Origin of the sequence: Shouchella phoenicis (genome assembly GCF_047238345.1) — a bacterium.
Taxonomy (GTDB): domain Bacteria; phylum Bacillota; class Bacilli; order Bacillales; family Bacillaceae_D; genus Shouchella.
In genome coordinates, this window is record NZ_JBDFMQ010000001.1 from 967,748 (window position 1) to 1,025,418 (window position 57,671).

Sequence of the window (57,671 nt, forward strand, 5' to 3'; positions counted from 1 at the left end):
TCAAACAAATTTTATTAGAAAATGTTTGTGCTGGGGTGATGAGTGCTTATGCACGTGATGATTTAGGACATTTTGCAAAACAAATCGTTGAAGAAATAAAAAACAAGGAGCCTAAGGATGAAAGAGATTTATAGTAAGGTTATCCAGTATCGTGGTGATCATGAATCATTCGGTTATGAGCAAGGTGTAGAACTAAAAAATTCGATTATGACTAAAAACCGATCAAATCAGTGGAAAGTACGCAAGCAGCGCTTTTCAGTTGATATAGATGAAGCAAAAAAAGAAATTACGGCCATCTCAGCTGGCGTTTGGCGAGAGTTGCTAGGTTTACAGCAGGCATTAGAATGGTCGTTAGAAGACATTTTAAAAGAATTTGGCGGTTATCGGGTCCCATATTTACGTTCTGGTTGTTCAATCGCAACAGGAGAAGATTACTTGATTCGTAACTACGATTATCATCCAAAAACATATGAAGGACGCTACACACTTTATCAACCAAGTGATGGGGGATTAGCGGTTGCAGCGCCAAGTCAACGGATTACAGGGCGGATGGATGGCATAAATGAAGCAGGTCTCGCGATGGGCTATAATTTTATGAATCGAAAAAAACCTGGTCCTGGCTTTATTTGTTGTATGATAGGTCGCTTAATATTGGAAACGTGTGAGACGGTTGAAGATGCAGTGGCTCTTGTAAAGCGTATTCCACATCGACATTCCTTTAGTTATATTGTTTATGATCGCTCAGGAAAAACAGCGATTATTGAAGCGACACCTAGAGAAGTGGCTGTACGCTCAAGTACCCGTTGCACAAACCATTTTGAGCAATTAGTATCTGAGAATCGACATCATTTAGTTGATTCATCAAGAAGGTTAGACGTCCTTGAGCGTCATCAACAGGAGACCTTATCCGCACGACAAGCGTATCAGCTGTTCAATGATGAAGACAAGGGCCTTTTTTCAGACCTTTATGATAGCTGGGCTGGTACCATTCATACCTCTGTTTATTTTCCAAGAACGTTGCAAGCGTGGTTTACACTTGGACCGAATCAAGACCCAACGGTGATTCATTTTGGAGAGTGGTTACGTGGAAACGATCTTCCTTATCACCATCTAACCGGAATGATTCATACGGATGTACCTTTTCTACATATGGATGATCCAGCTGATTGGTTTAAGTAAAAGCAGGTGAGTGACATTGCTTCATTTAGCACATCCTACATGCGAGAAAGGGTGTGAAAAATGAAGCTTTTTATTGTTCCGTTAACCATTTTATTATTGTTGTCCGCTGTTCCATTTCAAGCGAATGCTAGTCAAGTGGAGACGGTTCGTATTTTACATACAAATGACATTCATGGAAGGATCGTCCCTGGTGAAGGGATGGGCTTTTCGAAATTAAAAACACTTATTGATCAATACTGCCAAGAAGACTGTTTATTGCTCGATGCAGGAGATACGTTTCATGGAACGCCTTTTGTACAAGCGTCAAAAGGAGCAGCAGTTGTATCGTTAATGAATGATTTACATTACGATGCTTTTGTCCCAGGAAATCACGACTTTAATTATGGCTTACAACGTTTATTAACTTTACAAAAACAAGCGCACTTTACGTTTCTAAATGGAAATATCTTTTACCAAGCTACAAAGCAGCACGTATTTGCACCTTATATGATTAAAACAGTAGCAAACAAAAGAGTGGGTGTGTTTGGATTAACAACGACGGAAGCTTTTACGAAAACTAATCCTATTTACGTGAATAAGTTGGAAATCAGCGATCCTTACGAGCAGGCGAGAGAGATGATAAAGCAATTAAAAGACGAGCAAGTTGATATCATTGTTGCTCTCGTTCATTTAGGTGTTGAAGGAAGCCCTGAGACAAGTCAGGAACTTGCAAAAAATGTTGAGGGCATTGACATTATTGTAGATGGACATAGCCACACGGCGTTAGAGAAAGGGCTCATTGCTGATCACGGGACATTGATTACGAGTACAGGAGCGCATTTACATGCTTTGGGGTTTGTGACCCTGACGTTTCCGTTACATGAATCATCTAAGATAAATGCCTCCCTGTTAAAAGATCAACCGACTCTTCAAGCGCATAGTGGAATTCAAGAAAAACTACAGACTTTACTAACAGACATAAATGATGCGGGAAAGAAGATGGTTGCTTTCACACACGCACATCTAGATGGAGAGCGAAAAAATGTACGTGCAAATGAAACCAATTTTTCACAATTTATAAGTGATGCCATGCGGGAACAAACAGAAGCGGATGCTGCACTCATTAATGGAGGAGCGATTCGTGCTTCAATCGCCAAAGGGCGGATTACCCAAGGAGATCTACAGTCTGCTCTTCCTTTTGACGGACATATTGTAACCGTTAATGTAACAGGTAAACAGCTAAAACAGATGATTCAATTTGGTGTCAATGAGTATCCAGCTGAGAGTGGGAAATTTCCACATATTAGTGGGATGTCGGCCACGTTTCACTGGCATGAAACAACACCTAGATTGTCATCATTACTCATAAATAATAAAGCAGTGGACGATTCTAGCTATTATACGTTAGCAACGACTGACTTCATTACTAATGGTGGGGATGGTTATCCGAAGATGCAGGCGGGAGTACGACATAAACATGTGAGAGACTTAGTCGTTGATCACTTCAAAAAACATCAGCCTTCTGCACACAAAAAAAGTCGTTTACTCGGTCTAGAAACATAAATAAAGGGGAATAGAACGAACAAAAGACAGGATTAGATCCACGAATGCAGGAGGAAACATAAGAATGACAAAAAAGACAAAGATTACCTTATGGAGTGTTGGAGGAGCGGTTGTCCTCATCGGTGGTGCTCTCGTGGCAGCAAGCTATTATTTATTTGATATGGCCGTTGCAAGAGATACGAATAACTTTGACATTTACGCAGGCGAAGAAGAAGAGGAAGAAGCGGAAGATGAATTTGAAAATATCGCTGAATTAATGGAGCGTGGGGAAGAGTGGCTTTCCACTCAAGATGCTGAATTATTGGAGCAAGTAACAGATGACGGGTTAACGCTATACGGACGATACATTGCGAATGAAGAGCAAACGGGAAAAGTAGCTTTACTTTTACATGGCTACCGAGGCGAAAGTGATCAAATGGGATTAGCTGGAGCGATGTATTATGAAGAGGGCTACGATTTATTTTTGCCAGACGCACGTGCCCATGGTGAAAGCGAAGGGAAGTATATCGGTTTTGGGTGGCCAGAACGAATCGATCAATTAAACTGGCTTAATAAACTTATCGAAGAAAAAGGTGCGGACCAGATCGTTATTCATGGTGAATCAATGGGTGCAGCAACAGCTCTCATGACAGCAGGTGAAGATGCTTTGCCACAACAGGTCAAGGCTGTCATTGCGGATAGTCCGTATTCTTCTGTAGATGAAGAACTGTCGCATCAAATGGAACAATTGTTTAATATACCAAGCTTTCCTTTACTCCAGATGGGGAGCGCAATAACGAATATTGCTGCCGGCTACACATTTGGAGAGGCATCAGCTTCAAAGCAAGTAGAGAGTGGGACGCCACCGTTATTTTTCATTCATGGACAGGAAGATGAGCTTGTACCAACGCATATGTCACATGATTTATATGAAAAAGCGTCAACAGACTTAAAAGAAATCTGGATTGTAGAAGGTGCTGATCATGTTGGGGCGAAATTCGCAGAACCAGAAGACTATGAGGAAAGAGTTTGGTCGTTCATTAATCAGCATGTTGAATAAGCCACACACACATCGATTGGCGATAAACGTCAATCGATTTTTATTTATTATTCTTGTACGATCTTTTCATATGCTATTGACGTGATTGGTAAATTCGGTAAAATAAGAATGGAGTTAGCACTCGAGGTAGTGGAGTGCTAAAAAGGTGGATATTGAGAAGGAGTGTACAAAATGGAAAAGAAACAATTTCAAGCAGAATCGAAACGTTTGCTCGAGATGATGGTCAATTCAATTTACTCTCAAAAAGAAATTTTCTTACGTGAACTGATTTCAAATGCAAGTGATGCCATTGATAAAATGTACTATCGCTCGCTTACAGATGAAAGTCTAGCATTTGAGCAGGACAAGTATGCGGTTTATATTGAAGCAGATAAAGAAGCGAGAACGTTGACGCTCCACGATACAGGCATTGGAATGACGAAAGAAGAGCTTGAAGCGAATTTAGGCACGATCGCTAAAAGTGGTTCACTCGCATTCAAAAAAGAGAACGAAATTAAAGACGGTCATGACATTATTGGTCAGTTCGGTGTCGGGTTCTATGCGGCATTCATGGTTGCTGATCGAGTCGCTGTCGTTAGTCGCTCAGTTGATAGTGAGCAAGCATACTTGTGGCAATCAGACGGGACAGACGGTTATACCATTGAACCTTCCGAAAAAGAAGAGGTTGGAACTTCTATTACGCTTTACTTAAAAGAAAATAGGGAAGAAGAATCGTTTGATGAGTATTTAGAAGAATATCGCCTGAAGCAAATTATTAAGAAGTACTCTGATTTTATTCGCTATCCAATTAAAATGACTGTGACTGTAAGCAAGCCGCAGGAAGACAATGAAGAAGAGTACACGGAGTTTGAAGAAGAACAAACAATTAACAGCATGATTCCCATTTGGCGTAAAAATAAAAGCGAACTAACTGATGAAGATTATGTTCAGTTTTATCAAGACAAGCGCTATGGGTTTGACAAGCCGCTTGAGCACATTCATGTTGCTGTTGATGGGGCAGTTCGCTACAATGCGATTCTATTTATTCCTGAGAACACACCGTTTGACTACTATTCAAAGGAATTTGAAAAAGGGCTAGAACTTTATGCGAACGGCGTCTTAATTATGGAGAAGAGCGCTGAGCTCGTGCCAGATTATTTTAGTTTTGTTAAAGGGATGGTTGATTCAGAGGACTTATCACTTAACATTTCTCGTGAGATGCTCCAGCATGATCGTCAGCTTCAGTTGATTGCAAAAAATATCAAGTCTAAAATCAAGAGCCAGTTGAAAACAATGCTTAAAAAAGACCCTGAGAAATATGACACGTTCTATAAAGCATTTGGTCGTCAGCTGAAATTTGGTGTTTATAATGATTTTGGTGCAAATAAGGATGACTTGCAAGACTTACTCATGTTCCATTCATCCACTGAGAAAAAGCTTGTCTCTCTAGCAGATTATGTATCTCGTATGAAAGAAGACCAGACGCAAATATATTATGCAACAGGGGACTCAGTTGAGCGAATTGCAAAACTACCACAAACGGAAATGGTAGCGGATAAAGGGTACGAAATTCTTTACTTCACGGAAGATGTTGATGAGTTCGCGATCAAAATGTTACGTGAATACGATGGGAAAGAGTTCGTTTCCGTTTCAAGCGCTGATTTAAAAATGGATGAAGATGAGAAAGAGCAAGAGGAAACAAGTCAAGAAGATACGGATATGTTTAGCAAGATGAAAGACATTCTAGCAGGGAAAGTGAAAGACGTTCGTACTTCTAAACGTTTAAAAACACACCCGGTCTTTTTGGCAGCAGATGGTGAAATTACGATCGAGATGGAAAAAGTACTCCAAGCGATGCCGGATAATCAGCACGTGAAAGCAGAGAAAGTGTTGGAATTAAACGGCAACCATGACGTCTTTGCTTCTCTTAAGCATGCATATGGTCAAGATGAAGAAAAATTTGCGCTTTACACGAATCTCTTATATAGTCAGGCGTTACTAATTGAAGGTCTTCCATTAGAAGATCCTGTTGAGTTTACAAAAGATATGTGTAAGGTAATGGTTTAAAAGTATGAAAGAAAGAGGATCACCTTGGTGGTCCTCTTTTTTATGCAGGAAAAATGAGGACAAATTGCGAAAGGAGTATAGAGAGGTTTATTTGGAAAGGGGTACGCATAATGTCTATTTCACTAAATAACAAAGCGTTTCATCAGTCTCCATATGAAACGTATAAAGAAATTCGAAGTCATGACGAATTTGCCAAAGTAAAGCTGGTAAGTGGGTTAGCAGATTCATGGGTTGCTTTTTCCTATGAAGCGGCTGAAGCTGTACTGAAAGACAATCGGTTTGTAAAAAATCCAAGAAATGTTTTCCCTGATCTACATGAGTCAGAACTATTACCTATTTCTTATAGTATGCTGTTTGTGGACCCTCCTGATCATAAACGGTTACGGGGGCTTGTGCAGCGGGCATTTACACCTAAAATGATTCAACGTTTACAAACTCGCATTGAGAAGATTGCACAGGAGCAAGTCGAAGAAATAAAGGGCAAAGATCGAGTGGATTTAATCGCTCATTATGCGTTTCCAATCCCAATCATAGTCATTTGTGAATTGCTCGGTGTGCCGGCAGAAGATCGTCTAGATTTTCAAAGATGGTCAAATACAATGGTTGAGTTAAATGAAGACCCGGCGTTTTCACAGCAAGTTCAAGAACAAATGATTGAGTTTCAGCAGTATATCGAGCAGTTATTAGTTGAGAAACGAAGACAGCCTGAAGAGGATCTGCTGTCTGAACTCATTCGTGCTGAAGAAGATGGGGAGCGTCTTTCTATTCAAGAGTTGTATGGGGCAATCATGCTAATGATTGTTGCTGGTCATGAAACGACGGTTAATTTAATTGCCAACGGTATGCTCGCATTGTTTACAAATCCTGAGCAAATGACGAAGTTAAAAGGAGATCTCACTTTAATTGACGGAGCGATCGAAGAAATTTTGCGCTATAACGGTCCAGTGGAATTTAGCACAGATCGCTATGCGAGTGAATCGTTCACGTTTATGGGAAAACAACTGCAAAAAGGGGATCACGTCCTTGTCTCACTTGCTTCAGCAGATCATGATTCAGCGGTATTTACAGAACCTGAATCATTCGACATCACACGCGAAAAAAGTCCACATCTTGCTTTTGGAAAAGGCATTCACTATTGTTTAGGTGCGCCTCTCGCACGATTAGAAGGGAAAATTGCGATTCAAACATTGCTGCAAGCTTTTCCAAACATGTCGCTAGATGCATCTTTATCGGACTTGGAATGGCGACAGAGCTTTGTCATTCGGGGATTAAAGGAACTCCCGGTTAAAGTTCTGTAATCGTTGGTTTACGAAAATGAAACAAGGCAACCGCTATCAAGCAGTTGCCGTTGTTCCAAATGGCTTTAGTCATTCACTCAATGACGTCTGTATGAAAACAACGTTTCATATGATCCATCATCGTTTCCCCAAGGTCTGTAAAAGTAGCGGTTCCTTGTTTATAGGTTACGGTATGGAACCCTTCAGCATCAGCACCGGAAACGGTAGAAAATACACAGATGTCAGTAGCGACTCCAACAACATGAACGGTGCGAACATTGGCATCTCTTAAGGTTTCACCTAAATGTGTCTGGAAGAAGGCGTTATAATTTGTTTTCGGACAATCTATGACTTTTTTATTCTGTTTGTTTGCTTGATACCAGTCGTAAAGCTCACCGTACAATTGTTGTCCTTTCGTTCCAATCACATTGTGCGGTGGCCACAATTCAAAATGTGAATCATTAGGCATATGCGCATCCATTGCCACGATGACGTACTTTTCTTCTTTTAAAAAGGTATCTGCTAAATCCCTAATATAAGGGACAATCGTTTGCCCTGCTGTCCCCACTGTTAATGATCCTTCATCAGCGATAAAATCATTGCTCATATCGACAATGATTAATGCCTCTTCTTGCATCGTCATCAACTCCTTAACATCTCTAATTTAACGGTTCAAGGCATAAGCCAAAACTATTCGTAGACGTGTAACCCATATGTTCGTTAAAGAAACAATAACCCAATCGAGATGGGAATAAACGACCAAATTAATAAGATTAAGCAAAAACCCATGATATCTCGGACTTTTAATCCTGCAATCGCTAAAACGGGTAGTGCCCAGAATGGTTGAATCATATTTGTCCAAGCATCTCCCCATGCGACAGCCATCGCAACGCGGGCTGTATCGGCGCCTAGTTCAATTGCAGCAGGAATCATAATTGGGCCTTGAACCGCCCATTGTCCACCGCCGGAGGGGACGAAAAAATTAATGATACCGGCACTGATGAACGTTAAAAATGGAAGGGTTTGTTCAGTGGAGATTTCCACAAACCATAGGGCAATTTGATCAGATAGGCCAGAAGCAACCATCATGCCCATTATTCCGGCATAAAAAGGAAACTGAATAATGATGCCGCCTGCATTTTTCACTCCTTCTGTCACCGAATTGAGCAAGCGTCTAGGTGTTCGGTGAAACAAAATGCCGAGAAATAGCATTGTGAAATTGACGATATTGATTGTTAAGTCGAGACCATTATTTATAAAGTGAGTTACAACAAATAGTAGTCCAGCACCGCCAATAAGCAATGAAAGCAGTGAACTATTTTCCAACCGTTCTGCAGGTGTTAATGTAGCATCTTTCGTAACCGCAAGTTCATCTTGTGGTTCAGTTTCTAGAAAAAGGGGATCTATGTACGTTTTTTGTTTAATCGATTTTAACGAAAGATAGTTGATGATTGGTAAAGTAGCAATAAGTGTACTAACGATAAACAGATTATAGGGTGTTAAGAGGGTTTGTGTAACAGGAATAACCCCTAAGGAATCAATTAAAAAATGGTCGGTACTGGCAATGGTTAGTGGAATCGATGCCGATAAACCACCATGCCACACAAGAAATCCACTATACGCAGCTGCAATTAGAATGCGATAGTCAACAGTCGGCACACGCTGGACTACATGTTTGGCAAAAAGTGCGCCAATTACGAGACCGAAACCGTAATTAATAAGACAGGCAATTGAAGCAACGAGAGTAACGAGAATGACAGCTTGACCAGGGGTATGAGCGAGTAAAGCGAGTCGCTTCATTAGTGTTGCCATTACCTTTGTACTTGCGAGAATATAACCAGTCACAACAATCAAGGTCATTTGCATCGTGAATGCAAGTAAATCCCAAAATCCGCCTCCCCAATATTGAACCATTTCCATTGGACTGCTGCTAGTCAAGCCAATGCCTAGTATGAACACAATAATGGTTAATAGAATAGCAAAAATAAATGCATCTGGTAAATAACGTTGGACAATCCGGTCAAAAAAACGAATGATCGCTCCGAACACAGCATAACCACCTCTCTAATTTTCATCAAAATGTATACGCTTTCTTATACGTTATAGTAATCTTTCTGAAGAGTCAATGAATGGATCGCAATCCAAAAAAAGCCCCTCTCAAAAGGTTGAGAGGGGGTGTTGGTTATAGACGATTGATAGGAAGACTAGCGTACTGTGCTAGGTACTTTGTTGAAGCAACGATCATAAATCCAGACGTAATCTTTTTTCGTTAAGTCACGAGGGTTTCCGATTGTTTGTGGATCTTTTAATGCTTCTTCAGCCCAGCGATCAACTTTGCTTGGATCAACACCTTGTGCTTCAAGTGTTGGGACTTCTAGTTCTTCTACAAGATCATACATGTACTGAACCGCTGCTTTTGCAGCTTCTTCAGTTGTCATGTTCGCTGTGTTAATGCCGAATGCTTGAGCAATACGAGCAAAACGTCCTGGGGCGCCTTTCCAGTTAAATTCCATGACTGGGCCCATCATCGCCGCTACACATTGACCGTGAGCGACCGGGACAATCCCACCTAATGACTGACTCATGGCGTGAGCAGCACCAGCAGACTCGCTTCCATAAGATAAGCCCGCAAGCATCGCAGCTTGAGACATGCCGTAACGCGCTTCTAAGTCATCGCCATCGGAAAACGCGCGACGAATGTACGTAGCAGCATACTCGATTGCAAGAAGAGCAACCGCATCTGTTACAGGTTGTGCATACTTCATTGTATAACACTCTACAGCGTGAGCAATGGCATCAATGCCTGTCATTGCTGTTACGTGTGGAGGCATGGACGTATGCAATTCTGGGTCAATAATTGTTAAGTGCGCTGCAATTAATGGTCCGCCAGTATTAAACTTGTATTCTCTCTTTTCATCTGTAATAACGGCCCACTGTGTCACTTCAGAACCAGTTCCTGCAGTTGTAGGAATGGTAGCTAGAGTAGGGATACGGTTCTCTAATGGTTTTTTACCATCAGCTGCTTCATAATCAAGAACAGAACCTTCGTGAGATACTTCAACGCCAATCGCTTTTGCCGTATCCATGGAAGATCCTCCACCAACAGCGACAAGCCCATCACAATCATTCTCTAGATAAAAGGCAGAGCCACGGGCAATTAGTTTTGTCGGCGGGTTTGGTTCTACTTCATTAAAGAGAACAACTTCCACGCCTGATTCTTTTAAACTCTCTTCAACAGGTTTTGTAACGCCAGCTTTGTAGATTCCTGGGTCTGTCACGAGAAGGACTTTCTTGGAACCATACGCCTTCATTTCTTCTCCAAGGTTTTTAATCGCACCAATCCCGTGTTTGATTGCAGTTGGTACCTCAAATGTGTGATAGCCTAACATTGATTCTACTTTCATATGCATACTCATGAAAATCGCTCCTTTTTTTTGTGTTTATCATTCATTAAGACTGAAACCAGTTAACTGGTTGCGGGTTTTTATTGCGGAATACATGCTTCACTTCTGTATACTCTTCTAATCCAATTTTTCCTAATTCACGACCAAAACCTGATTGTTTATACCCGCCCCAAGGAGCTTGGGCAAAGTAAGGATGGAAATCGTTAATCCATACAGTTCCCATGCGTAGCTTGCTTGCCACATCTTCGGCCTTATCAATATCGGAAGAAAAGACAGCGCCAGCTAATCCGTAAATTGTATCGTTTGCTTTTGCAATCGCATCCTCTTTAGAAGAGAATGTTTCGACGGTTAACACTGGACCAAATACTTCTTCTTGCACAATGCGCATTTCATCTGTGCAGTTTGTGAAGATGGTCGGTTCTAAGAAAAAGCCATTTTGTAGTTCTTCGTGTTCAGGACGTTTCCCACCTACAGCGAGTGTAGCGCCTTCATCTAAACCAATTTGGATATAGTTTTCCACTTTATCACGGTGCTCTGCTGAGATAAGCGGACCAGATTCAGTTGTTTCATCAAAGCCGTTTCCTAATTTAATTCGTTTCGCACGAGCAACTAATTTTTCAACAAATACAGCGTGAATGGATTCTTCTACAAGTAATCTTGAACCGGCGGAACATACTTGTCCAGCATGGAAGAACACCGCATTTAGTGCTTGATCAACAGCTGTTTCAAAATCTGCATCCGCAAACACGATATTTGGGTTTTTTCCACCTAGCTCTAACGCAATTTTCTTGACGTTGCCGCTTGCTACTTGCATGATCTTTTTACCTGTTTCAATTCCGCCCGTAAATGATACTAAATCAACATCATGACTTTCTGCTAATTCAGAGCCAACTTCAGCTCCTGTACCTAATACAAGGTTGACAACACCCTCTGGGAAACCTACTTCTTCAAAAAATTCAAAGACTTTTGCTGTTGTAAGTGGCGTAATTTCACTCGGTTTAATCACGAGCGTATTGCCAGCCGCTAAAGCTGGAGCTAATTTCCAAGCTGCTTGTAGTAAAGGATAATTCCAAGGTGTAATTTGTGCACAAACCCCTATAGGTTCGCGAACGACTTTACTAGTAGAGTCTGGGATGGGGCTTTCAATCACTTCGCCGCCATCTTTATCTGCTAGACCTGCAAAGTAGAAAAACACATTGGCGATATCATCCATATCCCCAAGGCTTTCCTCAAGTGTCTTACCAGTATCTAGCGTTTCTAAGCGAGCAAGCTCCTCGCGCTCATCTTTAATTTTTTGACCAACGAGGCGAACCATTTCGCCTCGTTCACTTGCTGGCATTTGCGACCAGTTTCCTTCGTCAAACGCTTTTCTAGCTGCTTTAACTGCCCAAGCTGCATCTGCTTTTGATCCTTCTGCTGCTGTGGCAATCTCTTCTTGATTAAAAGGATTAATAATGGATCGAGTTTGCTGTTGTTCTGCATCAATCCATTTACCGTTTATAAACATTTGAATATGCATGAAACATAACCGCCTTTCATTTTGTTTAAAATATATTAAACGATTAATACAAAATACACTTTACCATCCGCTTTTTTTGTTGTCAAAGAAAAAGGTAAGTGAAGACAAAAAAACGCTTATCAACAAGAAGTTGATAAGCGCAGTAGTCTTTTAGGAATGATCTTTTTTATATTTTTCAATGAGTTCCGTAGCTAAGTTGCCAGTTCGGAATTGGGTGACGAGTAAATCCAAAAATTCATAGTACGCAATTGAGGAGTGGATTTTTTCCAACGTAAAAGCAGCTTCATTTCGAATTTCTTCAGGGTAGTCCTGATTTTCAACAACGGCTTCATAATGTGGAACCGCTTCTTTTATCGCACCCATATTCACATCACGCTCTCGTTCCCAGCGCCGTGTGAAAAAGGAAGTAAAGAAGTTAAAGAAATCTTGTTCAGCTTCATATAGATCTTTCCGTTCTCCTTTTCGATACACACGATGGATAATATTTTCCTCTAATAGCTTTCGGACGCCTATGCTCATACTACCCTTACTCATGCCTAGCTCATCTCGAAGTTCATTTAAATTCATGGGTTCATCACTTAAATACAATGTCGCGTATAGTTGTCCAATCGAACGGTTCACTCCGTATATATCCATTGTGTCAGCAATGCTGTCTTTTATAATTGCGTGAATGCGATCAAGATCATCTCGAGCTTGTTCCTTATCCATGCACATGTCTCCTTCGTTATGAATTGATACAACGAGCAAATCACTCATTTTTTTGTGTAAGCGTTTTTTGTTTGACAGATTAATTTGCTATGTTACGATTATATCTAATTCATTTAATTCATTCTAAACAAATTTTACAAAAAGAAACGGAGAGATGCAAGTTGAAAAAGAAATTATGGCCAATCGTAGCTATTGTACCATTTACTTTAGCGGCATGTGGAGATAATAATGGTGAGTCTGAATCGAATAAAGAAATCGAATTAACGTATGTGGCGTGGGACTCAGAACTTGCATCAAACTATGTTTTAAAAGAAGCATTTGAGCAGGCGGGGTATGATGTTACGTTAACAGTAGTTGAACAAGCCATTATGTGGCAAAGTGTCGCAGACGGAAGTGTCGATGGACATGTTGCTGGCTGGCTACCAGATGATATGCGTGCTGATTATGAACGCTATCAAGAAGATATTGTTGATTTAGGCCCGAATCTAGAAGGCGCGCAAACAGGTCTAGCTGTTCCCACTTATATGGATATAACAAGTATTGATGAGTTAAGCACAGATGTTGTTTCAGAAATTACAGGCATTGATGCTGGAGCTGGTGTAGCCATTGCAACGGAAGAAGCAATTGAAGCCTATGGTTTGGATTTAGAGCAGACGCTTAGTACGGATGCGTTTATGACGCAACAGCTTAGTGACGCATATGGAGATGAAGAGCCTATTGTCGTTACAGCTTGGGAACCGCATTGGAAATTCAATTCGTATGAGTTACGTTTCTTAGAAGATCCACAGGGAATCTATGCAGAAGACGGTGAAATTCGTACGATTGTTCGTGAAGGATTAGAAGAGGATGACCCAGTTGCTTTTCGTATTTTAGATCAATTTTACTGGACCGCTGATGATATGAATGAAGTCATGCTCTATATTGCTGAAGAAGGCATGGAGGCAGAAGAAGCGGCTCAGCTATGGGTTGAAGATAATCAAGACGTGGTAGATGAATGGTTAGAAGGCGTGGAATAAAGCTGACCAAGCGTATGCAAAAAAAGCATGCGCTTTTTATGTGCGCAAAAAATCTCTTGCCAAAGGAAAAAAACTCCTGTATATTGTAAGTGCTTACATAAGGTCATCAGATGACCTTATGATATAATGGATGAGTAAGAGGAGGAAAGAACATGGATACAGGTTGGCTTTCTTTGATTGCACTTACGCCAATTCTATCTGTTCTATTATTTTTAGTTCTTTTGAAGTGGCCCGCTAAAAGGGCAATGCCACTCGCGTTTATGATTACCGTTCTCGTAGCTTTCTTTGTTTGGCAAGTACCAAAAAATCAAATAGCCGCAGCTAGTATGAATGGTGTAGTGACAGCTTTAGAAGTATTATTTATTGTTTTTGGTGCTGTATTAATGCTAAATACGTTACGCGAAAGTGGTGCGATTCACACAATCCGACAAGGGTTTATGAATATTTCCCCAGATCGTCGTATACAAGCCATTGTCATCTGTTGGTTATTCGGCTCATTCATTGAAGGTGCTTCGGGGTGGGGAACGCCCGCTGCCATTCTTGCCCCTTTACTTGTTGCAGTTGGCTTTCCAGCGATGGCGGCAGTGATGGTTGCATTGATTATTCAATCGACACCTGTTTCATTTGGTGCGGTTGGAACACCGATATTGGTCGGTGTAGGGAACGGCTTATCAGGTCAATCGAATGTGGAAGAAACAGCTTCTTCATTGGGGATGTCTTTTACTACATATATTCAATCGATTGGTGGTCAAGTGGCCATTTTTCATGGAATTATCGGACTGTTCATCCCGCTTATGCTGGTGATGATGCTGACATTGTTTTTCGGTGAGAAAAAATCAATTCGATCTGGACTGCAAGTATGGAAATTTGCTCTCTTTGCAGGTGTAGCGTTTACGGTTCCTTATGCGCTTGTTGCAAACTTGTTAGGGCCGGAATTCCCGGCATTATTTGGTGGATTAATTGGGTTAGCGATTGTCATTCCAGCAGCAAAGAAAGGCTGGTTTATGCCAAAAGAAACATGGGATTTCGCTAATACGTCAAAGTGGGACCCGGAATGGACAGGGAAATTAACAGCAGATCGATTGGTTCAACCGACGATTTCCCCTTTAAAAGCATGGTTACCGTATGTCGTAATTGGCTTTTTACTTGTACTTACAAGAATGGATTTGTTTCCATTCGGAGATTGGTTAAAACAAGTATCGATCCAAGTGAACCAATTGTTTGGAACAGATATCTCTTTGGAGAGTACGCCACTCTTCTTACCTGGCTTCATTATGATCTGTGTATCTCTAATGAGTATCTTTTTATATCAAATGAATAAAACACAATATCAATCAGCTCTATCACAATCAACAAAAATGATTATTAGTGCTGCACCTGCTTTGTTGTTCTCAGTACCACTTGTACAAGTATTTATTAACTCAGATGTAAATGCACTTGGGTATGAAAGCATGCCATTGCTGCTCGCGACAACCGTTTCATCTCTAACTGGTGAAAATTGGCCACTTATCGCGCCAGCAATTGGGGCGCTTGGTGCGTTTGTAGCTGGAAGCAATACGATTAGTAATATGATGTTTTCGCTGTTTCAATTTGGCACAGCAGAAAACGTAGGCATTACACCTGGAACAGTTGTGGCTTTACAAGCTGTCGGTGGTGCTGCAGGGAATATGATTTGTGTACATAACGTTGTTGCTGCATCTGCCGCGGCAGGAATTGTTGGGAAAGAAGGCGTATTAATCCGTAAAGTCATGATTCCACTTATGTATTATTTAATTTTTGCAGGTGGACTAGGATATGTGGCGATTCATGGATTTGGCTTTAATAGTGGAACGTTTATCGTGCTTGCTGTGCTCCTGACATTCACTATATTAATTTTAAAATTTGGTCAAAGCAAAGGGCAGCTAACGTATACGAAAGAAAACAAAAAGAGTTCGAACATGTAGGAGAGGATGTTTATGAAAGTCTCATTATTCGTGACGTGTCTGGCGGATGTGTTTTATCCAGGTGTTGGAAAAGACACGGTTGAAGTACTTGAACGACTTGGGTGTGAGGTTGATTTTCCAGAGGCACAGACGTGTTGCGGACAACCAGCGTTTAATAGTGGCTATCACGAAGATACAAAAAAAGCGGCAAAACATACGATTGAAACATTTGCACATTCCGATTATGTTGTGCTTCCGTCAGGATCATGCGCTGCGATGGTGCATGAATATGAAGGGTTGTTCCATGATGAGCCCGATTGGCAACAAAAAGCACACGCTTTGTCTGAAAAAACGTATGAGTTTACACAGTTTCTTGTGCGTGTGTTGAATGTCAAAAACGTAGGAGCATGCTACCAAGGAAAAGCAACGTACCATACCTCTTGTCATATGACACGCTTGTTAAAAGAAAAAGAAGCACCGATGGCGTTACTTGAAGAGGTCGACGGACTGGAATTAAAAGAATTACCAAACAAAGAAACGTGCTGTGGGTTTGGTGGAACGTTTTCTGTAAAGATGCCGACAATATCAGAGCAAATGGTAGAAGAAAAAACGCGACACATCGAAGGAACAGAAGCAGACGTCTTAATTGGCGCAGACTGCGGCTGTCTTATGAATATTGGTGGGCGAATCGAACGCAATGGTCAACAAATAAAAGTAAAGCATATCGCACAAATTTTAAATAGCAAGGAGTGACGAGCATGGGGATTAAAATTGGAGATCCGGCGTTTTCCAAGCGAGTCGAAGAAGGATTAGGGAATTCATTTATGCGTCAAGCTGTCACAGGGGCGCAAGAACGGTTGAAAACATCAAAATCAAAGGCTGAGGAAGAGCTTGGAGATTGGGAAGAATGGCGTAATCTATCGGAAGAGATTCGAACACATACTCTCGAAAACATTGATTATTACTTGCATCAATTAAGTGAAAACGTGACGAAACACGGAGGGCATGTCTTTTTTGCGCAAACCGCTGAAGAAGCCAATGCGTATATTAAACAAGTGGCACAAGACAAGCAAGCAAAGAAAGTCGTAAAATCAAAGTCAATGGTGACCGAAGAGATTAGTATGAACGATGCGCTAGAAAGCATTGGCTGTGATGTTGTCGAGACCGATCTTGGGGAATACATTTTACAAATCGATGATCATGACCCACCCTCTCACATTGTTGCACCGGCATTGCACAAGAATAAAGAACAAATTCGGGATACCTTTAAGGAAAAAAAGGGCTATACGAAAACAGAAAATCCGCAGGAACTGACGTTATTTGCCCGCGAGCAGTTACGAAAAGAATTTCTTTCTGCTGATCTTGGTATTACAGGCTGTAATTTTGCGGTTGCAGAATCGGGAAGTGTTTCACTTGTAACGAATGAAGGAAATGCACGACTGGCAACAGCATTGCCCAAAACACAAATTACGGTGATGGGGATGGAGCGTGTTGTTCCGACGTGGGAAGAACTCGATATTTTAGTGAGCATGTTGTGCCGGAGTGCGGTAGGGCAAAAATTAACTAGTTATGTCACAGGTTTAACAGGAATCCGCGAAGAGGGAGATATTGATGGACCAGAAGAATTCCACCTTGTCATTGTCGACAACGGCCGGTCGAAAATTCTAGGTACAGAGTTCCAGGCTGCGCTTCACTGCATTCGTTGTGCGGCATGTATTAACGTTTGCCCAATTTATCGCCACGTTGGTGGTCATTCATATGGATCAATTTATCCAGGACCAATCGGCGCAGTGTTGACACCATTGTTGGAAGGCTACGATGATCATAAAGATTTACCTTATGCCTCTAGTCTTTGCGCAGCTTGTACAGACGCGTGTCCTGTTAAAATTCCGTTGCATGAAATGTTGATTCAGCATCGACGTATTATTGCAGAGGAAAAACGAACGCCGAAAACAGAAGCACTTGCGATGAAAGGGTTTGGCGTTGGCGTAAGCTCACCAACTTTGTATAAAATGGGAACAAAAATGGCGCCAATGATGATGTTCCCCTTTGTTAAAGATGGGGCGATCGTAAAAGGACCAGGCCCTTTAAAAGGTTGGACAGACGTTCGTGATATGCCAGCCCCATCAAAAGAGCGGTTCAGAGATTGGTACGCAACACGCAATAAAGGAGGGGGTCAAGCATGATTCAGCATCGTGATTCCTTTTTAGATCATGTGGCAGCTCAACTTGGACGACCACGGAAAACAGAGGGTGTGGTCCGTCCAACATACAAGCACGCTCCACAAAAAAATGTAATGGCTTCCTACTCGCAAGATGAACTTGTAGCTGTTTTAAAAGACCAATGTCTTACGATTCATACTGATTTTAAAGAGACATCAATGAGTGAATTAGGGCATGCCATTCAAGAAGTGATGGAAGAATATGCTGCTTCGTCGGTGATGACGTGGGAAGATCCTCGGTTTCAAGAGTATGGGTTAAGCGATTTTATTAATCAGCCACATGTGAATGTTTGGGAAACCCATGAGGAAAATCGATCCATCGAGCTTGCTGAACAAGCAGATGTAGGGATTACGTTTAGTGATTGTACATTAGCGGAATCAGGAACAGTCACACTTTTAAGTGGAAAAGGAAAAGGGCGATCGGTTTCGTTACTTCCTCGTTATTACATCGCAATCATTCCGAAAAGTAGTTTAGTGCCGAGGATGACGCAAGCCACACAACAAATTCACGAGATGTCCCAACAAGGTAGGGTTCCTTCGTGTATTAATTTCATTTCAGGACCAAGTAATAGTGCGGATATTGAAATGAGTCTCGTCGTTGGCGTGCATGGTCCCTTGAGAGCGTGTTACATTTTAGTAGATGATAAATAAGGCTGGTGCACATGCACTAGCTTTTCTTCTGTATGCTATACTAGCAATAGATGAAGCAAATGAGGTGTCTTCAGTTGGCATTTAAACAAGTGAAAACAAAGAAAATCTCTGAAGTCATTCGGGATCAGCTAGAAGAAATGATTCGCAGTGGTGCACTTCAACCAGGTGAAAAACTAGATTCTGTTGAGAAACTCTCAGCAAGCTTTGAAGTCAGCCGCTCTGCCGTTCGAGAAGCACTCAGTGCCCTTCGTGCGGTTGGGCTTGTAACGATTCGACAAGGTGAAGGAACGTTTGTAAATAAATATGATTTCTCCAGTATGGTTGACCCAGTAGGTAAGCGGAGAATCTTATCTAATAAAGAAAAACTAGAGCTTTTTCAAGTCCGTAAAATCATTGAAGTGGGTGCAGCTTCCCTAGCGGCTGAATCAAGAACGTTCGAACAATTGCAGCATATAAAGGACGCCTTGGATCGGATGGAAATAGCTGAAGAAGGTTTAGACTTAGGGGAAAAAGCGGATGTTGATTTCCATCTGGCGATTGCCGCCGCTGCTAGGAATGACATTCTTTTTGATATGATGACGAAGCTGTCGGATACGTTTTCATTAACCATGTATGAAAGCAGGAAGAAAAGCTTATTTAGTGAAGTTCAATCATTAAAACGGCTACATCACGAGCATGAACAGATTTATAAAGCGATAAAAGCGAAAGACGCAAGTGCTGCAAATAAAGCCATGATGGATCACCTTGTAAAAGTGGAGCAAATCTTGCTTCACGATGATAGAAAATCTTAATATGAAGGCGTAGTGTTCACAATTGTGTGAGACTGCGCCTTATTTTGCAAAAGAGAGAAGAATGGAGCGACACAATGGAGTGGAGAGTGAAAACATTTCAAGATTTATCAGCAAGTGAATTATACGCCATTATACATGCACGAGTAGAAGTATTTGTAGTGGAACAACAAAGCATGTATCAGGATTTAGATGGATATGATGTGCATGCAACGCACTTGTTTTTACAAGATGAAGACGGTTCAATTCAAGCGTACGCGCGAATGCTTGAAAGTGGAATCATCTATGAACAAGCGACCATTGGAAGAATTTTAACGAGGGATAAAGGGAGAGGCAGAGGATTAGGTCATTTGATTATGCGTCGTGCCATGGCGTTTTTGCAGGAAGAAAAAGGAGAGACCGCAATTCGATTACAAGCCGAATATTATATTCGCGGCTTATATGAACAGTATGGCTTCGTTCAAGTTTCGGATATTTTTGTAGAAGATGGAATTAAACATATTTATATGGATTTATGTGAGTAACACAAGTAAGAAGAAAGAGCGTGTTCTGACTGCAATAGACCAGGAGTGCCTGCGGAACAAAAGGATCAATTGTTCCGCCACGGCAAGCTCCCGCCATTTGAATACATTTTAACAAGAAATAATAACAGGTAGTAATCGTCAATTAAACGAATGATCGCATAAATCTTGTTTGTACCATTCGTCTTACTAATTGGCGACGACTCCAACGGGAACAGCACGTGTCCGAAGACAATGAAGCGTTCTTTGCGGAATGGCTGAGGCCGTGCCCGTGGAAAGCGTTCGCCAATTCAGCTAAATCGTTTGTCTCTTTGAAATAATCTCGAGGAATGACATTCATTCATTTATTTTTAAAATTGGATTTCTCGTAAAAGGCGCTCGTTAGTCAAAAACGTTTCCTTTATTGTCTACATAAATGTGCTCAATAACCGTTCGTTCAAAAGGTGTACCGTCTTCCGCTACACCTTCATAATCAGTCGTAATGGTTTGTGAAGCGTTTTTCGTAGCTGGTAGCTGGAATGAATGAACAGAATCTACTGATTGATTCTCAACTTGTAGCTGGTCATTTACATGAATCGAATACATGACATCGCTCGGATCTGCATCAAAAGCTTGTGCGACATCGTCTTCGGTTTGAAAGTCTGTTGATAATCCACCTTCAATTGTAGCAATTGCTATGAATCCACCATCAGTAGCGCTGTCCATTTCTAATGTCCACGTCCCGCTTTCAGGTTGATCAAGCTCAATAAAATGACTATAGGCACCTGCGAACATACTTTGCGCGTGCTCTTTTTCAGTTGCTTGAATGGGGGTTTCTACTCCGTTAGGTGAGACAAGCTGCATAGCAGGCATTTCTTCATGAGCTAAAACAGAAAACGTGACTTTATCAATTTCCTCTTCCAGTTGAAAAGATTGAACCGTTTCTCCTGCTAGTTCCCCACCGCGTACAATCATCCCTGTATCGCTAGCTGATGAATCAGCTTTTTCTATGTCATTCGCTAGTCTTGGCTGTAAATAATGAAAGACACGATGTCCTTCTGCAATAGCATAATGATCAAGGGATAAAGAAGCAAATTCATTTGCATAAGATAGTCTTGAGCTATCTACAGTAACGGCTCCATCATTCGTTCCATACCCACTTAAGTAGAGACCACCAAAATAAAGGGACGTCCCAAATGATCCCCAAGACCGTCCAGATAATGTTTGGAATGGAACGGAATTCGCTGAGACTAATTGATCGGTTTGACTACGAAAATGGGCCATTGTTCCCGTACGGAGGGAATCGGTTCCTGGTGAACGCATGCCAATAATTCCAGCAAGCCATCCAGCCCAATTGCTATAAGCTAAGTTTGCTAACTGACTTCCATGATGGGGTGTGCCGAGCGTAAATACTTCTTCTACATACTGTTCCGCATTGTAATGGAGCAGCGCTGTTTGTGTATCTACACCGCCTTTACTATGTCCAACAATCACAATTTTTTCACCAAAATAGTTATACATTTCTTTTAATTTGTTTGCTAACATTTCACCATTGTCCCAGTAAGACTGATCAGGATATAAATTGATAAAAGCGGTAGGGTGACCGGCATCTTGTGCTTGTTTGTACATATCATTTGGCTCAAACCACGTTGATGCAGATCCCGTTAGACCGTGGACAAATAAAATTGGACTACCCGTTTTCACTTGAGGGGCATCGCCAATATACCATGTACCTGGAGGGGCGGATGGATCAGGTTTTCCTTTACTAAACCCATATGATAGATTAGGTTGAATAAAGAACATGATGAGAATTAGTGTTAAACTTAGCATACTTAATTTTTTTATCAATAGACTCACCTCTTTTTCAAGATTTACTAAAAGGTATGCGTAAAGAGACTTGACATGTCTGATTTTCTTACAATGCATTCCTTCAGCGTAGCAAAGAATTTTATGCTATACTAATTTGTTAGAATCGTTAGAAAGGCATGATGACACATGATGGATAAGCATCCGCTGTTGGTCGCTGTTTCAGTAGAGCAAGAAAAAGAAGCGCTCCAACAAGGGTTGGGAAATGATCAAAATGTTGATGTAGTTGTTTGTGGAGTAGGATTTGCTGCTGCTGCTGCGAACACAGCGAAACAGTTAGCGTTAAAACCATACCGCGGTGTAATAAACGTAGGAATAGCTGGCGGTTTTCCAGAAAAAACGGCAATTGGATCAATTGTTGTAGCAACTGACATTATTGCCCCAGAAATTGGTGCAGAGTCACCAGACGGCTTCCTAACTATTGATGAACTCGGTTTTGGCACACAAAAGGAAGCAGCGGTTGTTGATGAATTTTTCGTTGGGAAACTTAGTGAAACACATACTGTGCACAAGGGTGTCATTCTCTCTGTTTTAACTGCAACTGGAACAGAGGAAACGTACCGTAAACGATTAACATTAGGTGCTATGGCAGAAGCGATGGAAGGCTATGGCGTAGCGGCGGCTGCGAAGTCTTTTAATCTACCGTTCTCAGAGGTAAGAACCATTTCAAATGAAGTTGGCATACGAGATAAGTCAAAATGGGATTTTCCTCTAGCATTTGCAGGGATACAACAAATTGGTCGTATGATAAAGGAGGTTGAACAGCATGAATATCGCATTTTCTCCATGTCCCAATGATACATTTGTGTTTTATGCTTGGGTGCACGGAAAAATTGAAGGAGCGCCACCGTTAAACGTCACCTATGCAGATATTGACAAGACAAACTATTGGGCGATTGAACAAACAGGTCCTGAAGTGATGAAAATTTCTTACGCCGCACTCCCATATGTATTAGACCACTATCAGCTCATCCCAAGTGGAGGCGCATTAGGTCGAGGTTGTGGGCCATTAGTGTTAACAAAAGAAGCGCAATCCGTTGAATCGTTAGAAGGGAAAACCGTTGCGGTCCCTAGTGATCGCTCAACGGCTTATCTTCTGTTTCGTCTGTGGACGGAACAACAATTAACAAATAATGAGATAACAATTAAGGTGATGCCATTTGAAAAGATCATGCCAGCTGTTAAAGAAGGGCAAGTTGATGCAGGCTTAGTTATTCATGAAGCGAGATTTACGTACCATGAATACAATCTTCATCTTTTGCAAGACCTAGGAGAATGGTGGGAACAAGACACAGGAACACCGATTCCATTAGGGGCTATTATTGCGAAACGATCTTTGAATAAACAGCAGCTAACGGACTGGGCGACAGCATCTGTGGAATATGCGTGGAATGCACCAGAAGAAACAACAACCTACGTGATGGATCATGCGCAAGAACTTTCTAGAGATGTGGCGAAACAGCACATTGATTTATATGTAAATGAGTTTACGAAACAGCTCGGTGAACAAGGCTATGAAGCGATCGAAAATTTACTAGGACGGGCAATGAAACAAGGGCTAGTTCCAACTTTTGATTTAACAAAAATTAGAAATTAAAAAAGGAGAATCGAAGTGGCGTATAAACAACTAGCATTAGCGATGCTTCGAACAGGGATTTTTGGATTTGGCGGCGGCCCTTCGGTTATGCCGCTCTTCCGACATGAAGCTGTAAATACATATAAATGGATGAGTCACGATGACTTTGGTGAAACGTTAGCAATTGCAAATACGCTACCGGGACCGATTGCGACAAAAATGTCTGCTTATTTAGGGTATCAACAAAAAGGATGGTTCGGTGCAGTTTGGGCGACGCTTTGGCACATCTTGCCTACAAGCCTTGCCATGATTCTCTTATTTTCAGTGGTGGATTTGATTAGTGGCTCTGCCGTTATTGCTGGAATGATTGGTGCGGTGACCCCTGTCATTGCTGTCTTGTTAGGGCAAATGGCTTATGATTTTGGCAAGAAAGCTGTACAAGGGTTTGGATGGGTAATGGGGATTGGTACATTCATTCTTGCGTTTGTTTTGTTACAAGGGTTGAACATTCATCCAGGTTTTGTCATTATCGGATTCATTATTTATGGGCTGTTCCATTATCGACTAGTAGATAAATGGCGCAGACGGCAAAAAGGAGAATCGGAATGACGATTTTTTACTTATTTTATGCCTTTTTTATTGCGAATTTACTCGGGTACGGTGGTGGACCTGCTTCGATTCCGCTGATGTTTGAAGAGGTGGTCAATCGATTTGGCTGGTTATCAAGCGAAGAGTTTAATAATGTACTTGCTTTAGGAAATGCGTTACCAGGACCAATTGCAACGAAAATTGCTGCGTATGTAGGGTTTAGCGTAACGGGATGGGGTGGTGCAGCCATTGCACTTGCTGCCACGATTATTCCTTCAGGGGTTGCAATTATCTTATTAATGAATGTTTTGCAAAAGCATCGTCATTCGCCTGTTGTAAAAGGACTGTCACTTGCCGTACAACCTGTCATTTGCATGTTAATGCTTCTATTAACTGTCACTATTTTTAGTGACGCGCTTGAATCAATTGGTTGGATTCAATCCATTGCTATCGCAGCGGTTGCGTTCATTCTATTATCAAAAGTAAAGGTTCATCCGGCTCTTGTTATTCTCATGGCGTTTGCATATGGGGGAATTGTCGTTCCTTTGCTATAACGATGAAAACCATCGACATTTACCTACGTGTCGATGGTTTTTTTATGAAACGCAGAACGAAGCATTGCATACACACATGTATCGGCGTATCCGTTAGATAACGTTGCGCGTTCATTTTCTTTTAAGATGGCTTCGAGCGTAAAGTTTAATTTTTCAGCTATGGTTCGGCTTTTTTTGTTTAAAGGGTCACACCGTAATTCTAATCGGTTGACGCTTAATTGATTAAAAGCAAAGGGAAGTAAAGGGTTAATCGCTTCTGTCATATACCCTTTTCCTTGATATCGTGAATCAAGCCAGTAGCCAATTTCCATCCGCGGAACACTCCATTTAATTTCGTGAAATCCGACCGAGCCAATAAAAGCAAGGGAGTGTCGCTCGAACAAATGAAAGCGTAGGTCATGCAAATCAATGAATTGTTGATGGGCAAATTGAACGGCATCTTCGGCTTGCGATACCGTTGTCATTTGATTTACCCATGGTAGCCATGGGGATAAATCCGCTTTCGAAAACTGGACTGATTCAAATAGTTTTTCACCATCCCCTTTGAGAGGAGGTCTAATGAACAAGCGTTTTGTATGAAAAGAAGGTAAGGACGGGGAATACATGTTCATTGGCATTTACCCCCAGTAAGTTCTTTGTCTTTATGCATATGCATTGTAGAACTTGACTTATGAACGCTCCTTAACACTTATCAAGTTGATGAAAAAACATGCGTAACGGCATCTCTTAGTAGCTGTGCCCCATTTTTTGCGGATTGATCGTAATACGATTTGAAACGCTCATCTTCTATATAGAGTTGAGCTAAGCCAACATGAGCTTGTGGACTGTATGTTGGCCAGGAATATTGAAGCCATTGTTTGTGCAGGTTCGCGATCCGCTCTTGGTGATCCTGAGTAATGACAGAAGCAACCGACGCTTCTTGCAGTTGCTTCTTTAAATCTTCTTCTATTTTCTGCATCATCGAATATTGATCTTCCGTCAGTTGTAGCTGTTTTCGGTTTGCTTCGTCGACGATTTGGTCTCCGTATTGGTGTCGAATCTCTGTGCCATACATGCGTTCATTATCATGAACGCGCTGTTGTTTAAAAGCAGAGAATTTATCCTCATTCGTCATCTTGCTTCCCCCTTGTTTTGCCGCCAATGTTTGATCAAGTGTTTCAATAAGATGATCCAATCGATCTCGCTTTTTCTTTAGACTTGCTCGGTGCTGTACAAGCATGTCTTCATCATTCATGTTAGCATCTTGTAACAATGTCTTTATTTGTTCTAAGCCAATATCAAGTTCACGATAAAAGAGAATATGCTGTAAACAATCCACTTCACGCTGCCCATACAAACGATAACCGGATGAACTCGTTCTTCCAGGTTTCAGTAAGCCAATCTGATCATAATAGCGCAATGTGCGAGAACTGACTCCAGCAAGGTTGGCTAATTGTTGAACGGTATATTCCATCGTCCATTTCTCCTTTCATCATCACTCTAAAGGTTTACGTAACGTCAATGTCAACATGTAATGTACCAAAAAAACCAAACTGTTATTCAGTTTGGCTACTCATCGTTATGCGGAAACACGTCACCCTCAACATGATCGTCATCTTTAAGGTCGCGCTTGTGTAAGCTAAATGCATTCCCGTTGCGATAGGCGCTTGAACGTTTGACGTAGTAAAGCATGTTTGCTGATGAAAGGCGAAGAGATTCAATCTCATTGCCACTGACACCTATTCGGTCTCCTTCTTCTTCGTTTTCATAAGAATACGGAACAAGGTCATAGTCATACATGTCATCTGCATCGTGGTAATTTAAAATCGTTTGATAGATAAGGCCGTCTTCAACTTGCACAAAACTGGTAATGGGTTCTGTTTTTTCAGGATTTGAGACAAGCTCTAGATCAAGTTGTTGTTCTGTAGGGTCGGCCATGTAAATTCGTTCAGTTGATTCAAACATGGATTCAGCTGTCCAATTCCCTTGGTCATCTGGCAAAATCATCATGAGTTTTCCGTCTTCTGTTGCTTGCATGGAACCTGGAGCGGCGTACGAACCTTGATAGATTTCCTGGAAATCGCCATTGTGTACATGGTAGATAGCGGTTTGATTCCCTTCCTGTTCTTGTGGCTCTGATTGTTGAGTAATATTTTCACCAGTCGCAATAAGTTGTTTGCTAGAAGGAACATAGGCTAAATCTTGAAGAACCCCACGAGCATCCGCAACATTGACCACTTCGTTTGTTAATAAATCAATAAAATAGATCGTACTATAAGCCAATTCAGAAGATGTCTCGTAAGGATCATCGCCATCTTTATATCCTGTTGTCTGAATGAAAGCAGCAGTATGCTCTTCCATAAAAACAGGGCTAGTTATTTGAGTGTTTTCGTCGGATTCAAATAGAGTGGTGTCCTCTTCTTCATTCGCTAAAAGTAACAGTGACTCGTGTTCCTGTTCTTTTACGACCACTAATACCTCTTCTGAATCGTTTACATCGTACTCTCCAGTAAAAGCGGGTTGTGCATCTTGAGTAGCAGTGACGAATGAACCAACTGTGATGAATAGAATGCATGATACCGCAAGAGTTCCTAATGAGAATAGGAGCGTTTTTTTATTGCTCATACGTAAAGACCTCCATTTTTAAAAAGATGGTGGTAAAGGAAAAATAATCCACCGCAACACTTGATGGAAACCACTACCGAGCATGTCGGATGGCAAATACAAAAAGACGATAAAAGAAGCCGCATAGACTATGGGGAAAAGCCATAAGACGTAACTTCTTTTCGTCCAGTTTGAATAGGCATTAGCCAAGCGAATTTGTGTCAGGTAGATGAGGAACCAGATAATATGCGGGATAAAAAAATTTAGTAAAATCTGTAGTTGGAACCCAGCAAAAATAGCGAAAGAAACAAAGAGAAATCCTGTAAAAACGAGTAACAAAAATCCTGTGGTAATGTTGACAATGTGGATAAATCGTTTCTGACTAATATTTTTTCCGCCTTGTGGGTATGTTAAGGCAGTTCTGTAAATTAAGAAAATAGATAATGCAAGGAAACTATAGAAAATCATGTCCCATGTAAGAGTGGTTGTAAAATCAGGGACAGCAAATAACATCATTAACAGGATGTTCAACACAAGGGACAGGTTTAGCCAAAGCTTTCGATTCACTGCATACGTTTGATTTAATGCAAAAAAAAGTAAAAGTGCGTGCGCGATAGCAGGAACAAAAAATGAGTGTATCGCGACATTTTCGGTAAAAAGAACATAAAAATATTGAACGCAAACAAACAAATAAGAGCCAATGGCTAAGAAAAGCAAAAACTCTCTTCGATATGGAAACATGGCTTGTTGCAGTCCATCTCCAATAGTGGCTTCATGGCCAAACTCCTTCATTGCAATCGCCTCCGCATCTATTTGTGAATAACCTTCTTCCATATAGTCTTCACGAACTAAAAGCAAGTGATCACGCATCTCTTCAAACATATCCTGCCGTTCTTCTTTCGAACAGTCTGTTTGATTGACAATCCTTCGTAGGTAGCTATCCATCTTAGAGCTCATACGACTCTCCTGTACGTTGAATCAATTGATTTAACGTAGCCCAATCTTTTTTCTTCCGTACTAATTCTTTCTTTCCACTGTCTGTAATGGTGTAATATTTCCTGCGTGCGCCGGCTGAATCACTCCAATAAGAAGTAACCCATTGCTTTTTTTCCATCCGCTTCAAGGCAGGATACAAGGTGCCTTCACTCATTGAGTATGTTTCTTCACTTAATAACTTTAATTTTTTCGTCATCTCATAGCCGTATAAGTCTCGATCTCCAATCAGTGACAATAGTAGAAAATCAATGCTCCCTTTCAACATTTCTTTATCCATTTAGTGCGATCTCCTTTTTACATCGTTTCACTAGGTATAAATACATCGTATTACAAGGGTGTTAGAAATACAACTGAAAATTTAAAAAAGTGGGGTGGAGGAAGATCCTTCTTATATTTTGTCATTGACTGGGAATGCTAACGACATACTATGGAGGAGAGATGCTACATGCCTGCTATTCTATCTGTTGAAACCTCAGATTTGCCATTTGAATTGCCTCAAGATCAAACAATGGAGTTTGCAAAAGAGCTGTTCTCTGAGAGTTTTGATGACATTGAGCGATTGTTAAAAGTGTTTGCAAATGGAGACATTCGTAAACGGAATTTTTCAGAACCGATGGAATGGTTCAAAGATGATCATACATTTGGTGATCGAAATGCGCGTTATATTGAAAACGCGACTACGTATAGTGTGAAAGGAATTGAAGGCTGTTTAGCAAGCCAGACGTTTTTAAAACGAACAATTCATCCAAGTGAAGTAGATGCCATTGTGTTTGTATCAAGTACGGGTATGTCGACCCCTTCGTTGGATGCACGAATTATGAATAAGCTCCCGTTTCGAGCGGATACGAAGCGAATTCCTTTATGGGGATTAGGGTGCGCAGGAGGAGCAGCTGGTTTAAGTCGAGGCTATGAATATTGTCTAGCTTATCCTGAATCGTCTGTACTAGTTGTCTGTGTAGAGTTATGCGGGCTTACGTTTCAAAAAGATGATCATTCTAAAAGCAATCTCATTGGGACATCTTTATTCGCTGATGGTGTTGCTTGTGCGTTGCTGTCAGGAGATCAATCTCCTTTAATAAAAGAGAGAAAACAGCCGAACTATGTATCCATTCAATCCTCTCAATCAACGCTAATGCCAAATTCTGAAGATGTAATGGGATGGGATGTGCAGGACAATGGTTTAAATGTCGTATTTTCAAGAAGTATTCCTTCAATCGTTGCTAACTGGTTAGAACCAGTTGTGACAGCCTATTTGGAAAAAGAACAGGTTGCTTTAGAAGAGATTGATGCGTTTATTGCGCACCCCGGTGGAAAAAAAGTCTTAGAAGCCTATGAAAAAGCGTTGAAATTTACTCCAGATAAAACGGAGTTATCTCGACAAGTGTTACGGGAGCATGGAAATATGTCGTCCCCAACGGTTTTGTATGTACTGAAAGCGTGTATGGAGGAAGCGCATGATCCTGGTGAAAAAGGACTGATTGCAGCGCTAGGGCCAGGTTTTTGTTCAGAAATGCTTCTTGTTGAGTGGAAGGGTGACTCAGCTTGATGTGGGTATATGCCATTATTGGACTCATGATCGCTCAACGGCTTATTGAAGTCATCATTGCTAAACGTAATGAACGATGGTTAAAAGGAATTGGCGGTGTGGAAGCTGGGAAAGACCATTATCCGTGGATGGTTGCCCTACATATCGGTTTCTTTAGTAGCCTCCTTATTGAAGTCACGATAACTGAACCGAGGTTTACAACTGTTAGCGTGATTGCTCTTGTAGTCGTTGGCTTTGCTCAAGTGATTCGTTTTTGGGCACTGACATCACTTGGACGCTATTGGAATACAAAAATTATTGTGCTACCAGAAGCGCCAGTAGTGGAAAAAGGGCCTTACCGCTACTTGCGACATCCAAATTATACGGTCGTCATGCTGGAAATTGCGTTTATTCCGCTCCTTTTTCAAGCCTATTGGACAGCAGTTGTGTTCACGCTCTTAAATGCGTGGATGCTCAGCGTTCGCATTCGTGTAGAGGAAGAAGCACTTCATGGTGAAACAGATGATTATACAGAACGTTTTGAGCGAAAAAAACGATTTTGGTTTGTGTAATTAGATAGTTGAGTCAATTTCATGACCCTTACAGCGTGTCATAATAACGAACTTTCCCCTTATTTGGCGAACGCTTTTACTATTCCTTCATCAACGATCGTTCGATCCATTCTCTTTAAAAAGGAATGATGAAATTGACTCAGGTAAATTAAAAAAGCTTCATGAGGAAACGTGCCCTCACGAAGCTTTTTCTTATGATCTAGGCCTTCGCAATTTTTAAGCGGAATGGAGCGATTACTAAAACGACAATGAGCAACATGCCTAAATAACCAAAGATCGGATAGAACAACGAAACAAGTTCAGTAAAACCGACAAAACTCGTAGCAAAACCACCAAGTATGAACGCGACGACAAGAACGTTGAATTTCTTTGTTTTGGGTTCAAAAAAACGAGTGCCAAATGAAAAGAACATGCTAATGGCAGAACTGTAAATCATTAAAAACAAGATGATCGAGTAAAATATGCCTAGTGAACCGGAGATGGAATTCGCTAAACCAAGAAACGGCATTTCAAGCCCAGCAACAATATCCATACTTGCAAAAAGGGTAAAATGACAAATAATAACTAAAACGCCTACGGTTAAACCGCCAATAAGTCCACCTAACGATGCTCGTTTTGAACTCGACTCATCTCCACCCATTACGATGGCCATCGGTGCACACGTAGCAACAGCTAAAGCGACGTAATTAATAGCAGACACGAACCAGTGACTTGTAGAGGAAGGTTGTTCTAAAGCAATGGTCTCCATTTCTGCAAAACTTGTGTCCATTGTGAACAGGCTATAGCCAAATAGAAACAAGACAAAGATAATAAGTAATGGCGTTATGGCTGCAATGACTTTTACCACTCGATCAACATTTGATAAAACAGTAATCGTAACAAGTACAGTCATTAAGATCGTTCCAAACAGTTCTGGCATGCCAAATTGTTGGTGGAAAATTGCGCCTGATCCGGCAATCATGACGATTCCAATTCCAACTAAAATGGCAATTAATATGTAATCAATGATGGTGCCAATGACTTTTCCGCTTATGCGGTGAATCACGTCTTGGTGTGATTCGGCTTTTGTTCGACTTCCTAATCGTAGCAAGAGTAACCCCATATAGCCAAAGATTGCGATAGAGACAACTCCCCCTAAAGTACCTAAATGGCCAAAACTTGCGAAATACTGAGATAATTCTTGTCCAGAAGCAAAACCTGCTCCGACTAGGACGCCAACAAAAGCAGATGCAATTTTAAAAACACTTTTCATAGCTTCTTCCTTTCCCTGCTGTGATAGGTCTTTATACCCTTAATACAAATGTTTGAAACAAGGGGAGGATTGGATGGATGAAATTATGTCTGAGCATTGAAGAAGTGATGACCAGATTTCGGAAATTTTGATAGAGTTCATATAATTGTGTAAGGAAGGTCATATGACTAGCCTAATACGGTACATTGTTTTTACACAGAGATGTGGACTTGACTGTGATCTCCCCTGCTTCGAAACCACTTATGTTACACTAAAGGCAAGTAAAGAACTAAAGGTAGGGGTACATATGAAGCCAAAAAAACAACGGTTTGAAGTACAAGAAGGAGAAACGATTGATGCATGTTTACAAAGGATGCAGCAATTAGGCTATATGCCGACAAAACGAATGGAAAAGCCTGTTTTTGCAGAAGGCAAACAAAAAGAACCTGTATGGATTAAACAACAAATTATGTTTGAAGGACTTCTTGCTGAGAATGAAAATAAAAATACGTAAAATAAACCCCATTGCATGAATGCGCAGTGGGGTTTGTTTTATGAAACGAGTCAGTATTCACCTTTTACAAAAGAACGATAAAAGTATTCAGGAAACACACTGTTTGCAAGCATCGTCAGGCCGTTAAGAAACAGCAGCAGCGAAAAGTAAACGACGAGCATAGGAAAGCTTGGAAGAAGAACCGTTAATAAGTAAAGTAGGAGACCGTTTAAAATGATTGACGGAATGAGCGACTTTGTTAGCGAGATAAATAAAGTACTTGGACCAGCGATAACTAGGAAATATAGAATAAAGGGAAGGAGATGTGCATCATCTAACCCGAAGAAAATAAGCAAAATAGGTGTAGTCCAGCAAGCCATGAGTATGCCGATCGTTAATGATGAAAGCCAAAAAGATTTCAATTCTAGCTCTTTTTGGAAAAAGCCACGCCAGCCTATTTCTAAAAAAAATGAGATCCCTATTAATAACAACCACCATGAGTGAAACGTCAACCATTCGATTGGATAGGAGAGGATAAAAGTGGCGACAAATAAAATTGGTATGATCACACTTAGCAGCCACCAGCTATTTGGTTTCGCTTTCAAGAAGATTGATTGCAACAATGAGCGACTCGTTGTTGATTCGTGGACAATATAAGCAGCGGCGACTGGGGCTAGACAGGCAAAAAATAAGAAGTATGGAGAAGGAAGGTCAGGTCTAGCCAGTAATAGTGCCGCCATACTCCAAGCCAATCCAAATGTAATAAAAAGAAACGAACGTTTAATTCGTTGATCAAAGGAACGCACAGCGCTTCCTCCTATCTTGGGCATTTACCATAGTTTATGCGCAAATGGAAAGAAAGTGAGTCTTTCATGCTCTTTTCTTGAAAAACGAACGTTCGAGAAAGACAATTGTATAAATGTTCGACTATGTGTTGACAATAGATGGTTTCCTGCGTAAACTGAAAGTGCGAAATGGAACGAAAACGAATATATCCCCTCATATAATCTCAGGAATATGGCCTGAACGTTTCTACCTAACGACCGTAAATTGTTAGACTATGAGGAAAGACAAAGCGGGTAACCGGCTTTAACGACACAGTAGTCGTCTTTTCTCTTTTCTAAAGATTAATGACATGCTGTGTTTTTATTTTTGAATTAAACAAAATCGGAGGATCGCCATGAATCAACCGCGTATTGGCATTATTATGGGAAGTACGTCAGATTGGCCAACAATGAAGCATGCGTGTGATGTGTTAGATGAATTGGAAGTTCCATATGAAAAAGACGTCATTTCTGCCCATCGAACGCCAGATCTAATGTTTGAGTATGCAGAGCGTGCTCAGGCTAAAGGGCTACGTGTCATTATTGCAGGAGCTGGTGGCGCGGCTCATTTGCCAGGAATGGTGGCAGCTAAAACGATTTTGCCTGTTATTGGTGTGCCCGTTCAATCAAAAGCGTTAAATGGTCTTGATTCGCTGTTATCGATTGTGCAAATGCCAGGTGGCGTCCCGGTTGCAACAGTGGCGATTGGGCAAGCAGGCGCTACGAATGCCGGATTGTTGGCAGCGCAAATGATTGGAGTTGAAGATCAAGCTCTTCAACAACGCTTGCTGGATAGACGAAAAAGAATGGAACAGCATGTCATGGATCATCGAGGTGATCTTCAGTGAAAATCGTGAAGCCTGGAAGTACGATTGGTATTATTGGTGGCGGTCAATTAGGGAGAATGATGGCTCTATCCGCAAAGGCAATGGGGTATCGCATTGCGGTTTTAGACCCAACTCCAGATGCACCATGTGGGCAAGTAGCCGATCAAGTTATTACAGCCCCATTTGATGACTATGAAGCATGTAAACAACTCGCATTAATGAGTGATGTCCTTACATATGAGTTTGAAAATATCGATGAACAAGCATCTGCTCAGCTTTCTCAAATAAGTGATTTTCCACAAGGATACGAAGTGCTTGCGACGACTCAGCATCGATTAAAAGAAAAGGAAGCGTTGGAACAGCTGGATATACAAGTTGCCCCGTTCGCATCGATTACTAAGTTAGAAGACATAGCGAATGCGATTGTCGTAACAGGGTTACCAGCTATTTTGAAAACGTGTCGAGGCGGTTATGACGGAAAAGGTCAAGCGGTGGTAAAAACCGCTGAAGAAGTTGAGGCAGCGTGTCAAGTGTTACTTAACCACGGGGAACTCGTATTAGAGAGGCTCATTCCATTTGAATGTGAAATTTCCGTTCTTGCGACAAAATCTCGACACGGCGACGTAGAAATTTTTCCAGTTGCTGAAAATGAACATAAAGAAAGCGTGTTACACCGTACGATTGTGCCTGCGCGTATTGATACAGCCATCGAAGAAGAAGCGAAACGGATAGCGTTGCGCATTGTGGAAGGACTTAACGTGGTTGGAACATTAGCAGTTGAAATGTTTGTGACAAAAGAGGGGACAATACTCGTAAATGAACTTGCCCCTAGACCACACAATTCAGGGCATTATACAATAGAGGCTTGTAAGGTCTCCCAATTTGAGCAACATATTCGAGCTGTATGTGGCTTGCCTTTACGAAAGCCAACGCTTTTATCACCTTGTGTGATGGAAAACGTGCTTGGTGAGCAGGTGACGCCTTTAATGGAACGTTTAGGTGAACTTCAACATGTATCGCTTCATCTCTACGGAAAAAAGGAAGCAAAAGAGAAGCGGAAAATGGGCCACCTAACTGTACTTGAAGAAAATACAGCAACATGCATACAAGCCCTCGATGCGTTTTGGGAGAAAAAAACGAAAGTCTTGGAGGAAATGGAATGATTGAACGTTATACGCGTCCTGAAATGGGAGCGATTTGGACCGATGAAAACCGCTATCAAGCGTGGTTAGAAGTAGAAATTGTCGCATGTGAAGCGTGGGCGGAACTTGGTGAAATCCCTGAAGAAGATGTAAAGAAGATTCGTGAGAACGCCAGCTTCGATGTGAATCGAATTCTAGAAATCGAAGAAGAAACTCGCCACGACGTTGTCGCATTTACGCGAGCAGTTTCTGAAACATTAGGAGAAGAACGTAAGTGGGTTCACTACGGTTTAACGTCTACAGATGTAGTGGATACGGCACTCTCGTACTTACTTAAGCAAGCGAACGATCTTCTAGCAGCAGACCTTAATCGATTCTTAGAAGTGATTAAGCAAAAAGCCGTTGAACATAAATTTACCATTATGATGGGACGTACCCACGGGGTTCACGCAGAACCAACGACGTTTGGCTTGAAACTGGCGTTATGGTATGAAGAAATGAAGCGTAACATTGAACGTTTTGAACACGCCGCAGAAGGGGTTCGATTTGGAAAGCTATCTGGAGCAGTTGGAACGTATGCAAATATCGACCCACGCGTTGAAGAAATTGTCTGTGCAAAGCTTGGCTTAAATCCCGCCCCTATTTCTACACAGACCTTACAGCGTGATCGCCATGCGGAGTATATGGCAAGTTTGGCACTTATTGCGACATCGGTTGAAAAGTTCGCCGTTGAAATTCGTGGCTTGCAAAAAAGTGAACTAAGAGAAGTAGAAGAATTTTTTGCAAAAGGTCAAAAAGGGTCATCGGCAATGCCGCACAAACGAAATCCTATTGGTTCAGAAAATATGACAGGCTTGGCTCGACTTGTGCGCGGATATATGAACACAGCTTATGACAATGTGGTGTTATGGCATGAGCGCGACATCTCTCATTCATCAGCAGAGCGTGTCATTTTACCTGATGCAACGATTACTGTGAATTACATGTTAAATCGCTTCAGTAACATTGTCAAAAATTTGACCGTCTTCCCAGAGAATATGAAGCGAAACATGACGCGCACGTACGGATTAATTTATTCACAGCGCGTGTTGCTTAGCTTGATTGATAAAGGCATGGTCCGTGAAGAAGCCTACGACTTGGTGCAACCAAAAGCGACACAAGCGTGGGAAGAAGGTATTCAATTCCGTGAGTTAATTGAAAAAGAGCCAAAGATTACAGCGGTCCTTTCAAATGAAGAGCTAGATGAGTGCTTTAACTACGAGCACCATATGAAGCATGTGGATACGATCTTTAATCGCTTAGGAATAAACGAGTAAATTTTCTTAACGAAGGGCTGATGCATGGTGAAAAAACAAGACTTGCTCTATGAAGGAAAAGCAAAACGAATCTATCAGACGGAAGAAGCAGGCACACTGTGGATTGAATATAAAGACGAAGCGACTGCTTTTAACGGTGAAAAGAAAGATACGCTTCTAGGGAAGGCGAAGTTAAACAACGAAATTTCTGCGCAGATCTTTATGCGTCTTGCTGATAAAGGGATTTCGTCTCATTTTATTCGGAGATTATCTGACACAGAGCAATTAGTAAAATCAGTAGCGATCATTCCTCTTGAAGTGGTCGTTCGAAATGTTGTTGCAGGCAGCATGTCAAAGCGGCTTGGTATTGAGGAAGGAACAGCCCTTCAAAGACCGATTGTAGAATTTTATTATAAAGATGATGCCCTCGGTGATCCCTTGATCACTGAGGACCACATCGGTCTATTGAATGCAGCAAGCCTTAAGGAAGTGGATCAATTAAAACGGATGGCATTAGAAGCAAACGAGCAATTGATTGAATTGTTTGACGGTATCAACGTCCGATTAATCGATTTTAAACTAGAGTTTGGTCGAACCGACGACGGAACGATTCTTTTGGCAGACGAAATATCACCTGATACATGTCGTTTATGGGATAAAGACTCCAATCAACGCTTTGACAAAGATTTATTTAGACGAAATATTGGTAATCTTCAAGAAGGTTATCAAGAGATTTTAACTCGATTCCGTCATTCCAATGCCAAGTAAACAATTATTGAGAACAAACGATACGTTTAACATTGCGAATTAATTGATTTGACTTACTGTTTATTGTGTAAACCTACTATTCTATTAACGGGGGTAACGTCATGTATAAAGTCAAAGTGTATGTCACTTTACGCGAGAGTGTATTAGATCCACAAGGAGTTGCGGTAAAAGATGCGCTTCATACAATGAGCTACGAAGAGGTGGCGGATGTTCGGATCGGAAAATACTTAGAGCTTCAAATGGAAGAGGTTACAAACGTTGAACAACGAGTGAAGGAAATGTGTGAAAAACTCCTAGCCAACACGGTTATTGAAGATTACCGCTTTGATGTGGAGGAGGTTGTCCCATCATGAAGTTCGCAGTGATTGTGTTTCCTGGATCAAACTGTGATGCGGATATGTATCACGCGATTAAAGATGGATTAAAAGAAGAGGTTGAATACGTGTTTCATACCGAAACCTCGCTAGACAAGTACGACGCTATTCTTTTGCCTGGTGGATTTTCACATGGAGATTACTTACGTTCTGGCGCAATCGCTCGTTTTGCACCGATTATGCCGGCAGTCATTCAAGCTGCTCATGAAGGAAAACCAGTATTAGGTGTCTGTAATGGGTTTCAAGTATTGCTTGAATCAGGTTTATTGCCAGGAGCAATGAAACGTAATATCGATCTAAAATTTGTTTGCCGAACGGTCGAACTTAAGGTAGAAAACAGCGAAACGCTATTCACATCAGGCTATAAACAGGGACAAACCATTCACATTCCAGTTGCTCATGGCGAAGGAAACTATGAATGCGATGATAAGACTTACGAATCGTTGCTTGCGAATCATCAAATTGCGTTTCGTTACAATGAACATGTGAACGGATCAAAAGCGCAAATTGCTGGAATCGTCAATGAACAGGGAAACGTGCTCGGAATGATGCCTCACCCTGAACGAGCGGTTGAATCATTACTCGGAAATGAACAAGGTTTGACGCTATTTACATCGATTTTATCCAACTGGAGGGAATCTTATGTCACTACTTCTTGAGCCAAGTGCAGAAGCGATTAAAGAGAAAAAACTTTATCAAGAAATGGGTTTAACAGACGCAGAATTTACATTAGCCGAAACGATTGTCGGTCGTCCGCTCAATTTTACAGAGACAGGTTTGTTCTCTGTTATGTGGTCAGAACATTGTAGCTACAAAAATTCAAAAGTGTTATTAAAAAAATTTCCTGTTGATGGTGAAAAAGTGCTACAAGGACCAGGAGAAGGTGCTGGCATTATTGATATTGAAGACGAGCAAGCGGTTGTTTTTAAAATTGAGAGCCACAATCACCCATCTGCAATTGAGCCGTATCAAGGTGCGGCAACAGGTGTAGGAGGAATTTTGCGAGACGTGTTTTCAATGGGTGCTCGTCCAATTGCACTCTTAAACTCTTTACGCTTTGGCGAATTACAATCACCAAAAGTGAAGTACTTGTTTGAAGAAGTAGTAGCGGGCATTGCCGGTTATGGGAACTGTATCGGTGTACCAACAATCGGTGGAGAAGTACAGTTTGATCCTTGTTATGAAGCAAATCCGCTTGTGAATGCGATGTGTGTCGGCTTAATTGATCACAAAGATATTCAAAAAGGGCAAGCAAAGGGAGTCGGAAATACGGTCATGTATGTGGGCGCAAGCACAGGTCGTGATGGCATCCATGGCGCAACGTTTGCATCAGAGGAATTAAGTGACGCGTCCGATGAAAAGCGACCGGCTGTGCAAGTAGGTGATCCTTTTATGGAAAAGCTGCTGCTTGAAGCATGCCTTGAAGTAGTGAAATCTGATGCATTAATTGGAATACAAGACATGGGAGCAGCTGGATTAACGTCTTCTTCTGCAGAGATGGCGAGTAAAGCAGGATCTGGAATTGAGATGAATTTGGACTTGGTTCCTCAGCGTGAATTAGGCATGACGCCGTATGAAATGATGCTGTCAGAATCACAAGAGCGTATGTTGTTAGTCGTTGAAAAAGGACGAGAAGACGAAATTAAAGCGATTTTTGAACACTGGAACTTACACGCTGTCGAAGTTGGGGTTGTGACAGATGACCATCGTTTGCGGCTCCTACATAATGGCGACATTGTAGCAGACGTACCTGTAGATGCCCTGGCGGAAGATGCGCCTGTTTATCATAAACCGTCTGCAGTACCGACGTATTATGAAAAATTCCAGACAGAAGCGCCATTTGTACCGGTTGTAAGAGATATAAAGGAAATGGTCGTAAATCTACTTTCTCAACCGACAATAGCAAGCAAAGAGTGGGTGTATCAACAGTATGATCACATGGTGCAAACCAATACGGTTTTAGCACCTGGTTCAGATGCAGCAGTTGTCCGAATCCGAGGAACAAAAAAAGCCTTAGCGATGACAACGGATTGTAATTCTCGTTACTTATATTTAGATCCAGAAGTCGGTGGGAAAATTGCGATTGCCGAGGCAGCGAGAAACCTCGTCTGTTCAGGGGCGACCCCACTTGGCGTAACCGATTGTTTAAACTATGGAAATCCAGAACGACCAGAAATTTTTTGGCAGCTCGAAAAATCAACAGACGGTTTAAGCGAAGCGTGCAGAGTACTGAACACACCAGTAATCGGAGGAAATGTCTCGCTCTATAATGAACGCTCTGGTGGTGCTGTTTATCCAACACCGGTTATTGGGATGGTCGGCTTAATTGAGAATGTGGATTGGATTACAACGCAAACGGTAAAAGAAGCTGGAGATCATCTTTACGTGATTGGTGAAACAAAACCAGAGTTTAGCGGAAGCGAAATTCAAAAATTGTTGCAGGGCGAGCTTTCTGGTCAAGCACCAACCATTGATTTAGGTGTGGAAAAAAACCGTCAACAGCAACTTTTGTCTGCAATCCAAGCTGGAATCGTATCTTCTGCCCATGATGTGGCTGAAGGTGGGTTTGCTGTCGCTCTTGCTGAGAAATTATTTGGAACATCATTAGGAGCGCAAGTAAACTGGTCGAATGACGCGGTAGACTTGTTTGCTGAAAGTCAGTCCCGCTTTATTGTGACCGTGAAAGAAGAGAATAAACAGCTTTTCGAGGGGCTTGTACAAGATGCGATGGCAATTGGTACAGTGACAAACGAACCCATTCTTGAAATAGAAAAAGATGGAGAAACGATCTTATCTGTTCAATCGGAAGAACTTGAGTCAGCTTGGAAAGGGGCAATTCCATGTTTGCTGAAATCAAAGGGTTAAATGAAGAGTGTGGCGTGTTTGCCGTATTTGGCCATAAAGACGCTGCGCAAATAACGTACTATGGTTTGCATAGCTTACAGCATCGTGGGCAGGAGGGCGCTGGGATCGTCGTGTCTGACGGCGAGAAGTTATCGGCTCATAAAGGACTTGGACTTGTAAATGATGTCTTTAATCCAGATATTTTAGCGGGTTTACACGGAAAAGCTGCAATTGGACACGTGCGCTATGCAACAGCAGGTGGAGGTGGTTACGCCAACGTTCAGCCACTGTTCTTTAACTCACAAAAAGGTGGACTCGCAATTGCTCATAACGGAAATTTGGTTAACGCCAATCATCTTAAGCACCAGCTTGAAGCGCAAGGGTCGATTTTTCAATCAACGTCAGATACAGAAGTTCTCGCTCATTTAATAAAACGTAGTGGCTACTACAGTTTAGAAGATCAAATGAAAAATGCCCTTTCTTCTTTAAAAGGTGCCTATGCGTTTGCTGTTTTAAATGAACGTCAATTAATGGTAGCCCTTGATCCGAATGGCTTGCGTCCGTTATCGATTGGTCGTTTAGGGGATGCCTATGTCGTGGCCTCGGAAACGTGTGCGTTTGATATTATCGGTGCAACATTTGAACGTGAAGTGATGCCCGGTGAACTGTTGATCATTGATGATACGGGCATGCGAAGTGAGCGATTTGTCTCTCCTGGAAACCGCGCAATTTGTAGCATGGAGTATGTGTATTTTGCAAGACCCGACTCAAATGTAGACCTTATTAATGTCCATACAGCACGAAAAAGTTTAGGGAAGCAGCTTGCAATGGAATATCCAGTGGAAGCTGACGTTGTAACGGGTGTACCGGATTCAAGTATTTCAGCAGCGATTGGCTATGCAGAACAAGCCGGCATTCCTTATGAACTTGGCATGATTAAGAATCGGTATGTCGGAAGAACGTTCATTCAGCCATCCCAAGAGTTAAGAGAACAAGGTGTAAAGATGAAACTTTCTCCTGTTCGTGGCGTGGTTGAAGGGAAGCGTGTTGTCATGATTGATGATTCAATCGTTCGTGGCACAACGAGTAGACGAATTGTGAACATGTTACGAGAGGCAGGAGCAGTTGAAGTGCATGTACGCATTTCATCACCACCGATAAAGAATCCGTGCTTTTATGGCATCGATACTTCTACAACGGAAGAGCTCATCGCTTCCTCCCATTCAATAGAAGAAATGAGAGAGATGATGGGAGCGGATAGCCTGGCATTTTTATCAACAGAGGGGCTAAAAGCTGGAATTGGTCGGTCAGATGCGATGCACAATTGCGGTCAATGTTTAGCATGTTTTACTGGAGAATACCCAACAGAAATCTATGCGGATACGCTCCATCCACACGCAAAACTTTAAGATGAAGCGGAGGAACTTGTCATGTCACAAGCATATAAGCAAGCAGGGGTCGATATAGAAGCAGGATACGAAGCAGTGAAACGGATGAAAACGCATGTCGAGCGAACGAAACGACAAGGTGTGCTTGGAAGCTTAGGTGGGTTTGGGGGCAACTTTGATCTTTCGCAATTAGGTTTAAACGAGCCGGTACTTGTTTCAGGGACAGACGGTGTGGGAACGAAGCTGATGCTTGCTTTTATGGCGGATCAACATGATACAATCGGGCAAGATGCCGTTGCAATGTGTGTAAACGACATTGTTGTGCAAGGAGCAGAGCCGTTGTATTTCTTAGATTACTTAGCACTCGGAAAAGCGGATCCAGCAAAGATTGAAGCGATTGTTAAGGGTGTTGCAGACGGTTGCGAGCTAGCAGGATGTGCGCTTATTGGCGGGGAAACAGCGGAAATGCCCGGTATGTATAGTGATGAAGAATATGATTTAGCCGGGTTTTCTGTAGGCGCTGTTGAGAAAAGCAAAATGATTACTGGAGCGACAATTGAAGCTGGTGACGTACTGATTGGCTTGGCTTCAAGTGGACTCCATTCAAACGGTTTTTCGCTTGTTCGTAAGTTATTGCTTGAACAGGCTGGTCTTTCGTTGGACAGTGTTCCTAAAGCGTTAGGGAAGCCGCTTGGAGAGGAACTGCTGACTCCGACTAAAATTTACGTCAAACCCGTTCTTAAAGCTGTCCGCTCACAGCTTGTAAAAGGGGCTGCGCATATTACAGGTGGTGGGTTTTATGAAAACATCCCAAGAATGCTTCCAGAAGGGTTAGGCGCAGAAATTGATTATGGATCATGGCCGATTCCAGCTATATTCTCTTTGCTTAAGGAACAAGGAGATTTGTCTGACAAAGATCTATTTTCAACGTTTAACATGGGAATTGGTATGGTGCTGACAGTAAGTGAGGAACACTTGCATGTAGCCATCCGTTGTTTAGAAGACGCTGGAGAGACAGCTTATATTATTGGTAGAGTGACGGGCCAATCAGGTATTACAATTGGAAGTATTCAACCATGAGGCTAGCGATCTTTGCCTCTGGCTCTGGTACAAATGCGGAGAATTTGATTCAAAGAACGCAAAATGGATCAGCAAAAGGAAATGTTGTACTCGTTGTCAGTGATAAACGACAGGCACCCGTTCTTAAAAAAGCAAGCGAATTAGATGTAGAGACTGCTGAAGTTTTGCCAAGCAACTTTGTAGATAAACGAGCTTATGAAACACATCTGATTGATCGATTACATGCAGCTAAAGTGGAGTTGATCCTGCTGGCTGGCTATATGCGTTTAATTGGAACAACGCTTTTAGAAGCGTTTGAAGGGAGAATTGTAAACATTCATCCTTCAATGCTGCCGCTTTTTCCAGGTCTTGATGCAGTTGGCCAAGCACTTGAAGCCAAGGCGAAGGAAACAGGTGTCACCATCCACTACGTCGATGCAGGTATGGATACAGGTCCGGTGATTGCGCAGGAAAAAGTAGCCATTGCACTAGATGATGATCATGCTTCATTAACAACGAAAATTCAAGCAGTCGAACATCAACTTTATCCACAGGTTGTCAATCAGATTGTGGCAGAAAAGACTAGGGGAGAAAATGAATGAAGAAACGTGCACTCGTAAGCGTATCAAATAAAGATGGACTCATTCCATTTGTTAATGAACTAGTAGAACAGGGTATCGAGATTCTTTCTACGGGCGGAACGAAGCGCTCATTAGAAGAAGCAGGGATCCCGGTGAAAAATGTTTCAGATGTGACGGCGTTTCCAGAAATTTTAGATGGTCGGGTCAAAACCCTTCATCCAGCCATTCATGGTGGATTACTCGCGAGACGAGATAAAGCTGACCACATGAACCAAATTGCAGAATTAGACATTACGCCAATTGACTTTGTCGTCGTAAATCTTTACCCGTTTGCTGAAACGATTGCAAAGCCAGATGCTTCTTTCGAAGATGCCATTGAAAACATTGATATTGGTGGACCAAGTATGCTCCGTTCTGCAGCGAAAAATCATGCAGACGTAACCGTTGTCGTTGATCCGAATGATTACGAGGCAGTCCTTGCTAGTTTAGAACAAAGTGATGATCACCAACGGTCTCTTCGTAAAAAGCTAGCCGCTAAAGTATTTCGTCATACCGCGGCTTACGATGCACTCATTGCTTCTTATTTAACAGAAGCAGTAGATGAGCGCCATCCTGAAACATTAACGGTTACATATACGCATAAGCAAGCATTACGTTACGGTGAAAATCCTCATCAAAAAGCTGCATTTTACGAGAAAAGCAACGGATCAGCTTCTTCTATCGCAAAAGCGAAACAGCTACATGGAAAAGAGCTTTCTTACAATAATATTAATGATGCCAACGCGGCACTTGAAGTGATTAAAGAATTCATCGAACCAGCTGCTGTTGCGATCAAGCATATGAATCCATGTGGTGTAGGAACAGGCGAATCAATTGCTACCGCTTTTAATCGCGCCTATGAAGCCGATTCAAAATCAATATTTGGTGGCATTGTTGCCCTTAATCGTGAAGTGGATAAAGAAACCGCACAGACAATGAGCGAGATTTTCTTAGAAGTTATCCTTGCTCCACATTTTAGCCCGGAAGCGAAAGAAATTTTGACGAAGAAAAAGAATATTCGCTTACTAGAAGTAGCAGTGGATAAAGGTGAAACAGAAGACAAGCTGACCTCAATTCACGGTGGCTTATTATTACAAGAAGAAGATACGCTAGGACTGGATGATGCGGATCGCCAAGTTGTGACAAAGCGCGAGCCGACTGAAGAAGAGTGGACAGCGTTATCTTTAGGTTGGAAAGTCGTTAAGCATGTCAAATCAAATGCCATCGTTCTAGCAAATGGTGAGATGACAGTCGGTGTTGGCGCAGGACAAATGAATCGTGTTGGTTCAGCGGCAATCGCGATTGAACAAGCAGGCGAGCGAGCAAAAGGGGCGGTGCTTGCATCTGATGCGTTTTTCCCTTACGGTGATACAGTAGAAACAGCAGCTAAAGCAGGAGTAACGGCGATCATTCAACCTGGAGGATCTGTTCGAGATGATGAATCGATCCAAAAGGCAGATGAATATGGCATTGCGATGGTGTTTACTGGATTACGTCATTTTAAACATTAAGGGGGACACGATTCATGAATGTATTAATCATTGGAAACGGTGGAAGAGAGCATGCGATTGCCTGGAGTGCCTCAAACAGCAAGCTGGTTGAGACAGTCTATATAGCGCCAGGTAATGATGGCATGGCAGACCTTGGTATCTGTCTTGGGTTGGAAGCTTCCGATCACGATGCACTTGTGCAGTTTGCCATACAAAGTGACATTGGTTTAGTCATTGTTGGACCTGAGATTCCTTTATTAGAAGGGTTAGTTGACCGATTTGAATTTGAAGAGATACCTGTATTCGGTCCAAGAAAAGAGGCGGCCATACTTGAAGGCTCTAAGTCGTTTGCAAAAGAATTAATGCACCAGTACGGTATACCCACAGCAGCATCAAAAACATTTACTGACTTTGAAGCTGCAGCGAACTATGTAAGAGCAGAGGGTGCTCCAATTGTCATTAAAGCAGATGGTCTTGCGGCTGGGAAAGGTGTAACGGTTGCATTAACTGAAGAGGAAGCCATCGGTGCACTTCAACATATTTTAGTCGATCATGGGTTTGGCGAAGCTGGTGCCAAAGTCGTCATTGAAGAATACCTTGAAGGGGAAGAACTATCATTAATGGCATTCGTTAATGGAACAACAGTCGTTCCGATGGTTCCGGCGCAAGATCATAAGCGCGCATATGATGGAGACAAAGGGCCAAACACAGGTGGCATGGGCGCATATTCACCAGTGCCTCAGTTTTCTGACGATGATGTTGAAGAAGCTGTAAGAACGATTCTACAACCAACAGCAAATGCGATGGTGGAGGAAGGACGTTCTTTTACTGGGGTCCTTTATGCAGGCTTAATGATGACGACTCATGGCCCAAAAGTAATCGAATATAATGCGCGCTTTGGTGATCCTGAAACACAAGTCGTTTTGCCACGCCTTGAGACTGATCTTATTCAAGTCATACTCAATGTGCTAAACGGTGAACCAGTAGAATTGAAATGGAAAGAAGAGGCGGTTGTAGGTGTGGTTCATGCCAGCGTCGGTTATCCAGAAGCGTATGCAAAAGGTGTACCGATTCACGGCATTGAAGAAGCTACACAAGATCATCTAATCTTCCATGCAGGAACGAAGAAAGCAACAGAGTGGCAAACCAATGGTGGCAGAGTCCTGTTAGTTGTAGGAACAGGAAGTACCATTGAAGCCGCGCAAGAGCAGGCTTATCAAATGAGTAGCCAGATTAGAAGTGATGGGTTGTTTTATCGGAAAGATATTGCAAGGAAAGCATTACAGTCAATTTAAATTAAAACCAAGGCGACCAGGGGATGGGTTGTCTTGGTTTTTTACGATAACTAGAACGTTCCTTTGCTTAGTTATTAGAACAGACAGAAGCATAAGTGTTCCAGTAAATAATCGAGGAGCGGTAAAATAAGAGCTGGGGATATGTTCTCTGCCGAACGAATCTGGTAAAATAAATAGAATTGTTATGTCTGATTTATAATTATCGGAGGAATGTCCGTGCAACGTGTTTACTATGGTTTTACGTTACTGCTTGTTTTTATTGGGCTGGCGTTTGATGCCTATACCATATTGTGGATAGGTGGGCTATTAACGCTACCGATGCTCATCTATTCATTCACTAAATCAAACCGCTTGTTTAAAAGCATGGGAATTGCTTTTTTAATGGGAGGTGCAATTTTACTACCGTTCAGCGAAGTGACGATACAAGGACTACCACCACTCTTCTCAAACAACTTAACACTTGTTGTTTTTGTAGCGATTGTGCCGTTGATGCAGGCGGCGATCGAGACGTTACACTATGATAAACAAGTGCAAACGTGGTTGTTCAAAGGTGCGCATTCAACAGGGAAACTTCAGACAAAATCGCTCGTTACCACATACGGGTTTGTACCGTTTATGAACCTATCCGTCTTGCCACTTTTACAAAATACGCTCCATCAACATGTAACGAACGTAAACAAGAAAGATCTTAATGCGCTGATAAGCAAAACAACGTTGCGTGGTTATGCGCTTGCGCTTGTTTGGATGCCGATGGAAATTATGGTGGTAACAGCAATCGGCTTAACAGGGCAAAGCTATGTATCACTTGTTCCTTATTTATTGTTTTTATCGATTCTGATGACAGTTATTGAAATCGGAAAAAATAGACTCTGGCAAACGGATTCGCTATCCGTTCACTACGAAGAAACTGTAGGTCGTTCAAAGTGGTCTCTCGTTTTTGCTATTATCATTTTTCTGCTCCTTGTCATTGGTATTGGAGAATGGTTGAATTTATCCTTTATTTTAACCGTTGTGCTATTAATTCCATTGTTTTCTTTTATCTGGACAACCTTTTTTGGAAAAGGAAATGTATTCATAAAAAATGGCCTGTCCTCACTAGATAAACAGCTACGTACAGGTATTCACCCTTTTATTGTCTTGTTTGTTTCATTAGGTTGGTTTACAGGCATTTTGAATCAAACAGAGCTATTAAGCTATGTGCAGGAGCCGCTCTTCCAATTAGGTGAACAGCCAGCCATTCTACTTGCGATTATTCCGATAAGTTTTTATCTGTTAGCGATGGTAGGGATTCATCCCATTGCCACGATGGTACTTGTGCATGAAGTCATTGGTCCGATCTTACTACCGACGATGCCAATCGCATTAACGGTTATGTACATCGTGAGCGCACTCGCAACCTTTACCATTTCGCCATACGGCATTGTGGTGACAATGACAGCTCGTCATACAGAGCAAAATCCTTACCGCATCATGCTAACCAATTTACCTTTCGCGATTCTATTTGCAGCGTTAGCCATAGGTGTATTGTTGCTGATGCAATAATGTTTGTAAGTGGTAAAAATTTGCCACTTACAAGTTTTCAATTACGTGCAAGGAAAGAAGGAATGTCAAATGACGAAAAAAGAGCAAATGATTCAAATGTTAGAAACCTTCGTGATGATGGATAGTGGCTCCTATGATAAATCAGGAGTAGATCGATTAGGTTCCCTTTTAATTAATACCTATCGTTCCATTGGTTATGAAGAAACCGTTTATAAGCAAGATGTCTATGGCGATCATATTTTATTACGTCAAAAAACGAACAGTCAAGAGTCTAGCATTCTACTGTTAGCGCATATGGATACAGTTTTTCCTGCTGGCACAGCTATTTCTCGTCCGTTCACGATTGATGGCGATTATGCACATGGACCAGGAGTAGCAGATATGAAAGGTAGTCATGTGACAACGTTTTTTGCGCTAAGAGAACTCTATGAAACGCATCCAGATTTATTGCGGCATATTGACGTGCTGTTAACGAGTGATGAGGAAATTGGCGCAGTCTCAGCTCGTCCTTACATCGAACAACATGCACAAGGAAAAAAAGCGGTCTTAGTCATGGAACCAGCTCGAAAAGACGGTTCGGTTGTGACGTTTCGACGTGGCGGCGGCCGTTACACAATGAAAGTAGAGGGGATTGCCGCTCATTCCGGGAACGACCCAGAAAAAGGAGCAAGTGCTATTGAAGAATTGGCGCATAAAATTATTGCACTTCACCGGTTGTCTGATCAAGAAGCTGGAATACATGTAAATGTGGGCGTAATAAAAGGTGGGACCTCTGTCAATACCGTGGCCGATTATGCAGAAGCAGATATTGATATTCGAATTTCTACGATAGAGCAAGCTAGTGAACTTGAACATGTAATACATGACATTGCTAAAGAAAATTATGTGTCACAAACAAAAACAACAGTAGAAGGTGGTATTACGAGACCACCAATGGTTCGTACAGAAGAAACGATCCAACTCTATCACCTGGTCAAAGCTTGTGGAGCGCAATTAGGGATTGAGGTAAAAGAGACCGCATCAGGAGGCGGTTCCGATGCTTCCTATACATCCGCATTAGGTGTACCAACCATTGATGGGATGGGTCCAATAGGAGGAGGGTTTCACAGTGTTGAAGAGTTTTTATTCGTTCCTTCTTTAGAAGAACGATCAAACCTTCTTGTTAACGTCATGAAACACCTGCTTACAAGAGACGCGGTGTTTGGATAAGTGGTACAACTCCCGTTTTACATAGTTGATGTGTTTGCCGAGCGTGCTTATTCAGGAAACCAACTTGCGGTTTTCATAGTGGAAGAGAATCTTTCACCTACAGTAAGGCAAAAGATAGCAAAAGAACTTCACTTTTCAGAGAGTATTTTTATTAAAAAGCGTAAAGATAGTTTAATTGATGTGTGGATTCATACACCTGAAGAAGAAATTCCGTTTGCTGGTCATCCGTTAATTGGAGCGGCATATGTATGGAGTCGCCACCATCAGTCTACAGGAAATCATTTAACATTTTATACCAAGGCTGGACTAATACCTATTTCTTATGAGGAAAAGCGAATGATTTATTGGATGCAGCAACAATCACCTGACTATCGAGAAGTCATCTTAGCAAGTGAAGCCGCTAAAGTCTTAGGATTAGATGTGAAGAAATTCGACCCATCATGGCCTGTTCAAGAAATCTCTACCGGGCTTCCTGTTATAGTCGCTCCAGTAAAGACAATGGAAGCTGTGAAACACGTAAAGTTAAACCTCTCAGCTTACCAAGAGTTAATTGATCGAGTAGAGGCAAAAGGCATCTGTGTATTTGCAATGGAGGGAGATCGCTCGGATATCTATGTACGAGATTTTGCCCCGTTTTATGGGATACAAGAAGATGCGGCAACAGGTTCATCAAATGGAGCAATTCTAGCAGCGATTATGAGAAAAGAAAATGGAGAAGGTGTTTCTCTTCTTTCAGAGCAAGGAGTTGAAATGGGGAGACCCTCTTTGCTTTATTTAAGAGGTGAAAAATCTAAAGTCGAGACAAAAATATTTGTTGGCGGAAACGTTGTCCAACTTGCAAAAGGGCTATGGGACGTTGAAAAGGAGACGGAATGATTAAACAAATTAGTTGTACCCATGACTGGAACCATTCATTAAGCCATTTATTAGTCGACTGTGTGAATGATGGCGCTTCAATAAATTTTTTAGCCCCTTTGACGCTCAAAAAAGCACATGACTATTGGGATTCTGTTGTGCTTTCAGACACACATAGTTGCTTAATCGCGATAGATGAGGGGAAGGCTGTTGGCACGGTTCAGCTACTTTGTAGTGAAAAGGAAAATGGACGGCACCGTGCAGAAATCGCTAAATTAATGATCCATCCAAATTTCAGGAAAAAAGGACTCGCATCACAATTAATGAACCAAGCAGAACAACTAGCAGTGTCAAAAGGCATTCAATTGCTAACTTTAGATACCGAAAAGGGTTCGTCTGCAAATGCACTGTATCAGCAGTTAGGTTACACATTTGCAGGGTCGATCCCACATTATGCCCAATCTGCTTTATCTCATAAGATCGAGGCGACGAATTTCTACTACAAACAAGTTGGCTCTTTATGAACATCTGGCTAAATTTGCTATTCATCGGATTGGCGAACGGCATTGTAGCTGTTTCAACTCCAGAATTAATGGAAAACCCTTTTTTTTGGATCATTCTCGGTTTGATGATAGCGGGTATTTGTTCTGAACCTCTTTGGTCAAAACCGATTTATCTCTACAACATACTAATTTTTATCGTGACGATTTTCTTAATTTTCTATCGTGTTGATCAGGGTTGGCTGATCATATGGAGCTTGGTTTTCCTTGCTTTTTATACACGAATCGATAAAAGGAGCTATTCTTTCCTATTACTGATCTTCCTTCTGTGCGCTATCGCGGGTACAACTTCGAATGGGGCAGCCATGTTGCTCGCATTATTCATATCCTCCATCAGTCTCTATTGTGCGTGGTCTGCAAATCAGCAGCGACAGCTGACCAATGAGAGCGAAGTTAAAAGTGAAACACTGGTCTATGAAAATCGTTTACTTAAAAGACAGTTGTTAGAGGAAGAAGACTTGGTAAAGCAAGCAGAACGTACTCGAATTGCTCGGGATGTGCATGATACTGTCGGACATCAGTTAACCGCTCTTGGTATGCAGTTGCAAATGGCTGAACTACATGAAAAAGAAGAAAATCACTATCTTATGGGGGCCAGACAAACAGCTCGTCAAGCATTAGACGAAATGAGAAATGCTGTACAGGCACTTGAAAAAGAAGAAGTTCGCGGTGTTGCCATGATCGTTCGATTAATTCGCAAATTAGAGGTAGAAAGCCATGTTCGCGTGACGTTAAAAACTGAAAATGGCGCACTTTCCAAGCAATTATCCAATGAGCAAAGTATTGCTCTCTACCGTTTTGTACAAGAAGGGTTAACAAACGCGATGCGGCATGCGTATGCCAAAAAAGTGGACGTGACACTTTCGGTATATGCAGAAACAACATATGTTGCAATTGTTAAAAACGAAGCCACACCAACAACGTTTAAAGAGGGATTTGGACTTTCGCAACTCCGGAATCGATTCGAGGCTTTAGAGGGACAATTTTTTGCTCGATTTAAAGAGAAGGATTTTTATATGAAAGGGGTGTTTCCACTTGAGCCAAAAACAAATCCTGATCGTTGAAGATCAACCGATTGTTAGACAGGGGCTAAAAATGATGATTGAATTCGGTGGAGAGTACGACGTGCAGGAAGCAAGTGATGGTTTAGAAGCGGTGAAAATCGCACTTTCACACCACCTGGATTTAATTTTAATGGATGTGCGCATGCCGAATATGGACGGTATCCATGCAGTGAAAGAAATTCGGAGACTAAAGAAACAAGTGAAAATCGTGATGCTGACAACGTTTGCGGATGAAGATTATGCACTTCAATCGTTAAAGCTAGGAGCAAACGGATACATATTAAAGGATGCCGACCGAGACAGTTTAATGCTTTCAATAAAAAAAGCACTAGATGGCGAGATGATTCTAGATGGACAAGTCGCGTCGAAAATCATTCCTACATTACTTGAACAAAATCAGGTGGAGCAGAGAGCGACCCCGAATTTAACAGAGCGAGAAAGAGACATTGTTCGTATGGTTGGAGAGGGATTAAGCAACGCAGAGATTGCAGAGGCACTGTTTTTAACAGTTGGGACAGTGAAAAACTATATTAGCCAGCTGTTTTTAAAACTACATGTTCGCGATCGAACACAGTTAGCGATTTATTCTATTAAAAACCAGATATGACTTAAGTCATATAAAAACAAGAAACGAGTGACTTAAGTAAATCCTCACAGCCTACTAAGTCCATTACACTAGAAACTATACAAATGGAGGTGAGTGGTTTGATTGAGACTGAACAAGTGAGTAAATCATTCAAATCTGTACAGGCGGTAAAAGATGTAGGTCTTTATTTAAAAAGTGGTGAGTCTGTTGGGTTGCTCGGACCAAACGGAGCTGGTAAATCTACACTAATTGACATGTTATCGAGCTTAAGCAAGCCTACAAAAGGAAGTATTTTCTTTAATGGGAAACCGATCTTCTCTCAATTAAAAGCGTTCCGAGAAAAAATCGGTGTCGTCCCCCAAGATCTTGCATTGTATGAAGAATTAACTGCAAGAGAAAACTTACTATTTTTTGGAAAAGCGTATAAATTAAATGGGGCGCTCTTGCATGATCGTGTTAGCGAACTATTAAAAATGGTTGAGTTAGAAGAACGTAAAAATGATCAAGTAAAGACGTACTCAGGTGGAATGAAGCGGCGATTGAATTTGGCGATTGCGTTAATTCACAAACCAGACTTTCTAATACTAGATGAACCAACTGTTGGTATTGATCCTCATTCAAGGAGGTATTTGCTCGATTTAATTCGAACACTGCAACGTGAAGAAGGGAAAACCATTCTGTATACAAGTCACTATATGGAAGAAGTTGAATACCTCTGTGATCGCATTTACATTCTGGACCGAGGTTCAATCATTGCTTCAGGGACAAACGAAGAAATCAAACATATTTTAAACCAGGAATGGACCTATGAGCTTTTGGTAAATGAAAAGAATGAGCAATTAGAAGATGAGCTTCATTCAATAGAAGCAGTAAAATCTGTGAATCAGCTGGAGCGAGGCTACCGGGTTGTTTCACAAGATGAAGGTCTATTCCGTTCACTCTTGCAAGTAACAGAGTCGGCAGGGGTTGAAGTTCAAGGGATCAAAGTAGAAGAGCCGACTTTAGAAGATGTATTTTTACATTTAACTGGTCGTTCTTTGCGCGATTAACGAGGTGATGACATGAGTATCTTGAGAAAAGAATTAAAACAACTCCTCAATGATAAAGCTGCCTTGTTAACCACGCTACTGCTGCCATTTATTTCAACGATGATTTTAGGATTTGCGTTGGCAAACGCTTTTGGGTCGCAAGCTGAATTAGACAGTGTGTCGATTGCAATCGTTGAATCGAGTGGATTAGATGAAGACATCTCCATGGCAAACGATGCGCTTTCAGTAGGGGAAGAACTGTTGCAGCAAACCGCTGTACCGGATTCTCTTTTCGTCAACTTAGATGAAGAGATGGTTGTTGATTATTTTTCAGATGGTGATGATTTTATAGAGGAAGATTATACAGCGGTAGTTGCCATTCCTGCTGATTATAGATATAACGTATGGCTTGAGCAATTTGGTGTTGAAAGCGATCGAGAGACTGAACCGTTTCACCTTTTGTTGAATCCGGAGCAACCTCAAGAAGCAATCATTGTTGAAACCATGCTAAACAGTTATTTAGATCAAGTTTATGGATACACGGTTCTTGGAGGAGAGGAGGAACTACCTCAGAATATTGGTGAGGTCGTTGTTCAGGGCGAGTCTCCGATTACGTCATTTGAATACTACACGTATGGAATGGGCGTAGTGTATGTGTTTTTTACAGCAGGCTTAATGGCGAACTTTGCATTCTCTGAAAAGAAGGCAAAGGTATATGGTCGATTGCTTTTAGCCAATATTCAGCCAGTCAGTTATTTATTCGCAAAATTTGTAACGTCTTTTTTCATCGTCCTTTTACAATTAATGGTGTTATTTGCTCTGTCCATGCTAGTTTTCCAACTTACCGTTAGTCAGTGGGGAAGTTTTTTAGCGGTCATTGGTGTCTTGTGTTTATCTGTTGCTAGTGTGGCTTCACTTCTGGTGGCCGTTACATTTAGAGCGAATTCTGAAAAGGCAGCAAACGTATTTATGCTTTTGATCGTTTCGGTTCTCGCTTTTCTAGGTGGAAGTTTCTTTCCAACGTCGGATTTGTCACCAGCACTCGCTGAGATTGGTCGTTTTACACCTAATGGCCATGCTTTACAAGCACTTATTCAATCGGGTCAAGGTGCAACGATAGGAGATGTAACAGGATCGCTTTTCTATTTATCAGGTTTTGCGGTCGTATTTTTTGTGATTGCTTGGATCGTGTTTCCTAGTAAAGGAGGGACAGTGAAATGAATGCCATATTCTATCAGTATGCGAAAGAAATCATTCGCTCACCGTTGACGCTCTTATTAATGATTGGCATGACCATCTTGTTTTCCATCATTATGAGTAGTTCAAACACCTCTGAAGTGGAAGTTAGTGTTTACTCTACTGAACTATCTGACGAACAGGTAAACGAAAAAGTAACCGAACTGCATGATGAACATTCACGTTTTTCATTTGCAGTTATAGACAAAACTGAGGCCGAGCGACGTTTAGCGTCACAACAAGAAGAAGCAATTGTTCAATTAGAGGACGATACGTACACGATTCATGCTGCGTATGAAGAAGCGCCAATTGTTTATATGATTGAGCCTGCTATTCGCTCTCACTATATGATAACTCAAGTAGAGGAAAGAGGAGATCGTGAGGCAGTCAATCAAGAGTTATTTGCATTTGAATCGTCTGCAATGGAAGAGGAGCAAGGGGTGGATTATAATCTACACAGCTTATTTGGATTTACGCTATTCTTTTCCTTTTTTACAATGGGGTTTACGATTTTAACCATCATTGAATTAAAAGAAAATGGTGTATGGAATCGACTTCTGTTAACGCCTACATCAAAAACCCAATTGTATGTTAGTAATTTGCTCGTGGCATTTGTCCTTTCCTTTACCCAAATTGCCATTGTGCTTTCGATCTTTGCGCTCTTCTTTGACGTTGACTTCTATGGTGGTTTCTGGAATTTGTATCTTGTCATTGTGCCCTATTTATTTGCGACCATGGCGTTTGGTATTTTTATGAGTGGTATCGTCACGTCTTCTCAACAGTTATCTGCTGTTATTCCGCTCTTTGCCACAAGTTTTGCCATGCTTGGAGGAACGTTTTGGCCATTAGACGTTGTAGAATCAGATATCATGCTCGCACTGTCGCATATGAGTCCATTACGCTATGGTCTTGAAATGATGGCAGGCGCTACTTATGGAGGATGGAATCTCGCTGACTTCTTACTACCAAGTGCGATTTTAATCTTTATGGGTTTGGCATTTACAGGTATTGGGATTCGCTTAATGGAGAGAAAGGCGGTTTAAAGAAACCGTAGATTTTTTGAAACGAGTTTAGAGAAAAAAGCCTTCTGCAGTGTTTCCTTTTTTCAAGTGATACGCTGGAGGAGGCAATCTTTTAAAGGTTGTCTTGACGATATACGACATAATGTCGTTCCCAGAGTTTTTCTAATGTAGAAAGCGAGACGAGTTTCCAAGGGTGAAATAAAGTTTGCCCATTTTTATTAAAAAAGAGTTGATGATCCACACAATAAGTAGCGTGAATAATAGTCCCTTCTTCATTTTTCCATATGAGCACATCATTCTGTTTTATGTCACTGTTAAGGTGTTCTTTATATTGATTCAAGGTTAAGGCCGTTTGAAATGGCTCTTCATGTAGCCATTCATTTTTATGCCAATCTATAGCTGTAATGGCATAAAGCGTCGCAGAAAGACAGTTCGGCCCACTTGAAGCTGGAAACTGATTGACGGTTGTTTCAATGTGGCGAGGTAAATAGGTAGACGATGGCTCAGTTGTCCAAGAATCCCAATCTTGAGCATAGTGAGTCAAAATTCTCTTTCTTTGATCGAGTGGAAGGGTATACCACATTCTCGATTGGACCACAACTTTAGATCCGTTTAAATAAGATGATTTAACTCTTGGTTCAGAAAAGTAATGAGAAGGTAAGATCCCCCCACGATTATAGCGGATTTGCAGCTTTATTATCCATTCCCGCTCTATTTCACACATCTGTTCAAGCCAGTTTGGTTCAGCGATGATAACGGTGTCGACTTCTTTCGACAGCTGCCATGTTTCTAATGCACTTGTGAGACCTACTTGTGTATAGGTCGTATGTCTAAAAAAGCTTTTTCGATTCATTATAATTGTCTCATTTAATTGGGAAGTAACGCGGGAAAGATCTTCATTTTTAAGAAAAAAATAATCTCTATGCGGAATATAAGTACGTGCCCAATGAGCCAAAACGGACGGGGAAGGTTCTATCTTCATTCTTAAATACCTCCTCATGATCATGATGCACACAAAGCGAGGCGAAGACACGGTTTTAGACTGGATCATGTATTCGCCTCACGTGTGTGCGGTTTATTTTTTTGGTAACGTATCAAAAATGTCTCCAGATTCTAGTAAGGCTACAAATTCATCGAGCCAGTCATAATAACCATTTGCATGACTTAACTTTGTTAAATCAACACTAATTTTATCGGCTAGATGTGGCGCATCTTCTTGCATCGCAAACAATTCTTCTTTCATCTCATCACTTGCTTTTCGATTTCGTTCGATTGCTGTACGCCATTGCTTTGTAAAGATGGCGATAAATGAACTGTACCAATCATCTTCGGATGAATACAGGTCTTTTCTTACTCCCTTCTGCCATACTTTCCGTGCCATATTGGCTTCCGTTAACTGACGGATACTAGTGCTCATACTCGTTTTGCTCATCCCTAATTGCTCACTCATTTGGTCAAGTGTTAATGGTTCTTCTTCAAATAATAATGCCCCGTAAAGGCGCCCAGTGGATTCATTCATTCCATATAAATGAAGATTGGTCGATAGTTCGTGAATGAATGTCTCCCGTACTTTCTGGAGTCGTTCCATATCAGAAGGTGAATCATAGTTGGTAGTCTCCATAATATTCCTCCAAATCTTTAATAAATAAAGTGTAACAAAATCCCAAATAAGTGGACACTGAGAGAAATACGAGCAATCATTAGGATTAGGGAGCATTTTGGAGGAAACATATCGTTAAATTTGTTTAATAAAAACTGTACAAACAATATAAACGGAGAGAATGATATATCCTGTTTGATTGATTTTTCGTTTATAAGGTATAGTTACATAGTCACAAAGACACAGGAATTGTCGAAAATAAGCAGGAAATGTATAAAGAGGTGGAAGACTTGTCGAAAATCAAGGTTGAAGGCTTAACTAAAGTGTTTGGCAAAAAACCTAAACGAGCCTTAGATATGTTGAAAGAGGGTAAGAAGAAGCCCGAGATCTTAGAGAAGACGGGGTTAACCGTTGGTGTTGATCGTGCAAATTTTGAAGTTCAAGATGGCGAAATATTCGTAATTATGGGGCTTTCAGGTAGTGGAAAATCAACACTCGTCCGTTTATTAAATCGTTTAATCAACCCTACTGCTGGAAGTGTAATGGTTGATGGTGAAGATTTAGCAAAAATGGATCAGAAAGATTTGCGTGAAGTGCGTCGTAAGAAAATGAGTATGGTGTTTCAGAAGTTTGGATTATTCCCAAACCGTACCATTTTAAATAATGTTGAGTATGGCCTTGAAATTCAAGGAATCCCACGTGAGAAAAGAAGAGAAACGGCTCAAACATCATTAGAACTTGTTGGTTTAAAAGGATATGAAACAAGTTATCCTGATCAACTATCTGGTGGCATGCAGCAGCGTGTTGGTTTAGCGCGAGCGCTTGCTAATGATCCTGATATTCTTTTAATGGATGAAGCGTTCTCGGCACTTGATCCACTTATTCGTAAAGATATGCAAGATGAATTGCTTGATTTACAGGAAAAAATGAATCGTACGATTATTTTTATTACGCATGATTTGGATGAGGCGCTGAGAATCGGAGATCGAATTATGATTATGAAAGACGGTTCGGTCGTTCAGATTGGAACACCAGAAGAAATTTTGACGCAGCCAGAAAACGAATATGTTGAACGATTCGTTGAAGACGTTGATCGCTCAAAAGTCTTTACAGCTGAAAATGTAATGATTCGTCCAGAAACCATTAATTTAGAAAAAGATGGTCCGCGAGTAGCATTACAGCGCATGAAGGATGCAGGAATTTCAAGTATTTATGTCACGAAACGAAATCGTGAGCTTGTAGGAATT

The 57,671-nt window shown here is 41.4% G+C and carries 57 protein-coding genes and 1 riboswitch (2 of these 58 running past the window's edge); of the genes, 42 read left to right on the forward strand and 15 right to left on the reverse strand.

Translation table 11 applies throughout. The features are described from left to right. From ABC361_RS05340 to ABC361_RS05365, 6 genes are all read left to right on the forward strand, one after another. Positions 1–134: the 3' end of an NAD(P)-binding domain-containing protein gene (locus tag ABC361_RS05340; RefSeq protein ID WP_413073033.1), read on the forward strand. It extends 565 nt beyond the left edge of the window; 134 of the gene's 699 nt are visible here — the last part of the coding sequence; the start codon falls outside the window, past its left edge; the stop codon is at positions 132–134. Next, a complete protein-coding gene (locus tag ABC361_RS05345) occupies positions 118–1,179 on the forward strand; it encodes a C45 family autoproteolytic acyltransferase/hydrolase (protein ID WP_413073034.1) in 1,062 nt (353 codons plus the stop codon). The genes ABC361_RS05340 and ABC361_RS05345 overlap by 17 nt, the downstream gene beginning before the upstream one ends. 60 nt (positions 1,180–1,239) lie before the next feature. Then, positions 1,240–2,721 carry a bifunctional metallophosphatase/5'-nucleotidase gene (locus tag ABC361_RS05350; protein ID WP_413073035.1) on the forward strand — a complete coding sequence of 494 codons (1,482 nt, stop codon included), beginning with the start codon at positions 1,240–1,242 and terminating at the stop codon, positions 2,719–2,721. 64 nt (positions 2,722–2,785) lie between these two features. Further along, a complete protein-coding gene (locus ABC361_RS05355; RefSeq protein WP_413073036.1) occupies positions 2,786–3,760 on the forward strand; it encodes an alpha/beta hydrolase in 975 nt (324 codons plus the stop codon). Positions 3,761–3,931: 171 nt separating this feature from the next. Further along, positions 3,932–5,806, forward strand: a complete 1,875-nt coding sequence (gene htpG, locus ABC361_RS05360) for a molecular chaperone HtpG (protein ID WP_413073037.1) — start codon at positions 3,932–3,934, stop codon at positions 5,804–5,806. A gap of 110 nt (positions 5,807–5,916) precedes the next feature. After that, the gene (locus tag ABC361_RS05365; RefSeq protein WP_413073038.1) at positions 5,917–7,104 is read left to right on the forward strand and encodes a cytochrome P450 family protein; all 1,188 of its coding nucleotides are present in this window, start codon (positions 5,917–5,919) and stop codon (positions 7,102–7,104) included. Between the two features lie 73 nt (positions 7,105–7,177). On the opposite strand, the gene ABC361_RS05370 is transcribed toward ABC361_RS05365, so the two are convergent. The 5 genes from ABC361_RS05370 to ABC361_RS05390 all read right to left on the reverse strand — a co-directional run bounded on the left by ABC361_RS05370 (position 7,178) and on the right by ABC361_RS05390 (position 12,714). After that, a complete protein-coding gene (locus ABC361_RS05370) occupies positions 7,178–7,720 on the reverse strand; it encodes a cysteine hydrolase family protein (protein WP_413073039.1) in 543 nt (180 codons plus the stop codon). Positions 7,721–7,803: 83 nt separating this feature from the next. Continuing rightward, positions 7,804–9,132, reverse strand: a complete 1,329-nt coding sequence (locus ABC361_RS05375) for a short-chain fatty acid transporter (protein ID WP_413073040.1) — start codon at positions 9,130–9,132, stop codon at positions 7,804–7,806. 155 nt (positions 9,133–9,287) lie between these two features. Then, the gene (gbsB, locus tag ABC361_RS05380; protein ID WP_413073041.1) at positions 9,288–10,499 is read right to left on the reverse strand and encodes a choline dehydrogenase; all 1,212 of its coding nucleotides are present in this window, start codon (positions 10,497–10,499) and stop codon (positions 9,288–9,290) included. 34 nt (positions 10,500–10,533) lie between these two features. Beyond that, positions 10,534–12,006 (reverse strand): betaine-aldehyde dehydrogenase, encoded by a 1,473-nt coding sequence (betB, locus tag ABC361_RS05385; RefSeq protein WP_413073042.1) that lies wholly within the window; start codon positions 12,004–12,006, stop codon positions 10,534–10,536. A 150-nt stretch (positions 12,007–12,156) separates the two neighbouring features. Next, a complete protein-coding gene (locus tag ABC361_RS05390) occupies positions 12,157–12,714 on the reverse strand; it encodes a GbsR/MarR family transcriptional regulator (protein ID WP_413073043.1) in 558 nt (185 codons plus the stop codon). Positions 12,715–12,875: 161 nt separating this feature from the next. On the opposite strand from ABC361_RS05390, the gene ABC361_RS05395 reads away from it, so the two are divergent. From ABC361_RS05395 to ABC361_RS05425, 7 genes are all read left to right on the forward strand, one after another. Further along, positions 12,876–13,730, forward strand: coding sequence for a glycine betaine ABC transporter substrate-binding protein (locus ABC361_RS05395; protein ID WP_413073044.1), 855 nt, complete (start codon positions 12,876–12,878; stop codon positions 13,728–13,730). A gap of 152 nt (positions 13,731–13,882) precedes the next feature. Then, a complete protein-coding gene (locus tag ABC361_RS05400) occupies positions 13,883–15,673 on the forward strand; it encodes an L-lactate permease (RefSeq protein ID WP_413073045.1) in 1,791 nt (596 codons plus the stop codon). A gap of 12 nt (positions 15,674–15,685) precedes the next feature. Beyond that, positions 15,686–16,405, forward strand: a complete 720-nt coding sequence (locus ABC361_RS05405; protein ID WP_413073046.1) for a (Fe-S)-binding protein — start codon at positions 15,686–15,688, stop codon at positions 16,403–16,405. Positions 16,406–16,410: 5 nt separating this feature from the next. Then, positions 16,411–17,838, forward strand: a complete 1,428-nt coding sequence (locus tag ABC361_RS05410) for a LutB/LldF family L-lactate oxidation iron-sulfur protein (protein WP_413073047.1) — start codon at positions 16,411–16,413, stop codon at positions 17,836–17,838. Then, positions 17,835–18,524 (forward strand): LutC/YkgG family protein, encoded by a 690-nt coding sequence (locus ABC361_RS05415; protein ID WP_413073048.1) that lies wholly within the window; start codon positions 17,835–17,837, stop codon positions 18,522–18,524. The genes ABC361_RS05410 and ABC361_RS05415 overlap by 4 nt, the downstream gene beginning before the upstream one ends. 74 nt (positions 18,525–18,598) lie before the next feature. Next, positions 18,599–19,315 (forward strand): FadR/GntR family transcriptional regulator, encoded by a 717-nt coding sequence (locus ABC361_RS05420; protein ID WP_413073049.1) that lies wholly within the window; start codon positions 18,599–18,601, stop codon positions 19,313–19,315. An 86-nt stretch (positions 19,316–19,401) separates the two neighbouring features. After that, a complete protein-coding gene (locus tag ABC361_RS05425; RefSeq protein ID WP_413073050.1) occupies positions 19,402–19,836 on the forward strand; it encodes a GNAT family N-acetyltransferase in 435 nt (144 codons plus the stop codon). Between the two features lie 378 nt (positions 19,837–20,214). On the opposite strand, the gene ABC361_RS05430 is transcribed toward ABC361_RS05425, so the two are convergent. Further along, a complete protein-coding gene (locus ABC361_RS05430; RefSeq protein ID WP_413073051.1) occupies positions 20,215–21,660 on the reverse strand; it encodes an esterase/lipase family protein in 1,446 nt (481 codons plus the stop codon). Positions 21,661–21,807: 147 nt separating this feature from the next. Between ABC361_RS05430 and ABC361_RS05435 the strand changes: the two genes are divergently transcribed. From ABC361_RS05435 to chrA, 4 genes are read left to right on the forward strand one after another with little or no spacing between them, the layout of a single operon-like run. Then, positions 21,808–22,476: a futalosine hydrolase gene (locus ABC361_RS05435; protein ID WP_413073052.1), complete on the forward strand. Its 669-nt coding sequence runs from the start codon at positions 21,808–21,810 to the stop codon at positions 22,474–22,476. Further along, positions 22,445–23,275, forward strand: coding sequence for a 1,4-dihydroxy-6-naphtoate synthase (locus tag ABC361_RS05440; protein WP_413073053.1), 831 nt, complete (start codon positions 22,445–22,447; stop codon positions 23,273–23,275). The genes ABC361_RS05435 and ABC361_RS05440 overlap by 32 nt, the downstream gene beginning before the upstream one ends. 9 nt (positions 23,276–23,284) lie before the next feature. Next, positions 23,285–23,863 carry a chromate efflux transporter ChrB gene (chrB, locus tag ABC361_RS05445; RefSeq protein ID WP_413075721.1) on the forward strand — a complete coding sequence of 193 codons (579 nt, stop codon included), beginning with the start codon at positions 23,285–23,287 and terminating at the stop codon, positions 23,861–23,863. Continuing rightward, on the forward strand, positions 23,860–24,396 hold the full coding sequence (gene chrA / locus ABC361_RS05450) for a chromate efflux transporter ChrA (RefSeq protein WP_413073054.1): 537 nt from the start codon (positions 23,860–23,862) through the stop codon (positions 24,394–24,396). The genes chrB and chrA overlap by 4 nt, the downstream gene beginning before the upstream one ends. A 23-nt stretch (positions 24,397–24,419) precedes the next feature. Here chrA and ABC361_RS05455 read toward each other — a convergent pair whose 3' ends face one another. The 5 genes from ABC361_RS05455 to ABC361_RS05475 form a co-directional block, all read right to left on the reverse strand. Beyond that, positions 24,420–25,007 (reverse strand): GNAT family N-acetyltransferase, encoded by a 588-nt coding sequence (locus ABC361_RS05455; RefSeq protein ID WP_413073055.1) that lies wholly within the window; start codon positions 25,005–25,007, stop codon positions 24,420–24,422. 80 nt (positions 25,008–25,087) lie between these two features. Then, entirely contained in the window at positions 25,088–25,849 is a 762-nt protein-coding gene (locus ABC361_RS05460) for a MerR family transcriptional regulator (protein WP_413073056.1), read from the reverse strand. A gap of 95 nt (positions 25,850–25,944) precedes the next feature. Continuing rightward, positions 25,945–27,000: a hypothetical protein gene (locus ABC361_RS05465; RefSeq protein WP_413073057.1), complete on the reverse strand. Its 1,056-nt coding sequence runs from the start codon at positions 26,998–27,000 to the stop codon at positions 25,945–25,947. A gap of 18 nt (positions 27,001–27,018) precedes the next feature. Then, the gene (locus ABC361_RS05470; protein ID WP_413073058.1) at positions 27,019–27,936 is read right to left on the reverse strand and encodes a permease prefix domain 1-containing protein; all 918 of its coding nucleotides are present in this window, start codon (positions 27,934–27,936) and stop codon (positions 27,019–27,021) included. Then, complete coding sequence (locus tag ABC361_RS05475) at positions 27,926–28,252, reverse strand: PadR family transcriptional regulator (protein WP_413073059.1); 327 nt, start codon at positions 28,250–28,252, stop codon at positions 27,926–27,928. Before ABC361_RS05475 ends, ABC361_RS05470 begins: the two co-directional genes overlap by 11 nt. Before the next feature lie 168 nt (positions 28,253–28,420). Here ABC361_RS05475 and ABC361_RS05480 point away from each other — a divergent pair, with 168 nt between their 5' ends. Beyond that, positions 28,421–29,521, forward strand: a complete 1,101-nt coding sequence (locus ABC361_RS05480; protein ID WP_413073060.1) for a type III polyketide synthase — start codon at positions 28,421–28,423, stop codon at positions 29,519–29,521. Continuing rightward, the gene (locus ABC361_RS05485) at positions 29,521–30,072 is read left to right on the forward strand and encodes an isoprenylcysteine carboxyl methyltransferase family protein (RefSeq protein ID WP_413075722.1); all 552 of its coding nucleotides are present in this window, start codon (positions 29,521–29,523) and stop codon (positions 30,070–30,072) included. Before ABC361_RS05480 ends, ABC361_RS05485 begins: the two co-directional genes overlap by 1 nt. A gap of 199 nt (positions 30,073–30,271) precedes the next feature. Here the strand turns inward: ABC361_RS05485 and ABC361_RS05490 are convergent, their stop codons facing one another. Then, the gene (locus ABC361_RS05490; RefSeq protein ID WP_413073061.1) at positions 30,272–31,324 is read right to left on the reverse strand and encodes a YkvI family membrane protein; all 1,053 of its coding nucleotides are present in this window, start codon (positions 31,322–31,324) and stop codon (positions 30,272–30,274) included. A 286-nt stretch (positions 31,325–31,610) separates the two neighbouring features. Here ABC361_RS05490 and ABC361_RS05495 point away from each other — a divergent pair, with 286 nt between their 5' ends. Further along, complete coding sequence (locus tag ABC361_RS05495) at positions 31,611–31,817, forward strand: NETI motif-containing protein (RefSeq protein WP_413073062.1); 207 nt, start codon at positions 31,611–31,613, stop codon at positions 31,815–31,817. A gap of 50 nt (positions 31,818–31,867) precedes the next feature. Here ABC361_RS05495 and ABC361_RS05500 read toward each other — a convergent pair whose 3' ends face one another. Next, the gene (locus tag ABC361_RS05500; protein ID WP_413073063.1) at positions 31,868–32,602 is read right to left on the reverse strand and encodes a hypothetical protein; all 735 of its coding nucleotides are present in this window, start codon (positions 32,600–32,602) and stop codon (positions 31,868–31,870) included. A 173-nt stretch (positions 32,603–32,775) separates the two neighbouring features. Next, positions 32,776–32,877: riboswitch (purine riboswitch) on the forward strand. 99 nt (positions 32,878–32,976) lie between these two features. On the opposite strand from ABC361_RS05500, the gene purE reads away from it, so the two are divergent. The 21 genes from purE to ABC361_RS05605 all read left to right on the forward strand — a co-directional run bounded on the left by purE (position 32,977) and on the right by ABC361_RS05605 (position 54,845). Next, positions 32,977–33,468, forward strand: coding sequence for a 5-(carboxyamino)imidazole ribonucleotide mutase (gene purE, locus ABC361_RS05505; protein WP_413073064.1), 492 nt, complete (start codon positions 32,977–32,979; stop codon positions 33,466–33,468). Further along, positions 33,465–34,610, forward strand: coding sequence for a 5-(carboxyamino)imidazole ribonucleotide synthase (purK, locus tag ABC361_RS05510; RefSeq protein ID WP_413073065.1), 1,146 nt, complete (start codon positions 33,465–33,467; stop codon positions 34,608–34,610). Before purE ends, purK begins: the two co-directional genes overlap by 4 nt. Further along, positions 34,607–35,905 carry an adenylosuccinate lyase gene (gene purB / locus ABC361_RS05515; protein WP_099305345.1) on the forward strand — a complete coding sequence of 433 codons (1,299 nt, stop codon included), beginning with the start codon at positions 34,607–34,609 and terminating at the stop codon, positions 35,903–35,905. Before purK ends, purB begins: the two co-directional genes overlap by 4 nt. Before the next feature lie 27 nt (positions 35,906–35,932). Beyond that, a complete protein-coding gene (gene purC / locus ABC361_RS05520) occupies positions 35,933–36,652 on the forward strand; it encodes a phosphoribosylaminoimidazolesuccinocarboxamide synthase (RefSeq protein ID WP_413075723.1) in 720 nt (239 codons plus the stop codon). 101 nt (positions 36,653–36,753) lie between these two features. Further along, a complete protein-coding gene (gene purS, locus ABC361_RS05525; RefSeq protein ID WP_413073066.1) occupies positions 36,754–37,005 on the forward strand; it encodes a phosphoribosylformylglycinamidine synthase subunit PurS in 252 nt (83 codons plus the stop codon). Further along, positions 37,002–37,685, forward strand: coding sequence for a phosphoribosylformylglycinamidine synthase subunit PurQ (gene purQ, locus ABC361_RS05530; RefSeq protein WP_413073067.1), 684 nt, complete (start codon positions 37,002–37,004; stop codon positions 37,683–37,685). Before purS ends, purQ begins: the two co-directional genes overlap by 4 nt. Further along, positions 37,669–39,891, forward strand: coding sequence for a phosphoribosylformylglycinamidine synthase subunit PurL (gene purL / locus ABC361_RS05535; protein WP_413073068.1), 2,223 nt, complete (start codon positions 37,669–37,671; stop codon positions 39,889–39,891). The genes purQ and purL overlap by 17 nt, the downstream gene beginning before the upstream one ends. Beyond that, on the forward strand, positions 39,867–41,279 hold the full coding sequence (gene purF / locus ABC361_RS05540; RefSeq protein WP_413073069.1) for an amidophosphoribosyltransferase: 1,413 nt from the start codon (positions 39,867–39,869) through the stop codon (positions 41,277–41,279). Before purL ends, purF begins: the two co-directional genes overlap by 25 nt. 21 nt (positions 41,280–41,300) lie before the next feature. Further along, on the forward strand, positions 41,301–42,338 hold the full coding sequence (gene purM / locus ABC361_RS05545) for a phosphoribosylformylglycinamidine cyclo-ligase (protein ID WP_413073070.1): 1,038 nt from the start codon (positions 41,301–41,303) through the stop codon (positions 42,336–42,338). Next, a complete protein-coding gene (gene purN / locus ABC361_RS05550; protein WP_413073071.1) occupies positions 42,335–42,919 on the forward strand; it encodes a phosphoribosylglycinamide formyltransferase in 585 nt (194 codons plus the stop codon). The genes purM and purN overlap by 4 nt, the downstream gene beginning before the upstream one ends. Then, positions 42,916–44,448 (forward strand): bifunctional phosphoribosylaminoimidazolecarboxamide formyltransferase/IMP cyclohydrolase, encoded by a 1,533-nt coding sequence (purH, locus tag ABC361_RS05555; RefSeq protein WP_413073072.1) that lies wholly within the window; start codon positions 42,916–42,918, stop codon positions 44,446–44,448. The genes purN and purH overlap by 4 nt, the downstream gene beginning before the upstream one ends. A 14-nt stretch (positions 44,449–44,462) precedes the next feature. Further along, entirely contained in the window at positions 44,463–45,722 is a 1,260-nt protein-coding gene (gene purD, locus ABC361_RS05560) for a phosphoribosylamine--glycine ligase (RefSeq protein WP_413073073.1), read from the forward strand. Positions 45,723–45,938: 216 nt separating this feature from the next. Continuing rightward, complete coding sequence (locus tag ABC361_RS05565) at positions 45,939–47,264, forward strand: hypothetical protein (RefSeq protein WP_413073074.1); 1,326 nt, start codon at positions 45,939–45,941, stop codon at positions 47,262–47,264. Between the two features lie 69 nt (positions 47,265–47,333). Continuing rightward, complete coding sequence (locus ABC361_RS05570; protein WP_413073075.1) at positions 47,334–48,473, forward strand: M20 family metallopeptidase; 1,140 nt, start codon at positions 47,334–47,336, stop codon at positions 48,471–48,473. Continuing rightward, positions 48,474–49,349, forward strand: a complete 876-nt coding sequence (locus ABC361_RS05575; protein ID WP_413073076.1) for a PhzF family phenazine biosynthesis protein — start codon at positions 48,474–48,476, stop codon at positions 49,347–49,349. Further along, the gene (locus ABC361_RS05580) at positions 49,346–49,852 is read left to right on the forward strand and encodes a GNAT family N-acetyltransferase (RefSeq protein ID WP_413073077.1); all 507 of its coding nucleotides are present in this window, start codon (positions 49,346–49,348) and stop codon (positions 49,850–49,852) included. Before ABC361_RS05575 ends, ABC361_RS05580 begins: the two co-directional genes overlap by 4 nt. Continuing rightward, positions 49,849–50,952 carry a sensor histidine kinase gene (locus tag ABC361_RS05585; RefSeq protein ID WP_413073078.1) on the forward strand — a complete coding sequence of 368 codons (1,104 nt, stop codon included), beginning with the start codon at positions 49,849–49,851 and terminating at the stop codon, positions 50,950–50,952. The genes ABC361_RS05580 and ABC361_RS05585 overlap by 4 nt, the downstream gene beginning before the upstream one ends. Then, complete coding sequence (locus ABC361_RS05590; protein ID WP_413073079.1) at positions 50,924–51,559, forward strand: response regulator; 636 nt, start codon at positions 50,924–50,926, stop codon at positions 51,557–51,559. The genes ABC361_RS05585 and ABC361_RS05590 overlap by 29 nt, the downstream gene beginning before the upstream one ends. Before the next feature lie 89 nt (positions 51,560–51,648). Beyond that, positions 51,649–52,587, forward strand: coding sequence for an ABC transporter ATP-binding protein (locus tag ABC361_RS05595; protein WP_413075724.1), 939 nt, complete (start codon positions 51,649–51,651; stop codon positions 52,585–52,587). Positions 52,588–52,599: 12 nt separating this feature from the next. After that, complete coding sequence (locus ABC361_RS05600) at positions 52,600–53,787, forward strand: ABC transporter permease (RefSeq protein WP_413073080.1); 1,188 nt, start codon at positions 52,600–52,602, stop codon at positions 53,785–53,787. After that, on the forward strand, positions 53,784–54,845 hold the full coding sequence (locus ABC361_RS05605; protein WP_413073081.1) for an ABC transporter permease: 1,062 nt from the start codon (positions 53,784–53,786) through the stop codon (positions 54,843–54,845). The genes ABC361_RS05600 and ABC361_RS05605 overlap by 4 nt, the downstream gene beginning before the upstream one ends. 91 nt (positions 54,846–54,936) lie before the next feature. Here ABC361_RS05605 and ABC361_RS05610 read toward each other — a convergent pair whose 3' ends face one another. Next, on the reverse strand, positions 54,937–55,806 hold the full coding sequence (locus tag ABC361_RS05610; RefSeq protein WP_413073082.1) for a hypothetical protein: 870 nt from the start codon (positions 55,804–55,806) through the stop codon (positions 54,937–54,939). A 93-nt stretch (positions 55,807–55,899) separates the two neighbouring features. Next, a complete protein-coding gene (locus tag ABC361_RS05615) occupies positions 55,900–56,445 on the reverse strand; it encodes a GbsR/MarR family transcriptional regulator (RefSeq protein WP_413073083.1) in 546 nt (181 codons plus the stop codon). A 269-nt stretch (positions 56,446–56,714) separates the two neighbouring features. Between ABC361_RS05615 and ABC361_RS05620 the strand changes: the two genes are divergently transcribed. Next, positions 56,715–57,671, forward strand: the 5' portion of a protein-coding gene (locus ABC361_RS05620; protein ID WP_413073084.1) for a quaternary amine ABC transporter ATP-binding protein. It continues 261 nt past the right edge of the window; 957 of the gene's 1,218 nt are visible here — the first part of the coding sequence; it begins with the start codon at positions 56,715–56,717; the stop codon falls past the right edge of the window.

Excerpts from the sequence above, each read along its gene's own strand:
- purH (WP_413073072.1), top strand. The coding sequence starts at position 42,916 with ATGAAGAAACGTGCACTCGTAAGCGTATCAAATAAAGATGGACTCATT.
- ABC361_RS05365 (WP_413073038.1), top strand. The coding sequence starts at position 5,917 with ATGTCTATTTCACTAAATAACAAAGCGTTTCATCAGTCTCCATATGAA.
- ABC361_RS05495 (WP_413073062.1), top strand. The coding sequence starts at position 31,611 with ATGAAGCCAAAAAAACAACGGTTTGAAGTACAAGAAGGAGAAACGATT.
- purL (WP_413073068.1), top strand. The coding sequence starts at position 37,669 with ATGTCACTACTTCTTGAGCCAAGTGCAGAAGCGATTAAAGAGAAAAAA.
- ABC361_RS05370 (WP_413073039.1), bottom strand. The coding sequence starts at position 7,720 with ATGCAAGAAGAGGCATTAATCATTGTCGATATGAGCAATGATTTTATC.
- ABC361_RS05455 (WP_413073055.1), bottom strand. The coding sequence starts at position 25,007 with ATGAACATGTATTCCCCGTCCTTACCTTCTTTTCATACAAAACGCTTG.
- ABC361_RS05350 (WP_413073035.1), top strand. The coding sequence starts at position 1,240 with ATGAAGCTTTTTATTGTTCCGTTAACCATTTTATTATTGTTGTCCGCT.
- ABC361_RS05410 (WP_413073047.1), top strand. The coding sequence starts at position 16,411 with ATGGGGATTAAAATTGGAGATCCGGCGTTTTCCAAGCGAGTCGAAGAA.
- purD (WP_413073073.1), top strand. The coding sequence starts at position 44,463 with ATGAATGTATTAATCATTGGAAACGGTGGAAGAGAGCATGCGATTGCC.
- purS (WP_413073066.1), top strand. The coding sequence starts at position 36,754 with ATGTATAAAGTCAAAGTGTATGTCACTTTACGCGAGAGTGTATTAGAT.
- purM (WP_413073070.1), top strand. The coding sequence starts at position 41,301 with ATGTCACAAGCATATAAGCAAGCAGGGGTCGATATAGAAGCAGGATAC.
- ABC361_RS05570 (WP_413073075.1), top strand. The coding sequence starts at position 47,334 with ATGACGAAAAAAGAGCAAATGATTCAAATGTTAGAAACCTTCGTGATG.
- ABC361_RS05435 (WP_413073052.1), top strand. The coding sequence starts at position 21,808 with ATGATGGATAAGCATCCGCTGTTGGTCGCTGTTTCAGTAGAGCAAGAA.
- purF (WP_413073069.1), top strand. The coding sequence starts at position 39,867 with ATGTTTGCTGAAATCAAAGGGTTAAATGAAGAGTGTGGCGTGTTTGCC.
- ABC361_RS05485 (WP_413075722.1), top strand. The coding sequence starts at position 29,521 with ATGTGGGTATATGCCATTATTGGACTCATGATCGCTCAACGGCTTATT.
- htpG (WP_413073037.1), top strand. The coding sequence starts at position 3,932 with ATGGAAAAGAAACAATTTCAAGCAGAATCGAAACGTTTGCTCGAGATG.
- ABC361_RS05415 (WP_413073048.1), top strand. The coding sequence starts at position 17,835 with ATGATTCAGCATCGTGATTCCTTTTTAGATCATGTGGCAGCTCAACTT.
- ABC361_RS05355 (WP_413073036.1), top strand. The coding sequence starts at position 2,786 with ATGACAAAAAAGACAAAGATTACCTTATGGAGTGTTGGAGGAGCGGTT.
- ABC361_RS05390 (WP_413073043.1), bottom strand. The coding sequence starts at position 12,714 with ATGGATAAGGAACAAGCTCGAGATGATCTTGATCGCATTCACGCAATT.
- ABC361_RS05405 (WP_413073046.1), top strand. The coding sequence starts at position 15,686 with ATGAAAGTCTCATTATTCGTGACGTGTCTGGCGGATGTGTTTTATCCA.
- chrA (WP_413073054.1), top strand. The coding sequence starts at position 23,860 with ATGACGATTTTTTACTTATTTTATGCCTTTTTTATTGCGAATTTACTC.
- ABC361_RS05600 (WP_413073080.1), top strand. The coding sequence starts at position 52,600 with ATGAGTATCTTGAGAAAAGAATTAAAACAACTCCTCAATGATAAAGCT.
- ABC361_RS05400 (WP_413073045.1), top strand. The coding sequence starts at position 13,883 with ATGGATACAGGTTGGCTTTCTTTGATTGCACTTACGCCAATTCTATCT.
- ABC361_RS05345 (WP_413073034.1), top strand. The coding sequence starts at position 118 with ATGAAAGAGATTTATAGTAAGGTTATCCAGTATCGTGGTGATCATGAA.
- ABC361_RS05465 (WP_413073057.1), bottom strand. The coding sequence starts at position 27,000 with ATGAGCAATAAAAAAACGCTCCTATTCTCATTAGGAACTCTTGCGGTA.
- ABC361_RS05605 (WP_413073081.1), top strand. The coding sequence starts at position 53,784 with ATGAATGCCATATTCTATCAGTATGCGAAAGAAATCATTCGCTCACCG.
- purE (WP_413073064.1), top strand. The coding sequence starts at position 32,977 with ATGAATCAACCGCGTATTGGCATTATTATGGGAAGTACGTCAGATTGG.
- purQ (WP_413073067.1), top strand. The coding sequence starts at position 37,002 with ATGAAGTTCGCAGTGATTGTGTTTCCTGGATCAAACTGTGATGCGGAT.
- ABC361_RS05580 (WP_413073077.1), top strand. The coding sequence starts at position 49,346 with ATGATTAAACAAATTAGTTGTACCCATGACTGGAACCATTCATTAAGC.
- betB (WP_413073042.1), bottom strand. The coding sequence starts at position 12,006 with ATGCATATTCAAATGTTTATAAACGGTAAATGGATTGATGCAGAACAA.
- ABC361_RS05460 (WP_413073056.1), bottom strand. The coding sequence starts at position 25,849 with ATGGAATATACCGTTCAACAATTAGCCAACCTTGCTGGAGTCAGTTCT.
- ABC361_RS05490 (WP_413073061.1), bottom strand. The coding sequence starts at position 31,324 with ATGAAAAGTGTTTTTAAAATTGCATCTGCTTTTGTTGGCGTCCTAGTC.
- ABC361_RS05440 (WP_413073053.1), top strand. The coding sequence starts at position 22,445 with ATGAATATCGCATTTTCTCCATGTCCCAATGATACATTTGTGTTTTAT.
- ABC361_RS05610 (WP_413073082.1), bottom strand. The coding sequence starts at position 55,806 with ATGAAGATAGAACCTTCCCCGTCCGTTTTGGCTCATTGGGCACGTACT.
- ABC361_RS05470 (WP_413073058.1), bottom strand. The coding sequence starts at position 27,936 with ATGAGCTCTAAGATGGATAGCTACCTACGAAGGATTGTCAATCAAACA.
- ABC361_RS05615 (WP_413073083.1), bottom strand. The coding sequence starts at position 56,445 with ATGGAGACTACCAACTATGATTCACCTTCTGATATGGAACGACTCCAG.
- purB (WP_099305345.1), top strand. The coding sequence starts at position 34,607 with ATGATTGAACGTTATACGCGTCCTGAAATGGGAGCGATTTGGACCGAT.
- gbsB (WP_413073041.1), bottom strand. The coding sequence starts at position 10,499 with ATGAGTATGCATATGAAAGTAGAATCAATGTTAGGCTATCACACATTT.
- purN (WP_413073071.1), top strand. The coding sequence starts at position 42,335 with ATGAGGCTAGCGATCTTTGCCTCTGGCTCTGGTACAAATGCGGAGAAT.
- ABC361_RS05480 (WP_413073060.1), top strand. The coding sequence starts at position 28,421 with ATGCCTGCTATTCTATCTGTTGAAACCTCAGATTTGCCATTTGAATTG.
- ABC361_RS05585 (WP_413073078.1), top strand. The coding sequence starts at position 49,849 with ATGAACATCTGGCTAAATTTGCTATTCATCGGATTGGCGAACGGCATT.
- ABC361_RS05475 (WP_413073059.1), bottom strand. The coding sequence starts at position 28,252 with ATGGATAAAGAAATGTTGAAAGGGAGCATTGATTTTCTACTATTGTCA.